At 42.5% G+C, this 46,329-nt stretch carries 35 protein-coding genes and 2 pseudogenes (1 of these 37 cut by a window edge); 5 read left to right on the top strand and 32 right to left on the bottom strand.

Annotated features, from left to right (window positions below; translation table 11 throughout):
• The 5 genes from ACVBDU_RS19155 to ACVBDU_RS19135 form a co-directional block, all read right to left on the bottom strand.
• Positions 1–1,184: phage tail-like protein (locus tag ACVBDU_RS19155; protein ID WP_514372389.1), on the bottom strand; the 1,184-nt coding region annotated here is incomplete at its 3' end.
• Positions 1,185–1,614: 430 nt separating this feature from the next.
• Complete coding sequence (locus ACVBDU_RS19150; RefSeq protein WP_170164580.1) at positions 1,615–2,451, bottom strand: mechanosensitive ion channel family protein; 837 nt, start codon at positions 2,449–2,451, stop codon at positions 1,615–1,617.
• Positions 2,432–2,635 (bottom strand): hypothetical protein, encoded by a 204-nt coding sequence (locus ACVBDU_RS19145; protein WP_123217867.1) that lies wholly within the window; start codon positions 2,633–2,635, stop codon positions 2,432–2,434. The genes ACVBDU_RS19150 and ACVBDU_RS19145 overlap by 20 nt, the downstream gene beginning before the upstream one ends.
• Positions 2,636–2,762: 127 nt before the next feature.
• Positions 2,763–3,329 (bottom strand): RNA polymerase sigma factor, encoded by a 567-nt coding sequence (locus tag ACVBDU_RS19140; RefSeq protein ID WP_447173690.1) that lies wholly within the window; start codon positions 3,327–3,329, stop codon positions 2,763–2,765.
• Positions 3,330–3,419: 90 nt separating this feature from the next.
• Complete coding sequence (locus ACVBDU_RS19135) at positions 3,420–3,842, bottom strand: hypothetical protein (RefSeq protein ID WP_123217869.1); 423 nt, start codon at positions 3,840–3,842, stop codon at positions 3,420–3,422.
• Positions 3,843–4,547: 705 nt separating this feature from the next.
• Here ACVBDU_RS19135 and ACVBDU_RS19130 point away from each other — a divergent pair.
• Positions 4,548–5,243, top strand: coding sequence for a YiaD family glycine zipper/OmpA-like lipoprotein (locus ACVBDU_RS19130; RefSeq protein ID WP_123217875.1), 696 nt, complete (start codon positions 4,548–4,550; stop codon positions 5,241–5,243).
• Positions 5,244–5,710: 467 nt separating this feature from the next.
• On the opposite strand, the gene ACVBDU_RS19125 is transcribed toward ACVBDU_RS19130, so the two are convergent.
• From ACVBDU_RS19125 to ACVBDU_RS19095, 7 genes are all read right to left on the bottom strand, one after another.
• A complete protein-coding gene (locus ACVBDU_RS19125) occupies positions 5,711–6,658 on the bottom strand; it encodes an endo-beta-N-acetylglucosaminidase H (protein ID WP_206363292.1) in 948 nt (315 codons plus the stop codon).
• Positions 6,659–6,988: 330 nt separating this feature from the next.
• A complete protein-coding gene (locus ACVBDU_RS19120) occupies positions 6,989–8,446 on the bottom strand; it encodes an alpha-L-fucosidase (RefSeq protein WP_123217871.1) in 1,458 nt (485 codons plus the stop codon).
• A gap of 96 nt (positions 8,447–8,542) precedes the next feature.
• On the bottom strand, positions 8,543–10,075 hold the full coding sequence (locus ACVBDU_RS19115; RefSeq protein WP_123217872.1) for a RagB/SusD family nutrient uptake outer membrane protein: 1,533 nt from the start codon (positions 10,073–10,075) through the stop codon (positions 8,543–8,545).
• 36 nt (positions 10,076–10,111) lie between these two features.
• Positions 10,112–13,276 (bottom strand): SusC/RagA family TonB-linked outer membrane protein, encoded by a 3,165-nt coding sequence (locus ACVBDU_RS19110; protein ID WP_123217873.1) that lies wholly within the window; start codon positions 13,274–13,276, stop codon positions 10,112–10,114.
• 202 nt (positions 13,277–13,478) lie between these two features.
• Positions 13,479–14,525, bottom strand: a complete 1,047-nt coding sequence (locus ACVBDU_RS19105) for a glycosyl hydrolase family 18 protein (RefSeq protein WP_447181325.1) — start codon at positions 14,523–14,525, stop codon at positions 13,479–13,481.
• Positions 14,526–14,660: 135 nt separating this feature from the next.
• The gene (locus ACVBDU_RS19100) at positions 14,661–15,878 is read right to left on the bottom strand and encodes a FecR family protein (RefSeq protein WP_447181324.1); all 1,218 of its coding nucleotides are present in this window, start codon (positions 15,876–15,878) and stop codon (positions 14,661–14,663) included.
• 519 nt (positions 15,879–16,397) lie between these two features.
• Entirely contained in the window at positions 16,398–17,879 is a 1,482-nt protein-coding gene (locus ACVBDU_RS19095) for an aldehyde dehydrogenase family protein (protein ID WP_447181323.1), read from the bottom strand.
• A 713-nt stretch (positions 17,880–18,592) separates the two neighbouring features.
• On the opposite strand from ACVBDU_RS19095, the gene ACVBDU_RS19090 reads away from it, so the two are divergent.
• Both ACVBDU_RS19090 and ACVBDU_RS19085 read left to right on the top strand, forming a co-directional pair.
• On the top strand, positions 18,593–19,624 hold the full coding sequence (locus ACVBDU_RS19090; protein WP_447181322.1) for a hypothetical protein: 1,032 nt from the start codon (positions 18,593–18,595) through the stop codon (positions 19,622–19,624).
• Between the two features lie 46 nt (positions 19,625–19,670).
• A pseudogene (locus ACVBDU_RS19085) lies at positions 19,671–19,935 on the top strand (hypothetical protein); the annotation flags it as partial.
• Here the strand turns inward: ACVBDU_RS19085 and ACVBDU_RS19080 are convergent.
• The 5 genes and pseudogenes from ACVBDU_RS19080 to ACVBDU_RS19060 form a co-directional block, all read right to left on the bottom strand.
• A complete protein-coding gene (locus tag ACVBDU_RS19080) occupies positions 19,932–21,461 on the bottom strand; it encodes a RagB/SusD family nutrient uptake outer membrane protein (RefSeq protein ID WP_447181321.1) in 1,530 nt (509 codons plus the stop codon). The pseudogene ACVBDU_RS19085 and the gene ACVBDU_RS19080 sit on opposite strands and share 4 nt — an antisense overlap.
• Before the next feature lie 46 nt (positions 21,462–21,507).
• Positions 21,508–25,077 carry a SusC/RagA family TonB-linked outer membrane protein gene (locus tag ACVBDU_RS19075; RefSeq protein ID WP_447181320.1) on the bottom strand — a complete coding sequence of 1,190 codons (3,570 nt, stop codon included), beginning with the start codon at positions 25,075–25,077 and terminating at the stop codon, positions 21,508–21,510.
• Positions 25,078–25,292: 215 nt separating this feature from the next.
• Positions 25,293–26,507 carry a FecR family protein gene (locus tag ACVBDU_RS19070; RefSeq protein WP_447181319.1) on the bottom strand — a complete coding sequence of 405 codons (1,215 nt, stop codon included), beginning with the start codon at positions 26,505–26,507 and terminating at the stop codon, positions 25,293–25,295.
• Positions 26,508–26,701: 194 nt separating this feature from the next.
• Positions 26,702–27,295, bottom strand: a complete 594-nt coding sequence (locus ACVBDU_RS19065) for an RNA polymerase sigma factor (RefSeq protein WP_447181318.1) — start codon at positions 27,293–27,295, stop codon at positions 26,702–26,704.
• 198 nt (positions 27,296–27,493) lie between these two features.
• A pseudogene (locus tag ACVBDU_RS19060) lies at positions 27,494–27,800 on the bottom strand (site-specific integrase); the annotation flags it as partial.
• A gap of 658 nt (positions 27,801–28,458) precedes the next feature.
• Here ACVBDU_RS19060 and ltrA point away from each other — a divergent pair.
• A complete protein-coding gene (gene ltrA, locus ACVBDU_RS19055) occupies positions 28,459–29,733 on the top strand; it encodes a group II intron reverse transcriptase/maturase (protein WP_447181317.1) in 1,275 nt (424 codons plus the stop codon).
• 1,073 nt (positions 29,734–30,806) lie between these two features.
• On the opposite strand, the gene ACVBDU_RS19050 is transcribed toward ltrA, so the two are convergent.
• The 12 genes from ACVBDU_RS19050 to ACVBDU_RS18995 form a co-directional block, all read right to left on the bottom strand.
• Positions 30,807–31,397: a BfmA/BtgA family mobilization protein gene (locus ACVBDU_RS19050; RefSeq protein WP_447181316.1), complete on the bottom strand. Its 591-nt coding sequence runs from the start codon at positions 31,395–31,397 to the stop codon at positions 30,807–30,809.
• Positions 31,398–31,599: 202 nt separating this feature from the next.
• Positions 31,600–31,956, bottom strand: coding sequence for a P-loop NTPase family protein (locus tag ACVBDU_RS19045; protein ID WP_447181315.1), 357 nt, complete (start codon positions 31,954–31,956; stop codon positions 31,600–31,602).
• Positions 31,957–31,980: 24 nt separating this feature from the next.
• Entirely contained in the window at positions 31,981–32,361 is a 381-nt protein-coding gene (locus ACVBDU_RS19040) for a hypothetical protein (protein ID WP_447181314.1), read from the bottom strand.
• Positions 32,358–32,756: a helix-turn-helix domain-containing protein gene (locus ACVBDU_RS19035; RefSeq protein ID WP_447181313.1), complete on the bottom strand. Its 399-nt coding sequence runs from the start codon at positions 32,754–32,756 to the stop codon at positions 32,358–32,360. Before ACVBDU_RS19035 ends, ACVBDU_RS19040 begins: the two co-directional genes overlap by 4 nt.
• A complete protein-coding gene (locus tag ACVBDU_RS19030) occupies positions 32,756–33,058 on the bottom strand; it encodes a helix-turn-helix domain-containing protein (RefSeq protein WP_447181312.1) in 303 nt (100 codons plus the stop codon). The genes ACVBDU_RS19035 and ACVBDU_RS19030 overlap by 1 nt, the downstream gene beginning before the upstream one ends.
• Before the next feature lie 145 nt (positions 33,059–33,203).
• A complete protein-coding gene (locus ACVBDU_RS19025) occupies positions 33,204–34,007 on the bottom strand; it encodes a hypothetical protein (RefSeq protein ID WP_447181311.1) in 804 nt (267 codons plus the stop codon).
• The gene (locus ACVBDU_RS19020) at positions 34,004–35,239 is read right to left on the bottom strand and encodes a site-specific integrase (protein ID WP_447181310.1); all 1,236 of its coding nucleotides are present in this window, start codon (positions 35,237–35,239) and stop codon (positions 34,004–34,006) included. The genes ACVBDU_RS19025 and ACVBDU_RS19020 overlap by 4 nt, the downstream gene beginning before the upstream one ends.
• Before the next feature lie 547 nt (positions 35,240–35,786).
• Positions 35,787–36,023, bottom strand: a complete 237-nt coding sequence (locus tag ACVBDU_RS19015; RefSeq protein WP_447181309.1) for a hypothetical protein — start codon at positions 36,021–36,023, stop codon at positions 35,787–35,789.
• A 728-nt stretch (positions 36,024–36,751) separates the two neighbouring features.
• Positions 36,752–38,110 carry a purple acid phosphatase family protein gene (locus ACVBDU_RS19010; RefSeq protein WP_447181308.1) on the bottom strand — a complete coding sequence of 453 codons (1,359 nt, stop codon included), beginning with the start codon at positions 38,108–38,110 and terminating at the stop codon, positions 36,752–36,754.
• A 12-nt stretch (positions 38,111–38,122) separates the two neighbouring features.
• The gene (locus tag ACVBDU_RS19005) at positions 38,123–41,167 is read right to left on the bottom strand and encodes a TonB-dependent receptor (protein ID WP_447181307.1); all 3,045 of its coding nucleotides are present in this window, start codon (positions 41,165–41,167) and stop codon (positions 38,123–38,125) included.
• Positions 41,168–41,244: 77 nt separating this feature from the next.
• On the bottom strand, positions 41,245–42,210 hold the full coding sequence (locus tag ACVBDU_RS19000; protein WP_447181306.1) for a FecR family protein: 966 nt from the start codon (positions 42,208–42,210) through the stop codon (positions 41,245–41,247).
• Between the two features lie 92 nt (positions 42,211–42,302).
• The gene (locus tag ACVBDU_RS18995) at positions 42,303–42,842 is read right to left on the bottom strand and encodes an RNA polymerase sigma factor (RefSeq protein WP_447181305.1); all 540 of its coding nucleotides are present in this window, start codon (positions 42,840–42,842) and stop codon (positions 42,303–42,305) included.
• Positions 42,843–43,361: 519 nt separating this feature from the next.
• Here ACVBDU_RS18995 and ACVBDU_RS18990 point away from each other — a divergent pair.
• Positions 43,362–43,595 (top strand): hypothetical protein, encoded by a 234-nt coding sequence (locus tag ACVBDU_RS18990; protein WP_447181304.1) that lies wholly within the window; start codon positions 43,362–43,364, stop codon positions 43,593–43,595.
• Positions 43,596–43,811: 216 nt separating this feature from the next.
• On the opposite strand, the gene ACVBDU_RS18985 is transcribed toward ACVBDU_RS18990, so the two are convergent.
• From ACVBDU_RS18985 to ACVBDU_RS18975, 3 genes are all read right to left on the bottom strand, one after another.
• Positions 43,812–45,113, bottom strand: coding sequence for a hypothetical protein (locus ACVBDU_RS18985; protein WP_447181303.1), 1,302 nt, complete (start codon positions 45,111–45,113; stop codon positions 43,812–43,814).
• A 60-nt stretch (positions 45,114–45,173) separates the two neighbouring features.
• Positions 45,174–45,464: a hypothetical protein gene (locus ACVBDU_RS18980; protein WP_447181302.1), complete on the bottom strand. Its 291-nt coding sequence runs from the start codon at positions 45,462–45,464 to the stop codon at positions 45,174–45,176.
• A gap of 74 nt (positions 45,465–45,538) precedes the next feature.
• Positions 45,539–46,329: the final stretch of an IPT/TIG domain-containing protein gene (locus tag ACVBDU_RS18975; protein ID WP_447181301.1), read on the bottom strand. 841 nt of this gene lie beyond the right edge of the window; only the last 791 of its 1,632 coding nucleotides appear in the window; its start codon lies off the right edge, out of view; the stop codon is at positions 45,539–45,541.

The raw sequence follows: 46,329 nt of genomic DNA, 5'->3' as shown, positions 1-46,329 counted from the left end.
TGCGCCTCTCCGTTCTCGTCGATATAGGTAAACTCGTTGGTGTCCCCGTTAAAGGTCACATTACCATTACCGGACTCTTCGATCAGGTTGGTGATGCTTTTGTAAACATCGCCTTCCTTATTAGTGATCTGTTTGATAATGTCAGAAGGAACGTCGATCAGGGTGACCGTGTTGTCTTCACTGGTATAGGTATAGGTGCCATCGGAATTAGCCGTTAAGGTCGTGATACTCTCGTTCATCTTCACCAGTTCGTCCAGGTTGATGGTCTGCGCCTCTCCGTTCTCGTCGATATAGGTAAACTCGTTGGTGTCCCCGTTAAAGGTCACATTACCATTACCAGACTCTTCGATCAGGTTGGTGATGCTTTTGTAAACATCGCCTTCCTTATTAGTGATCTGTTCGATAATGTCAGAAGGAACGTCGATCAGGGTGACCGTGTTGTCTTCACTGGTATAGGTATAGGTACCATCGGAATTAGCCGTTAAGGTCGTGATGCTCTCGTTCATCTTCACCAGCTCGTCCAGGTTGATGGTCTGCGCCTCTCCGTTCTCGTCGATATAGGTAAACTCGTTGGTGTCCCCGTTAAAGGTCACATTACCATTACCGGACTCTTCGATCAGGTTGGTGATACTTTTGTAAACATCGCCTTCCTTATTAGTGATCTGTTTGATAATATCAGAAGGAACATCGATCAGAGTGACCGTGTTGTCTTCACTGGTATAGGTATAGGTGCCGTTACCTTCGTCTACCAAGGTAGTCACGGTCTCGTTCAGGCGGATCAACTCTTCCAAGTTGATCTCCTGCGTGGTGCCGCTCTCGTCCAAGTAGGTAAAGCTGTTATTTTCCGAATTAAAAATAACAATGTTGTCCGGCACGTCTCCGTTGATCACATCTTCTGCCGACACCACCCGGCGCCAGCGCCCGTCATACCAATAGTAATAGCCGGGTTTAACATCGGCAGTATCAGCCGTGTTAAACACTAGTAAACTCTCCACATTACCATTGGCAATTGTAGTCTGGTCTACGATTCCGTTAAGGGCAACCCTGGGAATCAGCACCCCTTTATCTTCCGCTACAACATCCAATTGAGCAGAGTTATCCGGTATGGAAGTACCAATCCCTACCTGGGCATGACCATAAAAGCTTGCTACCAGAAAAAAAGCTAAGGCGTAGATTTTTCTCATAAGTTTAGATTCAAATTAGTTTTTAGAACAATTAATATTTAGATTACGCACACAAAAAAGCCTCAACCAAAACAACAGGGATGAGGGACTCTTATCTTTACTACACAAAATCCCCCAACCAGATTAAGTCCGGATTCAGGTTCAGATTTGGGTATCAAATACAAGTTTATAGCCTCCTTGTAACTACATTATACCCAAAAGGCAAAAACGGGTGACAAAAATTAACTTGAAATTTCAGGGGAAAGTTGAGCGGTATAAAAAAGTACCGGGAAGCAGGACTGTAAACAGGCAGGTCACCGCCCGGTACACACCTGGTATTACCGACTATTAAAAAGGGCATAGACCTCAGGAGGCTAAGGAGTTAGAATCTCCTTGAAGTGTGGCTATAGGTAAGAAAAGAGGCTATGCCCTATGCTGTATACTATAAATATTAACCTTTCTTTATTTTGTTTGATTCCTGTGAAAATTTATTTATCGGTATGACTAAAATTTCATTTTTAATATCGATACTTACATAAATATTATCCATGGCCACTATCTCTCCTTCAACTCCGTTTTCCAACGTTACATACTGCCCTACTTTAAAATACTTCTTTGTATAGAAGGTTTGCAATAACTGGCCGACAATATTTTTAGACCCGAGGCCCAATGCCAAAGTAACAATTAACAGGCAGGCTCCTAAAATAATGGTGATATTATTCGTAATTACCGTAGTATCTACTCCTGCCTGATTCAGGGCTGTGACTGATATTATTATCAATATGATAAAATAAGAGACCTGACTTATAAACCTGCCCCCTGCCAAATTAACAGTCCCGGAAAGAGAGAGCATACCTTGTTTGACAAAGCCTGCAATATAAAGGCCTGCAATAAAAATGGCAATACCACTGAAAAGTTTGGGTAAATAAGCCAGCAATTTGGTGACTTCCACAGAAATGGAATCCCAGCCTAAAACATTAAATACAACAGATAAGATAACGATATAAAATGTATACTTGATCACAGACAAAATAGCCCTGGTCATATTTATTTCCGAAGGTATACCATTTAAAAAGGTTTTTTGTTTCAGCTTCCTAAATTTACCTTCCAGGTCAATAACTTTCAAAAACCGTTTTATAAGGAATAGCATAAGCTTTGTCAATAGCCAGCCAAACACTAAAATGAGTAATGCTCCCAAAATGTTCGGCAGAATCTGGGCTATTTTTGATGTTATATCATTAAGCGAACTTAAAGTTATATCTGTCCAATTATTGATCGTCTGATTCATCTTCATCTGTGTTTTTAGTTTTAAATAAACTTGAAATTGTATCTGTATAATTACTTGTAAAAAGTGAGGAGAAATCTCTTAAAAGCTCTATTAATTCCACACTGTTCATCACATTTTCCTTTGTGTCTTCCGGAACTTTTCTTAGAGGGCCTCCTATTTTTTTAAAAGGATTTTCTTTTTTCATGTGTTTTTTTTATTTTTTTTCCAATGGTCACATGGAACCTCCAACTAATTGCCGGGAAGATTCGACAATAAAAACAATCATGCGTCGTTGTACTTTAAAGATTATTTTAATCATGTCGGTTTCATTTTTACAAATTGCTTTTATACATATCCACAAGCCTGTACTTTGCCCTTTTCAACCGCATTTTAACCGCGCTTTCCCCGATTTTTAAATTCTCAGCTAATTCTTTTATCGCAACATCGTCTCTATATTTTAACAATAAGATCATTCTATCTTCTGGTGTAATAAGATTAAGGGCTTTTTCCAATCCGGATACCCTCATACTATAAAGGTTCTCATCACTAATCTCTATTTTAAGCTCATTGATATTGTCAATATTTTCGGAAAGTTTTTCTATTCTTTTTGCCTTATTCCTGTTGATATAATTAACACAAAACCTATAAGCCAAAGTATACAGCCAACTTTTGAAACTTACATTTTCAGTAAAAGTGTGCAATTTTAAATAGGCTTTTATGAAAATGTCCTGGGTCAGATCTTTGGCCTCAGCATCCGTATCGCAAAAACTGTAACAGCGATGGTATATTAAATCTGCATACCTGTCGTATATTATAGCATACAGGTTTTTCTCCTTATAGTTTACAATACGTTTCACTATTTCGAAATCCGATTCCTTATCTGTCTTTGTGTTTGCCAACTTTGATCTATGCATTTTAAAAATAACAGAATTGCAAAGTGTAGTCATTGCATATCCGTGAGAATAATAGTCCGCGATACTTTCAAAACCTTATTTTCTGCTATGCACTTCTGTTAAACCGGCAGATTGTACAATCGAAAACTTCGTAAAATTGTTGTGAAATACAAGCCGGATCTCTTCCGTGCTTTCACTTCGGTTAACAAGCAGTTCAAAAGTTGCGCGCCCTACAAACTCCCAGGTACCGTTAAGGACTGCCGCTTTTTGGCAATTATTTAAATCATCCCCGGCAAAGCTGGTCAAAGTATATGTTCCATTATTGAAAAACCTGTACTCTAACTGTCCATTACACTTAATATCTTCTATCAGATCACTATTTTCCACATAGTAATCCAAATCCCAGAAACCAATGATAACTCCTGTTATTCTATTTCCCCCGTCATCATCTTCAGTACACGAAACGATTACGAAAGCAATCATAATAATCATATTGTTTATAATTATTTTTTTTACCATGCCGAATAATTTTGACTTTTAATAAAATTTAAGAAACTATATGAGTTTTATTCTTTATTTACTCTCTTGTATTATATATATTACAAAAACGAAAAACGGGTGACTAAGAGGCTGTCCGAATTTTATCTCTTCAGCAAGCCAGGAACATCGGTTAAAATCAAGTTTGTACCCCACGGATACTGGTTATACTTAAAAAAGCTCCTGTTGGTATAGTCTATGTTTTTACTCTTTTTCACTTAATGAAACACCTTCTTAAAAAAAAAGTCACTCCATGTGACCAAAAAAAGATTTTGGTGTTATTGGATTATTGGAATACAGATAATTCAAAAGAAAATAAACAGCGGGGCAATACGATATGATTCTTGAAAGCAAAATAGATTTGTTGAGAACTCTTATTTACAATAAAAATTTATTGGACGCAGAAAATCGGGCTGGTGATAATACTTCCGGTATGAATGAGATCCCTCCCTGATAACTTGTAATAACCGAATTACATTTACTTAAACTCTAATGATTGACCTACTTATCATTCTTTGTGTCCTTTGTGGCCGACATTTAACCATGGAGGCTGCAAAGGTTTACACAAGGTTTACGGAGAGGCAGGATCAGATCAAAAATTATTTTTAAAAACGGAAGGAGAATCCGTGACCATGGTCATCAATTCTTCAAAATTAAATCGAGTAAAAATATAATAAGACAATTATGATGAAAACTTCATTGCGAAAATTAGGAGCCGGCCTTCTGGCCATAACCCTTCTTACAACAGGGTGTGACGCCGTCAGGAATGCCAGTAACAGGGACAAAGGAACCGCGATAGGGGCTTCCGGAGGGGCTGCCATTGGCGGTATTATAGGAAATAATGTAGGGGATAAAAAGAACTCTGTCCTCGGAGCCCTTATCGGGGCTGTTGTAGGGGGTGTTGCCGGAAGATATATCGGTAACCGTATGGACCGCCAGGCCGAACGTATCGAAGAAGAGATTCCCGGGGCGACAGTGACCCGGGCAGGAGAAGGGATCAATGTAACCTTCGACGAGAAAAGCGGGGTGTATTTTGCTACGAACAAATACAACCTTAATCCGGCATCTGCAGCAACCCTGAACAAACTTGCCGGTATTTTTAAGGAATACCCTCACACGCTTATTCTCGTGGAAGGACATACCGATAATACCGGAAGGGCAGAATATAATTCAGGCCTTTCCCGGCACAGGGCAGAATCTGTAACCGATTACCTCGTAAACCAGGGAATCTCCCCGGGCCGGTTTACCACCAAATGGTACGGTGAAGACCAACCCCGTTACGACAACAGCACAGCAAATGGCAGGGCCAAAAACCGAAGAGTAGAGATCGCTATTATAGCCGATGAAAAGCTGAAGGAAGAAGCCAGGAAGAATGCACACTAAACCACTCTGGATTTGAAAGTCGAGAGGTTAGAAATGGCAATGAAATTGCCAAAGTTATTGGGTTATTTGGTTATTTAGTCAATACTTAATAACTCAATAGCTTAATAACCTATTGTTGAAAGTTTATAGAAACTAAAGTAACTGTAATGGAATTACATCAACTTGATAATAAACAACAGACTCAGGTGATTAAAAGTATGTTTAAAAAAGATTGATTGAAGCCAAAAACACCCTTACGCCGGCTGGCTCATTCGCTAAAATAACTCAATAGGTTAATTTGTGAATTGAAAAAACCAAACCCCGAAAACTGGCCAAAGTGCCAAAAAACGGGGTTTTTCTTTTTTCAACAAAAAGTGTTTTCGAGTATAATTTTATTTACAAATCATCTCTTATCACATCTATACCAAGGGACGGGCCTTTCTCCGTCCTCGGTTGTAAAAACATTTTGTTATGATAATCAGCTATAACTATTCCTTAGTATAGGTTTCGCCGGAAAGGATTACGTTCTCTCCATAGAGTTCCTGTCCTATGGCCGACAGATACGAAGACGCGTTTTCCTGTTTCAGATCATACTGCAGGAAAATCCCGTAACCATCATCCATTGTCCGTCGGGCAAGGTTTGCCGCTTCAAGTGGATCATAAGGTTGTCGGTTGATCCAAACCGCTGCAGGGCCCAATCGGTTTTTATCCTCAAGTCCCGATATCCTAGGAGCACCATAACTACCATAATACGCCTGCCAACTGTAATCGATCAACTCACCAACACGGGTGCCATTCCATTCGGTATACTGGGCCGCTTCGCCAATATCATATAGGCTTATGATTTTATTTGGCATCAACTTACGTGTTTCCTGTACCAACATCACAAAAGAACTGTCATTTGCCACCGGTTGGCCGTTTGTACCGTATTTTGCCCATTCATCGTCAAAGTCGATTCCGTCCAGATCGTAATCTTCCACGGCCTTTCTCAATTGCTGGGCAAAGTCTTTTGCGGCGGCACGGCTGGTAAAATTGGCAAACCCTACACCTTGGTGGTTCCCCAATATTGACAGCAAGACTTTTATCCCCTTGTCCTGCAAAGGCTTGATGTATTTTTCTTTATTGTTCAATACCTCTGTTACATTGGGGTTATGGTAAAGCACTGTTTTTTTCCGGTCTGCATCATAATTGATGTTGGATGCAAAGATCATGGCCATGTCAAAATACTGTGCTCCGCTTTCTTCGAGTGTATATGACCCCACATTGAGCAGGTTATGGTTATTCACCTCCACATATACCACACTTAAAGGCCCGTCTTTAACGGCATTGCTGTCCGGTTCGGCTTCTCCAGGCTCGCCTCCCGCCAGAGGAAAATCACAACTCCCGAAAAGACCCGTAAAGATTACCAGTCCCAAAATCCATTTTGTTTTCATCATACAATTATTTAAGGTTATATATAATTCACTATACCGATTTTGAGGTTTTCTTCTAAAAGTCACCTCTCTTTAAAGTTTGGTTACATTTACCGCAGTTACCCCTATACCTGCTTTTCAATCTTCTACCACGGACTGTTGCCCCGGAAAAATTGTCTTTGTTAAGGCCCCATTGCTCCCGAAGATCCTACGGGTTCGGGAGCAGACACCTGTTTTGGTGTCCGCACGTCAGCCAGCCCCTTCGCTAAAAAGGTCTCCCGGACCTTTTTTATACGCCCGGCAATTATCGTCCCGAACTATCGGGACCAAAAACAAAATTTAGAAGACAGTTTCTTAGTATACCTCAATATTGGAGATCAGCGGACAGGCCCTGGCATCGGTGATGTTTACCCGTATTTGACTTGTGTTGAGCGGTCTAGTTTTAAGTATGCGCTTATAACCTATAGTGGTACCTTCGGCAATCTTTGTCCAGCTATTTCCCTGTCGGGCTTCTACAGTAAAGGATCTTACTCTTTGCCCCAGGGGGATATATTCCTGTATAAGGATATAAGAAACCGATTGTTCTTTCTCCAGGCCGATCTCCACGGATGCCGTGGTAACCCCATCATCCGTAGCCCAGTAGGTGCTTTTATTTCCATCAGTGACACAGGCAGCTGCATAATCGGGCAAGCCTCCCCGGTAAGCGGTGGCTGTTGCGGGGGCATTGGCAGCCAGATTGGTTCGGAAAGTATCGTCGATCAGTTTTCGCCAGGCCCTGAGGGCGGCCACATCGTTTTCGTGGATGAGGCCTCTCCGGTCCGGGGGAACGTTCAACAGCAGGTTGGAACCACGTCCTACGGAAGTGAGGTAAATCTCAAACAACCTTTCGGCAGATTTTACCAGGGAATCTTCCTCCTCGTGATAAAACCATCCCGGACGGATAGAGACATCCACTTCGCCAGGGATCCATTGGTTCCCATTCTCGGAACCTGTGTTCAGCAATTCATTGATCCCCTCCTTACCGGCATAGAGGGTATCGTTGGAGATGGTGTTCCAGTTGGTCTCTCCGGCCAGGCCTTTTTCATTACCAACCCAGCGGATATCCGGCCCGCCATCGCTGAAAAAGAGCACTTGGGGACAAGGTTGCAACTCGCGTACCAAGTCGAGAGTGGCAGGCCAGTTGTAATAGGTTTGTTTGTCGATGTTGCGGATTTCCTGGGTACCACCATAGTAACCGTCTCCGCCATTGGTGCCGTCAAACCACATTTCAAAGACAGGGCCGTAAGCGGTAAAAATTTCTTTAAGCTGGTTGCGGTAGTACTCGATATAGGAAGCTTCCCCGTAATCGGCCCGGTTCCGGTCCCAGGGAGAAAGGTAGACCCCGAATTTGAGCCCGTGACGTTTACAGGCTTCGGAAACTTCTTTGACCAGATCGCCCTTGCCGTCCTTGTAGGGACTGTTTTTTATGGAGTGTTCTGTATATTGGCTGGGCCACAGGCAAAAGCCGTCGTGGTGTTTCGCCGTTAGAATAACACCTTTGATCCCGGCCTCTTTCAGCGTAGTGATCCATTGGTCCACATCGGTTTCCGAAGGGTTGAAGATCGAAGGGTCTTCGTCGCCGTAACCCCACTCCTTCCCGGTAAAGGTATTGGTGGTAAAGTGAATAAAGGCATTGAGTTCCATCTCCTGCCAGGCCAGTTGGGTTTCCGAGGTTACAGGGCCTACGAGTTTGGGAGCAGAGATCTCTTTTGGTGTTGTATTACAAGAATGTAATATGAGGTTGATTGCTGTAAAAATGATTAGGTTTTTCATCTGTTCCTTTTTTTTAGCTCACTTATTTAACTCGTCTTGAGTTATTCTATTAGCTGCAAAATCAAATCCTCTGGTTTTTTAGTTTCTTCTCATTATCTAATACCCAGCGTTCTGGTCACTTTCCGTAATCTTGGCATTATTGTCAATTTCCTGTTGGGGGATTGGCACAAACTGGTGTCTGTCCGTATAGTAGTCCAAAGGCTCTTCTTTTAATTTTCCCTGGGCCCTCCATCTCAGGAGGTCCCTGTTCCTGACCTGTTCATTGGCCAGTTCTACCATTTTTTCATGCATGATAGCAGCAAATATCTCATCTTTGGTCCCCGTTGGGTATTTTGATGTTGGGTATAAAGGCATGTTTACCGAGGGCCTTTGTCTTATCATGTTCAGGTATTCCACACTCTTATTCTGATCTCCGGCCTCCAGTTCGCATTCAGCAAGGTTTAAAAGCACTTCCGCATACCGGATCACCCTGTGGTTGATGCCGGATTCGTAATATCCGCCGGGATTCACTTTATACATAGCGGAATGCTTTCTCCAGCTTATTTTCATTTCCTTACCGTTATATATCAGCGCACTTCCCTTGATATTACTACTTTCGATGACCTCCGTTCCGTTATTGAAGGTATCGCCCACGAAATAGAGGTTTTTATCCATGCGGGGATCTCTCTTCTCAGCCCCGTTTTCCGGTCTTTCAAATTCATCCAGCATTTTTTGGGAAGGGATAATATTTCTCCAGCCATAGGCCGAATATTCCTGGGAATGGATGCTGGCTTCATTACCTGTTCCGTCCCCGGTGTCTGACCAGTCATAAGCCCCTATTTTTGCAAAGCCGATCTCCCACACCGATTCGCTGTTGTATTCGTTCTCTTCCTGGAAATTATCATCGTATTCATCCACCAGCGCGTAATTTCCCGAAGCTACGATTTGATCTAAAGCATCTTTGGCTTTGGTATAATCTCCTGTGAACATATATACCCGCCCCAATAAGGCCAGGGCTGTGCCTTTGGACATCCGTCCGTCTTCATTTTTGCTGAAACTGAGACCTTCGGAAGCTATCGTAAGGTCTTCGACAGCCTGGCCCAGGACTTCTCCCCGGGAACTCAAGGGATTGGTTTCCGAAAAATCGGTGACATAAGTGAGGTATATGGGGGCCCTCCCCCAGATTGTTCCCAACTCGTAATAAGCCCACCCCCGTGCACAACGTGCTTCCGCAATGATCTTTTTCCGGATGCTTTCATCCACTTCCGTTGCTTCAGGAACTTTATTAATAATAATGTTTGCCCGGTGAATGACCTGGTATAACCCTCTCCACATGCCCGTATTGACCGGATTGGAAGCATCGTGAGCGCCGTTGAGCACCTGGTTGAATTCAGCGGCCAATTGCCCTCCGCCCGAACTTACCTCATCGGCCCTTATATCGTTAAAGAACCAATAATACCTAGAAAACAGGTTGCCTCCGGACATAACACCATACATAGCATATAAGCCCGAATTCAATTCACTTTCATTCTGGTAGTACGTGTCCACGGCCAACTGGTTCGGATCGGTCTTGTCCAGATCGTCATAGCTACATGCACCGACTGTAAAAAGCAAGGTGATTGTGAGAAATGTGGCGATTATTTTTTTCATCTGTCTAAACTTTTTTTTGAACTGTTAACCTTTGATTTAGAACTTGGCATTCAATCCGATAAGGAAGGTGCTGGGTCTGGGGTATTGTCCGTAATCAATACCTTGAGTCAGTAAATTGCTGTTTCTCGATCCGATCTCGGGATCGTAACCCGAATAATCGGTAATGGTTAACAGGTTGCTCCCCGAAAGATAAAATTCGAGCCCGGAAATAAACCTGTTGCCATTGCGCGACAGCCATTCTTCGGGTATTCTGTACCCGATCTTAACGGTTTGTAACCGCAGATAGGATCCGTCTTCGATAAATCGATCCGAAGTACGTGTATTCCCGTTGGGGTCCGCATTGATCATACGGGGGATGTTAGTATCCGTATTTTGTAGTGTCCAGGCATCCAGAACGGCAACATCGGCATTGAATAACCGGAGTCCGCCTTCCCGGTATACTTTAGCAGCATTATATACATCATTGCCCTGAACGCCATTCCAGAACATATTAAAGAAGAAGTTCTTATAGTCGGCATTAAAGTTGATCCCGTAGGTGAAGTCAGGTATAAAATTACCGATGATAGCCCTGTCTTCAGGAGTGATAGTGCCATCGTCGTTATTGTCTTTAAAGATCAGGTCTCCGGGGGCTGCATTTTCCTGGTAGGGCGTATTGGGATTCCTGCTGTTATAGTCGTCAATCTGGGCCTGGCTCCGGAATATACCTTCCACCTGCCATCCGTAAAACTGCTGTATCGGGTCTCCGACCGATGTACGGGTAATATCAAAGCCGCCAGTATCTGAGTTCTGCCCGGCAAAGAGTGTTGAAGTTTCCGTAGCCATGCTGACAATATTGTTTCGGTATAAGCTCAGGTTGGCCGAAACATCCCATTTGAATTCGTTATCGTAGTTTGAATAGTAAGTTCCCTGAAATTCAAGGCCCCAGTTTTTCATCCCCCCGATATTGGCCAGTGTGCTCCCGGCATACCCGGCGGAAGAAGGAAGGGGGACGGCAAGTATTAAGTTGTCGGTCTTCCTGTTGTACCATTCGGCAGAAAATTGCATCCTGTTATTGAAAAGACCTATATCCACACCGGCATTGACCATGGTAGTGACTTCCCATTCCAGTTCGCCATTGGCAAGTTTGTCGAAATAAGCCCCTTGGAATACTTCATCGCCAAACAGTGCCGTGGTATTTTTCTGAATCCCCGCCTGGCTTTCGTAATCTCCGATACCTTCAAAACCTACTTTTCCCCAGCTTCCGCGGAGTTTTAGCTCAGAGATCCCGGAGTTTGCCATAAACGATTCTTCAGCTATATTCCAGCCCGCAGAGATTCCCGGGAATGACTGCCATTTTTTACCCCCGGCAAATCTGGAAGAACCGTCTCTCCGGATCGAGGCACTGAACAAGTAACGCCCGTCAAAGTCATAATTGAGACGGCTGGCATAGGAATAAATGGTATTTGCACCTTTGGAACTGTTCAGGATCGGGTCTGTGGCACCGGTAAGGATATCCAGTTTATTGTTGTCGAGACGGCCGGAGCCGCTCAGGCTACTGTATTTATTATCTTGTCTTTCGGCTATGGCTATCACATCAACATTGTGATCTCCAAAAGATCTTTTATAGCTCAACTGGTTAGAAAAATAAGTTCCTGTTGACGTATCCCTCGTATCTGTGACCTCCTTTTTTTCCCGGCCCCTGAAACCGTCAAAATAAATAGGTAAAATAATGCTGTTCCTGTTGTAGGACCAATCTACCCCTGCAATAAATTTGTATTTCAGGTCATCGGTAATATCAACGCCTATCGAGGCCGTACCGAAGATCCTTACATTCCTGTCGGTATTGCGGTCCATCAATGCGGCACGGACCGGATTATCCGGGTCTGTTGCGTCGGCGGCATCCGGCGCCCGGTACCCTCCGTTTACGGTTGGGTCGTAGATGGGGATATAGGGAACTCCCCTAATGGTATGTTGTATTAACGACCTGCCTCCCGAAACGGCTTCATTTCGCCTGTTGCCTGTGGACACGGTAAGGGTCTGGCCGATATGGACCCTGTCATAGATATCATGATCCGAATTGATCCTTACGTTATAGCGTTTATATCCTGTTCCGATGATACTACCCTCCTGCTTAAAATATCCGAAAGACGAAAAGAACCTGGATTTTTCCCCGCCCCCTCTAAGGCCCAGGTAGTGATTGGTTGTGAAACCATCCCTGAATAATGCATCCTGGTAATCAGTATCCGTCTGTGCATAGGTCTGACCGGCTCCCTGGTAGATGGGTTTATCCATGTTATCCCACCTGCTGGGGAAAGGTGCTCCGGCGTTTCCAAGGAGCATTTTCCCATATTGCATGTACTGTTCGCGGTTCAGCAAATTCAATCTTTTAGTGACCCGTGAAAAACCGGCATATGAGCGAAGTTCCACATCCGGTTTTTCGGTATAGCTTCCTTTCTTGGTCGTTATCAAAACCACCCCGTTAGCCGCCCTTGATCCGTATATGGCGGCTGCACTGGCATCTTTTAAGACCGAAATAGATGCTATATCATTATTGTCAAAATCTTTTAATGACCCCGCAGGATAACCGTCTACCACATACAGTGGATCGGCTGGAAAACTGACTGAGCCGATCCCCCTGATACGGACGATGGGATCCGTTCCCGGAGCACCATTATTCGTGACCTGCACGCCCGGCATACGCCCCTGCATGGCTTCGGTAAAACTGGGAGCGGGAAGTGCAGTGACTTCTTCAGACGAAATGGACGAAACCGCCCCAGTTACCGCTCCTTTCTTCTGGTTCCCGTATCCGATGACAACTACCTGTTCCAACTGGCTGGCCGATTCTTCCAGGCTTACATCTACAGAAGACGTTCCGTTTACAGGTTCTTCTACTGTGGTGAACCCCAGGTAACTGAATACCAGTGTTGCATCTGAGGGGACTTCTATAGAATAATTTCCGTCAAAATCAGTCTCAGTCCCCGTGGTTGTGCCTTTAACTACAACCGATGCACCCGGCAAAGGAGTGCCACTTTTATCAGTGACCGTACCAGTGACTGTCTCTTGAACTTCATCCTGCACAATCAGGGTATTGCTGTTCGATGTTTTTGCTGCCACGTGATAGAACATACACAACAATAACATAATCACTGAAAATAAGCGTAAAGATTTAAGCTCTCTTACAGATATAAAATGAGTTTTCCGGCGCATAATTTTTCTTGTCATTTAGTGGTTTTAACGTGAATAATGTTGAAGAAACTGTTCGGGTTTTCCATGATCTCCCCGAGATATACGTGACCCGAACCATAAATTATGACCGTGATCTTGTCCATGACCGCATCTTCCATTACAGATATTACAAATGGGCAAAAACAAGTGATAAAAATCAACCCAGAAGTTTCAACAGCAAAACAGCCAGGTCAACTTCCTAATTTCCGTAGCTACTGTTTTTCAGGCCATCCGGGCAAATCCTGATTTGTTGTCCGTAAAGCGTATCAAATACATCTGTAAGATAATTTCCGCCATTGGAATTGTATTTCAATTCAAAGAACATAAGAACCCCCAGGTCATTATCTATCACATATTCGGCGGCCTTAACAGCACTGACTTTTGGGGTGCTGTTCGCACCGGCATCCGGGTTTACCGCAATACCCTCTCCCAGTTGCGATTTGGAGAACCCGTTATCCAGGTAATTATTTATTTCGGCTTTCGAAACTGCCCAGTAAGACATGGTCCACCCATAATCGAGCAGGTCGGAAAGCTTTTTACCATTATACTTATATGAGAGGTCTTCCCGGGCCCCATGCCCGTAAACGCCCAGGGCTTTGGCTATAATCTTATCAGGCATAGCTTTCCGAATGGCATGACAGGCCCATATTAATGACCTGTTGTTGCTCTGATCGGGACATTTGGAATACTCATCGTCAATCTCAATACCATCAAGTCCGTACCTTTCCACCACGTCCCTGACCCTTGCGGCATAGGCTTTGGTATCTTCATAACTTTCAAAACAGGACCAGCCTGCCTCGTCCCAATTTCCCAGAATGCTCAGCAACACCTTGGTCCCGGCTTCCTGGAGTTGTCTTACATGAGTAATATTATTTTCCAGGAGATTAGTCACAGCAGGATTTAATCTCACTTCGGCCTTCCCTTCGGCATCCAAATTGATATTCCCGGCAAATATGACCGCTATATCAAAGGCCGGGCTTCCGTCTTCCATACGAATGCAGTCTACATTGGTCAGCAGGCTGTTTTTAGTTTCTATGTATACTACACTTAAAGGTGACCTGGGTTTGCTCTCCTCAACAATAGTATCGTTCTCTTTTTCCTTAACGATAGTATCCTTTTCCTTTTCCCGGTTAACTTCCGGGTTCTTCATCAAATCATCATTATTACAGGCTACTAATGTGGCTAATACTACTCCGGTGGTCATTAAAAGACGCCGTATTTTTTTAAAAAGATCAGTTGTTTTCATTCTAAAAATACATTTAAGGTTCTCATTGATTTTCTCACCGTTATAGCCATATCGACAATTCTTCCGGCTACATAACCGCTTATTTTCTATTTCTCTTATTTCTTTCCAAATAAAAGAGGGTGTTTCGTTCTATTTTCACCTTATAACAAGGGTTTTCTTATCCTCTAAATGAAAACTGACCGCGCCTACACGCTCTATCTTTTCCAACAAAACAGTGACACTTTCGGAGCGGTTTAAAACCCCCGAAAATACCATATCCCTTTTACTGGTATCTTCAAACTTCACTTCCAGGTCGTACCAGCGCGAAAGAATACGCATCATCGCTTCCAGTCTCATATCCTCAAACATAAACTGGCCGTTTTTCCAGGCTATCTTGTTAGTTACATTTACCGCAGTTACCACCAGAGTTTCCTTACCATCCTCTACCACGGACTGTTGCCCCGGAAAAATTGTCCTTGTTAAAGCCCCATTGCTTATGCTGACCTTCCCCTCCACCAAAGTGGTCAGCACCCGGCCTTCTTCACGATAACCCTGAATGTTAAATTCCGTGCCCAGGACTTCTACCACCTGTTTCCGGGTATGCACCCTGAAGGGGGTATCATCGTGTCTGGCAGCGGGTGATACCTCGAAATAAGCCTCCCCGTAGACCAACTCCACTTCACGGGGACGGCCTTTTGTAAACGATACCGGGTATTTTATCCGGGTCTCCGAGTTCAACCATATCCCCGTACTGTCAGAGAGCTGTACGTAAAACTGTCCTCCTCTCGGAACTGTTAGATAGTTATACACCGTCTCCGACCCGGAAACCGATGTCCCCTCCGTATACGCAAGACGTTTGCCATTGCTTTTCGCTTTGCCCGTAGTGTATGGACGACCTTCCTCAAGAACAATATCTTCTCCGTCTTCCAGGGTAAGGACCGCTTTGTTCCCTCCGGGGGTAATCGGGGTAACTATCTCCGTATTCTTAACCGAAAAACCGTTAAAAATGCTTTCTTTAAAGACAAATCCTATGGATAACAATAGTAAGATAACTGCTACTGCCGCATATTTTATATACCGGGAAATAAAGCGTGGCTTCCCGGGGTGATCCACAGGCTGTTTATGTACCTGCACAGGTTCAAACGGCCTTTTCAGTTTGGAAATCAGCCGGTTCCAGGAGGCTCCTTTATCCAGGTTATCCTCAAAGCCGGCCTTCTGCCATGTCTTGTATGCATACCGGTAAGCCTTAAAGGCGCGCCTGTTTTCCTCGCTCTCCTCTATCCATGACGTCAAGGTCCAGAATTCATCCGCCCCGATCTCTCCCGTGGTATAGGCCGCTATCAGCTCCAATATGTCGTCGGTGATCTTATCCATGACCCTATCGTCTATTTTATATATTACAATTTCTTAATATCAGGTGACAAAAATTAACGTGAATCTTTCAGAAGGAAGTCATTTACCCGTATAACAGGAAAGTATAAATCATAACCAAAAGCATACCCCGCCAGTCTTTAATTATGCTTCCCGAGTTTTTTGTAGCCAGTATCGGAAAAAGAAAAAGCCCGTTTTTTTTAGAGTCTGGCCAACTTTCAGGGTTTTGTTACGGCACAAAACAGTCAATGAAAGTAATCTCACACACAATTCCGTTATAATATTTACTTCTCAATCTATTGTATCCGCACTGAGTTAAACAAATGAGATTGCTCTTTAGTTACCGGGTTATTAAGTTACTGAGTTATTCAGGCAACATCACGTAAAATCAATAACTTAGTAGTTCAATAAATCAACTATCTCGGGGCAAGCCCGCGAGATATTCAAACGAGCAAACCTTAGCTCATTTCGATGCAGAGCATCGGGGAATAAAACCAATTTAATGGGATTTAATAACTACAACTATCTTATTGCATTTCTTGTGGGCTCACCATTTATGATACGCCACAAACCCAATGGGTTTTTATTCTGCAATTCCATTGGCAAATAATCCAGATCCCAGTTTTGGTAAGTAACCGGTTTCAAAAACCGTTTAATAGAGAAGGGCCCGACAGCAGTAAACCTACTATCGCTCGTTGCCGGATAGCCACCTCCATGCTGCGTTGCATAAAGTAGCCGGACACCATTGGAGAAGTTGTTTAACATTAACCTACCGGCCATATCGGACACGGTTTCAACGAGTGCTTGATACTTATGCAAATCCTGTTTTTCTGCAAATATGCATGCCGTTAATTGACTGGCAAAATGTTGGGACAAAGCAGCCAGTTCGTCTTCATTTTTATACGTAACCACAATAGAAAACGTTCCAAAAACTTCTTCGGAGAGATTTTCATTGGCCAAAAATACCGGCGTGTTGGTTTTTAACACAATAGATTCCACTGAAATTCCGTCTCCCGGTTTCCCTTGTGCCAAAATCTCCACCTGATCGACATTCAAGGCTGCCGCTTTTCCCCTTCTGAAGGAATCTGCAATACTATCCGTTAATAATGCCTGAGGTTCCATTGCCTTTAATTCATTTTGCAAAGCTGCTGAAAAAGAATTGAACTCTTCGGTTTCAGGGACAATTAATACTCCGTTATTGGTGCAGTACTGACCTGCTTTATCCGTTAAAAAATCTTTAAACCGTTGCGCAAATGCAGCCGCATTATTTTTCCAGTATGCCGGCAATACAAAAACAGGGTTTACGCTTCCCATTTCTGCAAATACAGGGATAGGTTCCGCTCTTTTGCCGGCCGTATCGTAAATGGCCCTACCCCCGGAAACGGATCCCGTAAAGCCGACAGCTTTGATTAATTTGTGCTTTACCAGGTATTGTCCTCCCGCATTCCTATTGGAAAAAATCTGTCCGAAAAGCCCCTTGGGATAACCTGCTTTTTCTAAAGTTGTTTTAATAACCTGTTCCATGTAAACACTCGTTTTCGGATGTGCAGCATGTGCTTTCACAACAACAGCGCATCCGGCGGCGAATGCCGCTGAAGTGTCAACCCCGGCGGTTGAAAATGCAAAAGGCCAGTTACTGGCTCCAAAAACAGCTACCGTACCCAAGCCCTTCCCGATCGTTCTGAGGTCGTAACCCTCATAATCCGAACCATGCACCTTCGTATCGATACGGATATCCAATACATGGCCCGACAACAGGGCTTCCGCATTCTCTCTCCACGCTTCTACCAACCAGCTCTTTTCAGCTCGCAGGGTCTCTTTCGGAAGGTGTGTTTCCTGATGTGCTATTGAAATGATTTCTTCATCTGAGTTTTCGATCTCACTGGCTATACTATGCAGTAAATAAGCACGATCTTTGACATGCTTATTTTTATACCGCAAATACGCCTGATGGGCCTGTTTTACGATTTTGTCTATATTTTCTATCGAAGTAAATGAATCCATAACTTACCTTTTTGTTTCTTCTCTCAATATTGTGGCCGGGAAAATAATTCTATACAGACAATGTCCACCTTCGAGGTGCTCCTGCCACTATAAGACGACGCTTTTTCCGCCCGGTGATCTCATTCATAACCGCATCCTCTATTATTAGATATTATAAAAGATCAGAAACGGGTGACAAAAATTAATTTAACGTGACTTAATGTCGTCCGGGTTCTTTTTGTTTTTCTCCTTTCCAATGCCAGGGAGATGAGTTGTAAATCTTTGAACCTTGTAGTGTTTGGAAGACCTTCCGTTGGTCTTAGTAGGTGTCGTGACAGAGCAAAGCCCCCTGCGGTAGGAACATGTAGGTACAAAATGGTATGGCAACAGACTCTTGTTATGATTTTTGTGAATATGGTCATCATAGCAAACACGCTAAAAACAAAATGGAGAATCTACGAAATATTATAGATTCTTAGCATATCTCCACTCGCCCCCCCTGTAAAATAGCCCCTTACTTATTTTGGTTACAAAACATCAAAGAAATAAAAAAATCAATTGAAAATCAATGGATTTCAAACGCTTACTATTTTTTAATAAAAAAAACCTATGTTTGTTATGATATTTTTTCTTTCTTTAAAAGAAAGTTTTTCATCAAAAATATAATATAAATTTCTCTCTACAATAACATTAGATAGCCTTATTATAATTTTTAAACTAAAACCGAAAATGATATGAAAACGCAAAACACTGTATTGAGAATCTGTACGGCCGTCTTTTTGTTTTTTACAATGATGAGCTGTGAATACATAGACATCCCACCAGGCGAACCTACGGAGCCTGACGAAGCTAAGGTGTACGTTGCCGGATATAAAGATAATGTAGCCATGTTGTGGAAAAATTATGGACCTCAATATCTTACCAATGGCGAAACAGGAGCTGCAGCCCAATCAGTAACTGTTTCGGACGGCAACGTATATGTGGCAGGGGAGAACAATGGTAAAGCCATGTTATGGGTAAACGGCAAAGCTCAGGCTCTTACTGATGGAACACAACGTGCTGTAGCTTCGTCAGTAGCCGTTTCGGGCAGCGATGTGTATGTGGCAGGGGAGAACAATGGTAAAGCCATGTTATGGGTAAACGGCGAACCTCAGACTCTTACCGATGGGACACAGAGAGCTCAGGCATTGTCAGTAGCCGTATCAGGCAGCGATGTGTATGTCGCCGGATATCTACGTAAATCCGTCAAAACAGAAACAATAGCAATACTTTGGAAAAACGGCAAACCTCAAGCCCTTACCGATGGGACACAGGAAGCTCAGGCATCGTCAGTAGCCGTTTCGGGCAGTGATGTGTATGTGGCGGGGTTTGAAACTGATGTTCATAGTAGTAACTATCTAGCCAAGCTATGGGTGAATGGCAATGCTCAAGTTAAAGCTCATGGAGGTAAGGCTTTGTCAGTAGCCGTATCAGGCAGCGATGTGTATGTCGCCGGATTTGCATACGACCATAAGAACGACGTAAGCGCAGCAATGCTTTGGAAAAATGATGAATCTCAACAGCTTACTGATGGGAGGGAATCTCAAGCCCGGTCAGTAACTGTTTCGGGCACCGATGTTTACGTGGCAGGAACTAAAGTTAATGAAGAAAACGATAAGGATGTAGCCATGCTCTGGAAAAATGGCGATCCCATTCAATTAGTTGAGGTTGATACCACTTTTTCCGCCCCTGTTACCGGTGCTATGAGCGTATTTGTAGAACAGTAACTGGTCAAGAAAGGCGGTAAACATAAAGGGGTTAGCTAATAAGAAGAATAATGGCAAGCGGAAGTATTTCTATGTGCTAAAAGTCCAACTGGTCACAACAGAGAATGGAATCCCTGTGGAGATGTACCTTCCCCTATCAAAGAATACATGAGAGAACGTATAGAAACCAGTATCAGCCTGATTACCCGTCCCTGATGTCAAAACATATAAATGCCGTAACCCCGAAAGGGTTTGTCATCAAGCTAATACTATTCGTTATGGCTTTCCAACCCGATAATTTTATTGAAAAACTGGAAACGCAGGTTATTTAGTATTCATTTTGTTTTAGCACCCCGTTCGAAGCCATGATATCCGCATTCGGGATCGGGCAGGCAAACTTCCTCGAATGTTTTTCCAGGGTATAGTGCACCGGGGACTCATGATCCAGTATGGTAGATGCATTATACGGATAAAAAGTCCGTGTCATCACAACATCATCCGAAGGGTCATCATTATTGTTGTAACGCCGCACATCAAACCAGCGGGTCACAAAAGGCATTTCCCTGCGGCGTTCTTCGGTAAGCTTAACTACTGCTTCCTGTTGAGAAGCTGCACTGAGGTATTTGACTCCGGCCGGCGCATCCGCATCCATCCTGGCCTCCCTGAGTTCGTTGAGTGTCTCCAGGCCCTCCTGCCAGGAACCCTGGCGGATCTGGCATTCTGCTTTGGTAAGGAGCATTTCAGGAACCGAAGGACCGTTAGGGATATAGGTGTTAAAAAAAAAGTAACCCGGGTAACTATAATTTGTGGTTCCAAGTTCATAGGAATAATCTTCTACCATGTGATATTTATACCTCAGGTCATACCTAGGGTCATAAAGGTCCAGCAATTCCGGGGACGGAATATTGCTTGAACCATTACGTAAATATCTTAAATAATAAAACTCCCCCCATTCCAATAAATGAGTGGGATCCTGTCCTTGGTTGCTATCGGCCGTATAAGGAAATTTTAACCTGATGGTAACGGTATCCGGATCAAAAATGGTCACTTCCCTAACCACATCCGAATAATGCATCTCGGTATTGTAATTTCTTAACCGGTTGTACATCCCCAGGGCCTCCTCAGCATATTGCTGTGCCCTGATATAATTGTATGACGACAGGTAGTACCGGGCTGCAAAAGCATAAACCGCTGGCTGGCTGGCTCTCCATGTCCGGTTTTTGTTATTGATCTTATCCAGGGAGGTGGCTAAAGTCAGGGCTTCCTTGAGGTCTGCATCGATAAAATCCCAGGTTTCATCAAGAGTGGCCCGGGCTACCGGTTCTTCAAAACTGATGGTTTCTTTGATCGGGAGCCCCAGTTCTTCCTTATTGGTTTCCGAATAAGGCAGGCAATACACCTGAGCCAGTTGAAAGTAGCTATATGCCCGTATGAAATGTGCTTCCACCTTAAGCTGTTGTTTCCTGTCCTCACTACCCCTTACCCTCTCAAGATAGAACAGAACCAGGTTTGCTGTAAATATTTTCTTCCATTCGGTCTCCCAGTAAAACCGTGTATTTATACGGCTTACCTCCTCCCGTTCCCACGTAGCATATTGCACCTCGTCAATTGAGTATATGTAATTGGGTTGGGCATCGTATAATGCTGTAAACAGGCCATAATCATCTGTTCCGCATACCAGTTCATAGGCTATTTCCTCTTCAGCAAAATCTCCGTAATTGTTTAACAGACTTTCCAGGTCTTCCACGGTTTCAGGAACTACGCCAGATGTTTTGGAAGGCGGTTCATCCAAAAAGTCATTACAACCTGTAAAAACTCCTGCTATAATAACAACGGCTATAAGTTTGTATATGTTCATCGGTTTGTATTTATTTTTATTATGCCCATAGAGGATTACCCCCCCTTTAAAAATTTAAATTGACCCCAAAAGTAAAAACAGGCTGCGCTCTTATGCTTCCCATGGGATACTCCGGGTCTTCGCCATAATCGTTAAATAGAATTACCCCTATATTATTGGCCTGTGCAAAAAAACGCAGGGTACCTATACCGTATTTTCCCAGCATATTTTTAGGCAACGAATAGCCCAGGCTGATCTCCCGGAACCTGATATGGGAGGCATCTGCTGTTAAATAATCGAGATTTGTGGCATAATTTATCCCCCAGTACAGATAACTATCGGGGACTTCCCCTCCCACCGGAACAGGGAGAACTTCGGAAGGATCGGAATCCAAAACTTCGCGGTAACGTTTGTTCACACGGATATTTCTACCCGACATTGTATTATCATATCCAAAACCCTCACGCCGGAAGACGTGGCCCAATTTAGCGGTAATGATAAAGGAAAAATCAAAATCATAGACCTGGAAAGAACTGGTCAACCCCAATGTGCTCGGGGCCACAAGGGTACCCTGGTTAAACACATATTGACGGCCATCTCCCGGAGGGTACCTGCCCATAAGCGGTATCTTTTTATCGTCAGGCCCGTAAACAGCAGGCAGCAGGTAGGGGTCTGATGCCGTCCCGGTATTGACCATCCCGGCATAACGGTACGACCACAAGGTGTTTACGTCATAGCCCTCTACATAAGAAGAGGGACTTCTTTGTTCAGTAAGATCTATTGTAAAGTATGACGTTCTGAAAAATTTGGTGATCCTGTTTTTGTTATATGCATAATTAATACTCCCCGACCATACAATATCCTCTCCCCTGATGGGGAGTACCGTGCCCAGGCTGATCTCAAAACCCCTGTTGGACATTTCTCCACTATTGATCTTTTGTTCACGGGTACCATACACGGAAGGTATGGACTGCAAGGCGATTAGGTCTGTACTGTTCCGGTCGTAGACATCCAGGGTTCCGTACAATCGCCTCCTCCAGAACGAAAAGTCCAGCCCCAGATTCACACTCTGGGTCCGCTCCCACCGTAAGGCAGGGTTCCCATAGCTGGAAACCCTTGCTGTAGGTCCCTGTATATACGGGTCCAAGACGCCACTAATATCTATCAATGGCAAAAAGGAGGTAGACCTGTCCACATTCCCGTTATACCCATAGGTTAGGCGCAGGTTTAACCGGTCTATCCATGCCTGCCCCTCCATAAACCCTTCACGCCCCACCTGCCACCCCAGCCCCACAGACCAGAACGGGGAATACCGGTATTTCGGGTCATCCGAGATCAGGTTAGAGGCATCGGTACGGTAACTCCCCGTCACCGTATACTTATCGGCAAAGGTATATGCCAGGTTGCCATATAATGAAAAATAACGGTCTGTAGTATTCCAGAATGTATGTGTTGTATATATTGTAGGTATGTTAAAACGTTGACCTTTCCAGTTTACAAACCCATCCGGAGGGTTTAAAACTTCTGCTGAGGTTCGGGTCCGGTCATTGTACCCATAAGCCCGGGGGTTTTGTGTAGATTCCTCAACCCGATCCGAAATTTCAGAACCCGCTACAAAATTTATCGCATGCTTTTCGGCCAATGTCCGGTCAAAGTTTAACTGGTTCCTGAAATTATAGGCTCGAACGGTCGTTTTAACCTGGCCTAAGAGTCCTCCCTCCGGGAGATTGGCCACAGGCGCCGTATCATAATCCTGGTTCCACCTGGCCCCCTCATTAACTTCCTTCCTGGCTTCAAACGATTCTCCCGTATAATGCCATCTCCAACTTGTCTGAAACAATTCGTACTGCAGTTTCGAGGACAACGTCAGGCCTTTAACCACCTTTAAGGTCAGCCCCGCCTGGAAACGGGTGTTTATATCCCGGGTTGTCAGGTCCCTGTGCCTGATCTCCGATACCGGGTTGTACGACCAGTCCGGATACGGAAACTTCTCCATGGGCACAAAGGCCTCCATATTGGGCGTGTAATACTTCAGGTAGGACATATCCGTCAGACTCCCGTCGGCATTGACCAGCATATCATAAGGCTGAAGGGATTGGATCAATCCCAGGTCCACACCGTTATTCTGCCTCTTCTCATATTCGAACATCCCCGAGAAGTCAAAGCTAAGCCAGTCTGTAATATCGGCCTGGTTCCCATAGTTGATCAATACCCGTTCCTCCCTGTCCCCTTTAAAAAAGGTCTTGCGGTCCTCGAACAGCAGTGACAGTCGGTTGGACAGGTGTCCCCCCCCTCCCGAAACCTCAATATTATATTGTCTCGTTACAGGCGTTTGCAGTAGATAATCCCGGATCTGTTGCCGGTTGTTCAGCCCCCTTAGCCGCTCCAGGGCAGCATCCCTCTGCTCCGGGGTGATCCGCCCTAAACGCGCCTCGTTCATCGCCGTCACCGCCAGGGATTGAGCACTCAGATCGCTAACCGATGCGGATGGCCGCAATTCTGGTCTTCCGAAAAAACCAGTATTAAAGCCTTTTTGTTCATAATCAATCACCTCGGCACTGGTGGCTACCGGGTTTACATAACCCAGGTCCAGCTTGCCCGAGGTCTTTACAAAGGAAGAAACCGAAACCCGCGGCTTCCCATGCTTACCCTGCTTACTGGTCACTACAATAACCCCGTTGGCCGATTTGGCCCCCCAGATGGAGGCCGCTGCAGCATCCTTTAATACCGTAATACTCTCCACGTCATTGGGGTTAATGTTTTCCAGGCCGCCTTCTATCGGAAAGCCGTCATAAACCACCAGGGGCTGTGCATCGGCCAGTAAACTCGACTGGCCCCGGACCCGGAAATTCACCGATCCGTCAGCTCCTACCGCACTCTGAAGGCCAGGCACCACCCCAACAAGCCGCTCTGCTATACTCGAAGCCGGTTTTTCCAGTTGCTCTTTTGCCACCGAGACAAAAGCCCCTGTGGCCCGTTCCCGGGATATGGTCTGATACCCCGTGGAGACCAGCACTACCTCATCTAAAGCGGTTATATTTTCCTCCAGTTGTACATCAATTACAGAGGAGCCTGTCTCAACAATGATTTCCCGGGGAGCAAAGCCCATAAGAGAAAAAGATAATGTACCTCCCACAGGGACCTCAATATGGTAATTCCCGTCAAAGTGAGTGACAACACCGTTCTCACCTCCCTTTACCAGGACTGTAACCCCGGGAAGCAGGTTTCCTTCGCTATCGGTAACTGTTCCCCGGATATCAACTGTTTGCGCGGCTGTAGTTACTCCGGAGATCCCCTCCTTTTCTCTTACAATAATCGTATTGTTATAAAATTCATAGGAAAAATATTCCGGGGCAAGGATCTTATCCAGTAAATCCCCCGTCCTCATCTCTCCTCTTGTTATCTTAACGGGGGAGGCACCCTCCAGAAGAGCGGGACGATAGATAAATTCGTAATCTGTCTGGCTTTCGATCAGGTGAAAAACCTCTTTTACAGATAATACAACATCCGTATCAATACGCACACGGGCATCCTGGGAAAACCCTTCGTAACACCCCAAACCAAAGGCCACGGTACAGTAAAGAATAAAGTTTTTCATCCCTGCCAGCAGGAGCAATCTCCCCATCAAAACGGGCACCCTCCTTTCATTTAGTTTTCATATAGTTCGAGTGAAGTTAGTTAACCTTTTTTAATTAACACTCTATAAGGAATAGAACTACTCCGTGGAAAAGATGCTGGTTTTGTTCCTTTTTCTGTTTCTCTCCAGGTAAGGGAGAAGGACCTATATTGAGAGGCACTTCGAGAATCTCTTCATTATGTAGCCCTTATATGCTGAAATATTCTGTTTTATTTTTACTTTATAATGAGGGTTCCATCCGTTATCTGAAAACTCACCCCGCCTACACGCTCTATCTTCTCCAGCAAAACAGTGACACTCTCCGAACGCTTCAAAACCCCAGAAAATACCATATCCCTTTTACCGGCGTCTTCAAACTTCACTTCCAGGTCATACCAGCGCGAAAGAATACGCAGCATCGCTTCCAGCCTCATATCCTCAAACCTGAACTCACCGTTTTTCCAGGCGACCTCGTTGGTTACGTTTACCGCAGTTAACTCCAGAGTTTCCTTACCATCCTCTACCACAGACTGTTGCCCCGGAAAAATTGTCCTTGTCAAAGTCCCATTGCTTACGCTGACCTTCCCCTCCACCAAAGTGGTCAACACCCGGCCTTCTTCACGATAACCCTGAATGTTAAATTCCGTGCCCAGCACTTCTACCACCTGTTCCCGGGTATGCACCCGGAAGGGGGTATCATCGTGTCTGGAAGCAGGAGATACCTCAAAATAGGCCTCCCCGTAGACCAGCTCCACTTCGCGGGAATGGCCTTTTGTAAACGATACCGGGTATTTTATCCGGGTCTCCGAGTTCAACCATATCCCCGTACTGTCAGAGAGCTGTACGTAAAACTGTCCCCCTCGCGGGACCGTTAGATAGTTATACACTGTCTCCGCCCCGGAAACCGATGTCCCCTCCTTATACACCAGATGTTTACCATTGCTTTTCGCTTTGCCCGTAGTGTATGGACGGCCCTCCTCAAGAACAATATCTTCTCCGTCTTCCAGGGTAAGGACAGCTTTGTTCCCTCCTGGGGTAATCAGAGTAACCATCTCCGTATCCTTAATCGAAGAACCGTTAAAAATGCTTTCTTTAAAGATGAATCCTATGGATAACAATAGCAGGATAACCGCTACTGCCGCATATTTTATATACCGGGAAATAAAGCGTGGCTTCCCGGGGTGATCCACAGGCTGTTTATGTACCTGCACAGGTTCAAACGGCTTTTCAAGTCTGGAAATCAGTCGGTCCCAGGAGGCTCCTTTATCCAGGTTATCCTCAAAACCGGCCTTTTGCCATGTCTTATATGCATACAGGTAGGCCTTAAAGGCACGCCTGTTTTCCTCGCTCTCTTCTATCCATGACGTTAAGGTCCGGAACTCATCTGCCCCGATCTCTCCCGTGGTGTAGGCCCCTATCAACTCCAATATATCGTCAGTGATCTCATCCATGACCGTATCTATCCTATATTTATATTATGAGTACATAAAAAATCCAAATTTATTACTTTTCGGACTTAGGACATCAAGACATCACACTGATTATCTCAGTCCTCGACATTTTAAATGTCCTATGTCATAAATCCTGTAGTCTTACGTCTGAATTATTTTTCGTCATGTACTAAAATTTTATATACTACACTTTTTCAAAAAGCCAGAAAAAGTGACAAAAAATCCAATTGTTTAAAAAACAACAATAACAGGACCATGGTAACAAGCGATTGGCGAAGCTGTTTCAGGGCCCTGGAATAATGAGTTTTTACCGTGTTTATAGAAATACCCATTTGTTCGGCCACTTCTTTATATTTCATGTTTTGCAGTACGATGGCCTTAAAAACTTCCCTACCTTTTTCAGGCAGGGCTTCGATCTCCTTATAAAGTTTATTTTTTTTCTGCTCCGAAACTTCGCGAGAGATCTGTTCTTCTTCCATAAGTGTATTGACCTCATCTTCGATCTCCTCAAAGTAATACCGGGAATTTCTTTTAGCAGCCAGCAAGGCATTATTCCGCACAGCCATAAACAGATATGGGCCAATGGGCGCTTCAAATTCCAAATACAATTTTTTGTCCCAGATCTTTATAAATAATTCCTGGACAATATCTTCGGCCATAGAAAAGGAACCGCAATACTTCAGAGCATAGCTGCTCAACGGCTCATAGTAAAGCTCAAACAACTCTTTGTAGCCCGAAGGGTTTCCATTTTTAAGTTTTTCCAGGATGGTCAGATCTCTTGATCCCATAAATATATTGCCACAACAAATTAATCTCCAAAGCTATTTTTGGAGTTCATAAACAATTATAGGGCAAAACTCTCCTATAATGGCGCGTAAATTAACTAAAATAATGTGAATCAGCAATAGCCCCTCCCAAGGTTTCACCCTTATTCGAAGAAAATTCAGGTATGACGGGAAGAAAAAAAACCCTTTTGTTATGAGTTCTCAGAAATTGATTACCTCATCAAGAGCTTTGTCTGCTTCCTTATGAATAAAATTAGCCTGGTAGTTCAGGATTGTTTTTAATCACTATGCCGATATAATTTCTGTAACATTAACGGGTGTATCCTTTCCCCTGCAATATTACCAAAACTATGACGGGCAATATGATTCGACAACGACTTTTCTATACCACATTGGGTAGCAATACGCTCAAGGTATTTATTGAGAAGGCTTGCGGCATTCCTTGTTTTTCAAAAACATCCTCCGGGTTTTTGAGGTCCGCATCACGCAAAAATGGAAATACAAATCCTTGGTGTATTTGTAATAGTCACTATTGTGCGACCTGAAAAGTCGTTGATATAAATGTCTCGTTGTTGTACAAAGAGAGACCTGTTATTCTGCTAACAGTAGCCTACTTCGACATGCGTGGCTGGTAACGGCCGGGTATGAAGCTCGAAGGACAACGTACCGAAAGCTAATATTAGCTACCTGTCAAATATTGTGAAATATCTAAAGGTGCTGGGAGTTCCGCCTGGTATAGGGCAAGGCTAACCGGTAGGATTAAATTAAATGAACTGTTGTAAACATCGTAACTATTGAGGAGCCAAACGGGACTGATAGGCTTCAGCCAAAAAGGCAACGCGTGGGACAAATCGCTAATAGTTCGATTTGCGCAGACAACAACACGCACGGTGGAAAGACAGAATCTAACCCGGTTATGTTATATCAATGGAACAGGGTAAGCCCAATTGTCCGCTCTATGCTGCTTTTAATAGAAGTAAGAGCAAAGTTCCTCCGCAAGGAGAACCTATGGGTGAGTGGGTAAAGGATGAAGCAAAAAGCGAAGGGATGCCTGTAATGGGTGTCATATGGGATGAAACGATTGCCCTACGGTGAAAGCCGGCTGACTTGCTTCTGGTCAAACTTCGTAATCAACTTAAAGAACTTCACATTAAGAAGGCAAGCAAATGACTACAACCAATAACATGCGCGTGGATGCGGCCCTCACTCGGCTGGTAGACTGGGAGACCATTGACTGGTCTTACCATGAAGCCGTGGTAAAGAAGCTTCAGGTAAGGATTGCGAAGGCAATTCAAGTTGGTAGACAAAGGTCAGTGAAAGCTCTCCAATGGTTACTAACACATTCTTTATCAGCCAAATTACTGGCTGTAAGGAAAGTTACACAAAACAAAGGTAAAAACACTCCCGGAGTGGATGGCAGAGTGCTATCCAAACCTGAACAAAAAGTTGCTCTGGTAAAAGAGTTAAGCCGCAGGAACTACAAACCCATGCCGCTTCGACGAATTTACATTCCCAAACCCAACGGAAAGAAACGTCCTTTAGGAATTCCGACCATGAAAGATAGGGCGATGCAAGCATTACATGCTTTGGCGCTCATTCCCGTCGCAGAAGCTACCGCCGACAAGGACAGTTATGGTTTTAGACCGGAACGTTCTACAGCGGATGCAATTGAACAACTCTTTGTTGTATTATCAAGGAAAAGTTCACCACAATGGATATTGGAGGGAGACATTAAAGGCTGCTTTGACCATATCAGTCACCAGTGGATGTTGGACAATATCTGTACAGATCAGCCGGTACTGAAGAAATGGCTAAAAGCCGGATACATTGAAACCCGGAAACTCTTTCCAACGGAGGAAGGGACTCCTCAGGGAGGAATAATATCCCCCACGCTCTGTAATATGGTGCTGGATGGTCTGGAGGAAATCCTCAAAAACGCATACAACACCAAACAGGGCATACACTATGTGCGATATGCGGATGACTTCGTTGTAACTGGACATTCAAGGGAGCTGCTGGAAAACGAAATCAGGCCGATGATAGCCAACTTCCTGAAAGAACGGGGACTGGAACTTTCCATTGGGAAAACCAAAGTCACCCATATTACAGAAGGATTTGATTTTCTCGGTCAGAACATTCGTAAATATAAGTGTGGAAAAGACCAGTTCAAACTTCTTATTAAACCGTCCAAAAAGAATGTTCAATCATTTTTAAACCGTATCCGACAGGATTGCAGAGAAGCAGGTTCCAAAGATCAGGCCGCACTGATCAGAACCCTTAATCCCAAAATAAGAGGATGGGCTAATTATCACCGGTCTGTGGTTGCCAAAGAAACGTTTAGTAAGATCGACCATATCGTTTGGCGCCAAACATGGCGCTGGGCAAAAAGGCGTCATGCTAACAAAGGGAACCCGATGGATACACAGAAAATATTACTGTAAAATCCAGCTAAGGAATAATTGCTTTTATGGTCTCGAGGTACAAAAGGGTGGAACGAAAAGAAGGATTGTGCTGGTAAATATGGCTGATATCCCTATCAGACGCCATACAAAAATCAGAAAGCAGGCACACCCCTACGACCGACAGTATGACGAATATTTTGAAATACGCACATCAGAGAAATGGAGGCGGAACAACAAAAGAAGTCTGGTAAAATACCAGATAGAATTGTAGAAAGGGTTATGTCCTTGCTGTGGAGATAAAATTACCATTAACCAGAAGTGGTATATCCATTTGTTGGTAAGAGCCTCGAAAGGTGGAGAATACTGTATGGGTAATATCTGTATTACCCACCCATCCTGTCATAAAATTGGCTTTGAAAAGAGTTTTGTGTATGTATTGCCGGTTACACCTATCAAAGTGTAATTAAGATTTGACTTGAGCCGGATGAGGTGAAAATCTCACGTCCGGTTCTTAAGGGGGAAAGGGGGAGCAATCCCCCTGACCTACCTGACTGATCTGACAGTTGGAGGTTACTAAAAATCACCATCGCCCCTCTATTATACATCTTTTATCATTTTGGTTTTAGCAGGTCGCGTGCCATTCAGCCTTCCCTTTCGGCTACGCCACCAAACAACAGATGTGCCCAGGTCGCTGTTCCTGCGAGGATACCCCGCAGCAGGGGCATGCTTAAATAATTTTCCTATAAATAGCAACAGCGGTTTATGCGGAAAATTATTTGACCTGGACACACCGTAAGGCCAACCGCTTCCGTTGTCCCGGGAGCGTGTTGGTCTGTTGTTTATAGCACAAGACTTGCGAAAACCAAAAACAAGTGTAGCCACAAATTCCTGTTTTTAACATTGTCTTTTATCATAACTGTCTTCTCCATAATCTATTTCTCTTTACTATCAATCAAACCTAAAATCCTAAAATCAGCAGGGCTGCCGAGATCCGAGTGCATACAGCCCAAAACATCGGTTGTGACACAATCGGACATCTTGCCGTTATCTTCGACGGTAACTAACCGTATTATTACAATACCTTAAAGCATGCTATGAATAGTTATATCATTTTAATAAAGATTTTCTTTTATGTACTTCAGCTCTTTGGGTGTAATCGCTACCCGGAAATAAGGTTTTGCAAGAGGAGGATGGACGAGTTTTATATTGTTCAATATTTTTTTTAAATCCTGTTGGATGACAGAAAATTTCCTTTCTAATCGGGAACAGCGGTTTTTATAATAGTCCAGTTCTTCCCTGGTTTCTTCCAATTGCAAGTCCAAGGGCAAAGGTTTCCCATCTTTTTGCTTTGGAAAAGTCTTCTTTTCCTGCCATAGCTTTTTCTTAGGTCCCCGTGCAGGAGAAGTATTTTCAAACAGGGATTGCAGCATCTCCACAGTAGGTTGGGTCTGTTGCTTTTCTATATCCTTTACCATAGAAACAACAGCATTAATACGCTTTTCCAGTACATTTTCCAAAGTCTGCATGTTTGGCCCTATGACATCTTTCGGAGAGATTTCATTGTACTCAAAAAAATCCAGCATGAGCAACAAAGTCATGGATTGGGATTGGGACAGTTTTTTGCAATACTTTCGGAATTTTTGGGCTACCGAAGTTTTAATCTTCAATCCTTCAAAGGCTTCTTTTTCGTATCCTATATCCATTTTTTCATAAAAATTTTACGGGTTTTACTGGGCTGAGCGCGTTTTTGTTATAAAAATGGAAAATTTTATTTCATGGCAATAAAACCATACTAAATCAATTCGTTGATTATAAGAGTGTTACAAACAAACATAATCCGTAATGTCGCGTCAGCGCATTACCCTCTTGCTATTCCCTTAGATTCGCTTATAATTTTCATTGTAACTAAAACCTCCTGGACGGCCCACCTAAATACATAAAGTTAAACATCTCATAGAGTCGGTCTGCTATCCGGTTTCTTCGCTCTTCCATTTGATTTCCATAAAAAGCTTTCAGTTCGTCAATGGTAAGATTGGTAGTGACAAAGGTCTTGGTGCCCTTGTATTTGAATTCATTGTAGCGGAGTTCTAAAATCCTGCCCAAAAGTTTTTCTTTTACACCCCAAGCGTTGGCCAGGCGTTCTGTTCCAAGATCATCAAAATGTACTTTCCCTTTGGCGAATTTCTCGATAACATACTCCCCTTCCTTATTATACTGGGGTACCACATCATGGACGGATATACTACTAAACCAAAACTGCATCAGGTGATATTTCCTGCTTATGCCTTAGATAATGTCAAAGACAGAACTTTTATCTGTCCCACAGGGGCCATATATTAAAAGTCCTTTTCGCAATTCTCCGTTGGATTCTTTTTCAAATGCTATGTCATTAGCCCAATATTGAGAGAGCAGGTTTAGAAATTCCCGGTTATACTGGTCAACAATAAAGGGACGGTTCATCTTTCCGAAATAGAGCTGCCCTTCCTTCCATAAAAAGGATTTGAATTGCGCTGTGGTCATTATAGACTTTGGCGACTTTTGAGAGACACAAGGAGATACACCATTCGGAAAAACCTTTTTCTTTTCATCAGCCATGTCATTTTTACCTTCCTTATCCTTTTGAGGGGTGGTTTCAGGTTCAGTTCTATACTTTGTCTTCCCTTTCATGGCTTCCTCGGGTTTACTTTTCTTTTTTTAAAATTTTTCTTTTTATAATTATTACTATTTAATATTTCTTCTTTAGTATTATCTCTAAAGAATGCTTGTATAGGCTTCTCAAAGATGCTGATATACCTATTCAGGATTTCCTTAGTACCCTCATCCCGGTACAGATGCCTCTGGATATACCCCAGATCCTCCAGTTGTTTTAACCAGAAATTGATGGGTTGGGTAGATACCTGGAACAGTTCCTCAAAATACCGGTTAGTAGCATAGCAAAAGCCTAACTGGTTGGTTAGGGAAGTGATCTCGGCATACAGGATTTTAGCATTCGGGGTCAATCTTTTGTCATACCTGACCGGTGCCGGGAGAACGGAATAATATGACGGTTGTTCTTTTTGCATTATTTCCGGCTGGGTTTAATCAGACCGGGGTTTTTCCGGGCCAATTCCAAAAGTTCTGCTTTAGAAAAGAAAATAGACCGCCCGATCTGGAAATAGGGCACTAATCCCTTTTTCTTCCAACTGATCAGGCTTGTTACCGAAATCCCCAGGAACCGGGCAGCTTCCTTTTGGGTTAACCGGTCTTCTTCCGAGTTCATGGGGGTATGGGAAACTATTTCGGTCTTCCGGATTTCTTCCACAACCATGCGTACCACCCTTTTCAAGTCTTCCTTGTTGTGGGTATAAAACAATACATTGCTCATCATCAAACTGTTTTAAGATTAAACTTCCGTTTCAACAGTTCAAAGTTGGCTTAAAAAGGGGAAGACTCGTTAAACATTCGCCTAATTGAAAATACAAGGGATTGAAAATAAGACAAGTGTATTCAACAATAAAGCGTTTTTATCTTTATCGTTTTCTTCTAATCCGGTCAAGAAAGGTTCGGATATTGGGAGTGCTTTTATAATTCTCTGAAAATTTATTCTCACTGGGAATTTTTTCTATGGAATTTCCCAACCAGGGATAAATGGTATTGAGAAAGGTAGAGACATCCGAAAATGAATTGGTGATAATTTCTTCTTTACACAAAACCCAAAACAATTCAATAAAGTTTGTTTTATCATCTATGGGAGGGGCTTCAAAAGGGCCTTTTATTTTCCGAAGGCGTTGATGTTTTTTTTCGGTTTCAAAGTGCATGTAAACAAAATACCGGATTTCGTTCTCGTATTGATGGTAATAATAGTCATTCAGATAATTCACCAGGTCTTTCTGCCCTATCCCCTCTTTTCCGTGGTATCCCTGCGGCCGCAGCTTTAATTTTAGGGATACAGTTGAAACCGGGGCAAAAAGATGATCTTTAAGTTTTATATTTGATCTTTCAGGTACTTCTTCAGGATTTTCTTTATAGTCCACTACTTTCCAAGAGCCGTCTATATATTTGACCCGCCGTTTTTTGATGTAAAAATATACGGCTGTTCCGCTAATTGCCGTGAACAGGATATAAATTACGGCAAAAGAAAAACGCCAGAACGATCCGTATGAATCATCCGAGAAAAAGTATATAAGCAGAAAAGTAAAGAGGATAAAAAGAGAAACAAAGAATATAAGATAGAGATATGTTTTGAAGAAATGTTTGATTTTTCGGGTGAACCTGTTAATGGCACGATCAATTTTCATCAACAGTATCCCGATATGTTCAAAAAAACGGTTCATACTTTATTCCAGGTATCCTCCATTTCCTTTTGCTTAAAATCTTCGGCGATTTTTACATAGCGCTTAAAAGAGCTTTCTTTCTTATGGCCCGTAATGTTCCGGACGACCAATTCTTTCATGCCTAGGATCAGGCTATTGGTCACAAAGGTTTTCCGGGCAGTATGGCTGGTAATCAATTCGTGTTTGGGAAGGGTTTTATCAATCCGTTTCTGGCCAATATACCGGGTAATAGTAGTTGGGGCGTCTATCTCTGCTTTCTCACAACATTTTTTAATATATTCATTAAACTTTTGGGAGGAGATCACCGGTAAAGGTTCATAAATAGTGTCCTTATATTTATCCAACAATGCCTTTGAATAATTGTTTAAAGGAATAATATGGTCAATGGTTTTGGTCTTTTGAATATTCAGCTTAATATGATCTTCAAAAATATTCGATGGCCTTAGCTGTCTTACGTCAGAAAACCTCAACCCTGTGAAACAACTAAAGCAATATGTATCCCTTACGTGCTCTAACTTTTTAGTCTCATATTCATGATTATACAGTGTCATTAACTCTTCCATGGTAAGATATATGACCTCGACTTCCTGTTCCGTAGTTTTAAATTTTTTGAAGTCATGATTATCATGGTAACCTCTCTCATGGGCCCAATTCATAAAGGTTTTAAGTATACTTATGATCTTGGCAAAGTAGTTTACAAGGATTTTCTTTTCTTGGAAGGCATAGTCCCTGAAATTCTCGAAAAAATCTATTGTAATTGTATCAAATCGAAGCAGATAATCCTTCTCTATCGAGAAATTCTCGATAAAGTTTTTTGCAGTTCCATATCTGATTAAAGTTCGTCCAGCCTTTGTACTTCTACCCTTCTCTATAAACTCATCAAATGAAGGTAAAAATTCGTGGGAGAAATTTAGCCTTTCACCGCTTTCCATCTTTACCATTATAAAAGATTTATTAGCCGCAATTTCGTTTAACAAAATATATCGGAATAGTTTTTTTGCCCTATTCTCATATTCATCAAGAATTTTGTTATACTCAATATGATTGTTATAAGGCTGAGATTTTAAAGGAGCTTTTATTCTTTGCTGTCTTTTACTCCAATCACTTTCCTTTGAAGAAACTCCTTTTACACGTTTCCTTATCCTATCATTATTAAATGTCAAACTATAAAATACAGGAGCATAACCTTCTTTATTTTTATTGCTTTTATCTAAATAAAACGAAACTTGCATATCTATTTAAGTGAATTTAAAGACTTTAAATTACTGACAAATATACTGACAGAATTTAGGTAAAAAAATGTTTAGATAAATTTAAACAAAATTATTTAAACCTCTCATATTAAATATTACATAGTTAAAATAAGTTTCAAAAAATTAAAATCATATGATACTCCCGCCCCGAGTACAGAAAAGCCTTGTAAAGTATTTATTTTACAGGGTTTTTTATTTTTTAGGGCAGCAGATAGACAACTTTATGATCTTATCTATAGCCGCTCATATTTAATTCCCCTTCTATTTAAGATATTCTTAAACTGATATAACACCGGTTTCTGCGCCTCAAATCATAACGATTGAATCCGGTGAACTTCATATTTCTCAAATAAAACCAATTTCGAAGCACCAGTCCTTTTGTCGTTACAGTTGGTTTCTCCCAGGACAATGCTTTTTTGATCATTCGTCTCCGTCGCCCTGCCAACCAACATAAACCTTAACTTACCCAAGGTTACGATAACAACAATAGAAAAAAAGGTAAAACGAAATTACGGAAGATTATTCATCATACGTTTGTTCGTTTTTTCAATTCGTCACGAACATCATTGTACCTTGAACTTACATATTTATTTTTTTTGTTTGGATGCATGCTCAATAGCATAACATGAAGTGTTCTAACATCACCGGTTTTCATATGATAATCAATTAATTTGTTAAATTCCTCGTAATCCTTATTTTCTATAATCTCTCTTACTTTGAAAAAAACCTGGTCATACTTGTCGATGTTTTGGTTTGTTGACATTTTATGGGGTGTTTTAGATCTATACAAATACTTCGCAGTATACTTAAACGCAAAAAATGGTAACATATGAATAAGTGCATACTATAGCATGTTGAAAAACATACGATAAATTCGGGCAACCGGACTATTGTATGTGAACGTCCGTATTTTCAATATGTTGGGTGGTAGAAATTTTGGGGATTGTTATACAAAAGAAACAAAAAAAAGGGGGGTGAAGATTAATTTAAGGTAAAATAAAATTTCTCTTCAGGAATATTAATGAACTCGTATAAACCTTTTTGTGGTTAAGATAAAGATAGCTAAAGAGTAAACAAGTTCATTATCTGTCCTGTTTTAACCTACAAAATTTTAAAGGTACAAACGAAAAAAATCGAAAAAGAAAAACTAAAATTATCCCGAAGCCTAACCTATATCATTATAACAGATATGATTCTGGTTATCGCTTTTATACTTCTTCATTTTTCAGAAGTGGAAATAAACGGAAGGTTCACTTACATTTTTATGTTAAGCATGTTTATTGTATTTATAATTATTAATATATGTGTCGTGTTTCAAATTTTAACAGGACACTAGTGTTATTCTCTATAAAATAAAAACCTATCATTAACACTTCAAATATTGACCGAAAAAGTAAATATTCCTAAAGACCACCTTATCCAGTTACTTTCAAAAGAGGTTACCATTATCTCAATAGGCAACCTCTTGTATTTTTCTATAATCGTATAATCTTATTCATCCTGTTCGGAGTATACCTTGTAATATTCCTCTATCTCCTTTTTAGAAAATCTTTCCAGATAGTGTTTCGGTAAAGCTGTGCTTTCCGGGGTATTCTGTGGTACTCGCTCCTTCCATTCCTTTTTACCATTGCCCTTAACAATATCAAAAGCATCATATAGCTGTCCCGTTGCGGTATAAGCTTCAAAAGAAAGTGTGCTCCCGTCAATAGATATTATCTGGTAGAGTTGTGTATTACTTGCGGCCCTGTCCATCCAGCGTTCCGTAGTTAGATTGTACATTTTAGGCCCGCTTACAGACACAACGTACATAGTTCCTGATTCGGTGTCTGTATTAGTTACACCCACCGGAAGGTTTCGCCCTCTTCCGTACGTATGATCGTGTCCCTGCAAAACAAGGTCTACTTTATATTTATCAAAAAGAGGTTTGAATGTCTCCCTGAATTCAAGGTTATCCCTTCCTTCCTTGGAAGAAAAAATGGGATGATGAAAGGTGATAACCGTCCATGCTTTCTTATTTTCAGACAAGATCCTGTCTAGCCAATTCGCCTGTTTTTCCCTGGAAGTCTCATCCAGGATAATTTCCTGGGAATTCAAAGAAATAATCCGGCAATTTCCGTAATCCAGGTAATAAACGGAACCTTCCAGGCCTTCGGGACCATTGGACGGCATATGAAATGTTTTCTGCCAGTGAACATCCAGTTGTAAATTTCCCTTTTCGTCCCGGTCGTATTCATGGTTCCCCGGTGACGGAACACTGGGTATCATGGCATGGATAAAACTCCCGGCATGATGCCACTCTCCCCATTCCTTGTCGTTATGTGTCCTGTTTATCAGGTCTCCGGCATGCAACATAAAACGGGCCCTGGGCATAGCACTGTAGGCCTGCCGGATAACCCTGGACCACATGGATTTTAAGTCGTTCTGTGCATCCCCGAAATATATAAAGGAAAACGGCTGGTCTTCTTTCGGGGCCGTACTGAAATGATACCACTCGCTCCAGGACTCCCCCTGCCCTACTCGGTACGCATATAAAGTTTCCGGTAACAGAGAATCGATTTTCACAGTGTGGTAATTAGCCCTGACACTATCAACTTCAAGAAATGATGTTTCCGCTTGCATACGTTTTGCTTTTGAGGGGAAATCCGGGGAAGCATCGGCTTCGGCTATTTCCAGATAGGAGATGCGGGTTTCGCCATCGGTCCTCCAGTTTACGGTCTGCGAAGTTCGCGGATCATCACTCCACGTCAATACGATACGGTCAGGAAAAGGGCCGGGCAAAAACTCCTGCCCGTTTACTACAGTGCAAAAAATACTGATCAGAAAAACAATTAATAGTTGGATCTTATACATAATTTATAGTTTTTAATTGAGATTAAACCGTACTCCGAAATTCCCCCAGGCAGAATAATACATATCGTCAAGAGGACGTCCATCTCCGAATTTGAAGGAGATCGGGGCATTGGTAATGTTACTGAGACTTACAAAAACACTCCACTTCTTGTTAAGTTTCTGAGATGCTGAAATATCTATCTGCTTCCTGCCTCGTTCCAGTTCATCCTGGTCGGCATTACTTCCTAATTCAGTTATATAAGTGTCATAAAAATACATGGATACCCGCCCGGAAAAACCGTATTTTTCATAGGAAAGCGAGATATTGCCCACATGAGGCCGCATTTCGGGGAGTTTTACGGTCCTCAGCTGCTCAATACCGGGAACCTCCATTTCCGAATCTACATACGTGTAATTTGCATAGATACCCAGACCGTTGAGAAATCCGGGGAGAAAAGTAAGCTGCTGTTGCCAGGACAATTCCAACCCTTTTACAGTAGCACTGGCGCCGTTTACCACCTGCTCCACCTCCCAGCCATCATATGTGCCGCCTTCCCGGATGTAATTGGATTCATAAAGGTAATTTTTGATCTTTTTATAAAAAACACCCCCGGATATCAGCCCTACGGATTGAAAATAGTGTTCAAAAAGCAGGTCGTAGTTTACCGAGGTAGCTTGTGTAAGTTCGGGATTACCCATATTTATTTCTTTCCTGCTGTTCAAAACCTCTTCCCAGGGAACCAGGTCGTAATAGCCGGGTCTGGAAAGCGACCTTGTTACTGCAAACCGGAAATTAGTATTCTCTTTAAATGTGTACTTAATATTTAATGAAGGAAAAAAACCGTCAAATGTTTTATCCGAATCAACTTTCCTGGTATCCAAATAATTACCATCTTCATCAAAATTCACCTGGTTTCCCTTATAATGAAATCCCGTTTGTTCGTAGCGTACTCCCCCTACCACTTCAAAATTATTAAAATTCAGTTTGGTCATAACATACCCGGCACCGAGGTATTCGTTCCCGAAAAAGGAATCAGGATCCGTATTCTGACGGGTATAGGTCTCATTGTCCGCAAACAGGTTTTTGTTATTTTGGTAAAAATTATCCAGGGCCTCGGCATCCGGAAAATTGTCCAGCACGTAATTATTATCGAAATGATCGTCTTTGCGGTAACCGGAAAGATAGTCGGCCAGAACAAATTCTCCTTCCCTGAGGTCGTGGAGAAAATAGTTCCTGGAACGATCATTATATTTATACCGGAATCGTCCGCCGAATTTCAATTCACCGGAGATATCACCTGCTGTATAAGATTTAGAAATGTTAAAAGTGAGTTGGGCATCATGGTCCCTGGAGGAATCATGACGGTTAATATACCGATTGGTGGTGTACTGAGAAGGATCGTAAGGATCAGCTTCCGTATAGTCGATCCGGGGAGCCTTGGGGTCAGAGATATCCAGCACTCCTGACATACCCCTCCTCTCGAAAGTGGCATTGTAATAAATAGGCTGATCGTAATTTCCGCCACTATAGGTGAGGTCGAAATCTACACTCCATGAAGAAAAGGAGGTTTTCCCTCCAAGGGAAAGGACCGTAAGATCGCGGTGATAATCCCGCCAGTTTCCGAACTGGGAAACCCGAATACCACTGATTTGGTTTGCAGAAACATATTCCCCTATGCCGGTTATCCTGCGCAACCTGTTCTGAATTTCATAGTATTTATTATAGGAGCCCCTTATATAGTATCTGGAATTGTCATCGGGATAGTAGTCGAACTCTGCGTTTACCCCTGCATTATCTCTTTTGATCATGTACCCGGTGAGATCATACTCCTCAAGCATTAGCTGTTCTCTTCCGTCAAATTCATACGTATCATATCCTTTTTCTACCCGGTCTTCACCCCGCCAGGTTCTCAGGTAATTAGCGCCCACAACAAATCCCGTTTTTTTTAATCGTTGCCCATAAGTTGCCCCGATCTCATAATTGGCTTTGTCTACCAGGTTATTGTAACCTACGGAAGCCTTTGCATCCAATGTCATAGAATTCAGGGGAGGGCTTTTGGTAATGATATTCACAGTCCCTCCGGTTCCGTCCGCATCCATATCCGGTGTTAATGTCTTTACCACTTCCACGGCTTCAACCACATCCGAAAGTACCCCGTTAAGGTCGGTATCACGATACCCGGTGCTGGTAGAAGGTAACCTGGTACCGTTAATGGTAATGGAGCTCAGGCCCTGACCAAGTCCCCTGATCACAATATCCCTGGCAAGACCGTAGCTGTATCCTACGGCTACACCGGGAACCCTTTGCAGGGATTCGCTCAGGGTCATATCCGGAAAGCGCTCCATTTGTTCCCTGGACATTACATATTTTATATTTTCGGCAGCCTTCATTTGCGAAAGGGCTTTTACTTCCCCACGGCGGATACCGGTTACGGTAACTCCTTCCAACTGGTCAAATACCGGTACAAGTGCAAAATCCTCCCTTATCGTTTCATCATTCCGGATGTTGACTTCTCTTTGCTGTTTTTCATAACCCACATAAGTTACTTCCAGAACAGCTGTGCCTTCGTTAAGGTCACTAAGCCTAAAGTTACCTCTTTCATCGGCAACAGTCCCCTTCGATGTTCCCCGGATGACTACAGTAGCATAAGGAAGTACTTCATCATTGTCCTTTCCTTTTATATTTCCTATGATGACTCCTTTACCTATCGGATTTTCTCTCCTGACCACCCTAGGTTTTAATATAATATTTCTCCCGCTTACCGCATACCAGACAGATTCAGGTAAACTGCTCTGGAGGACATTTTCGAGAGGTTCCCGATTAAATTTTCGGGAGATCTTCTTATTAAGGTCAATCTTGCTTTCACTATATACAAACTTAATTTCCAGCTGTTGTTCTATGATATTTAAAAAATATTTGAGGCTTTGGTTGTCCACAGTCAGTGAAACCCGTTCCCTGAGAATATCCGGCTCAGTGTTAAAAGCGCATAGAGAATCACTGTAAAAAAACGTACTACACCCGGCCAACCATAAAAAAAGGACAGGAATTTTCTTTTTTCTAAAAATTAATTTTCTCATTTTTGAAATTGCATTTAGTTTATAAAATCAATTATTGGTTTTAGCCGGAAAATAGTTCCAATATTTTCCGGTTTTTTTTAACATCCTTCTCCTGATATTACAATCTTCTTTTCCCCGGGCACCACCCGATATTCGCAGTGTATAGAAAGACAAATGATATTAAGGATGGTTTTTAGCGATTGTTTTTCAAAGGAAGCGGTTATCATACATTTTTTTATACTTTCATCCGTATACTCAAAAGAAACGTCATAAGCTTCGGCCAGGTAATTCATGGCATCACCCAGGGGAATATTGTCAAAGTCAAATATGTTGTCCTTCCACGCAATCGTATTGTGGATATTGTGCACTTTTACTTTTTGCAACCTGCCGGAAGTTTGCAGGTATTCCGCCCGGTCACCTTGCCGAAGTAACACCTGGTCTCCTTTGTGGTTCTTTACGGCAACTTTCCCTTCAATGACACTCACTTGTTCGTCTGTTCCCCTGGAATTTATATTAAAAGAAGTCCCCAGCACTCTTGTTATCAGGCGCGGGCTTTCTATAACAAACGGTCGCAGAGAGTCCCTGGTCACTTCAAAATAGGCTTCTCCTTTCAGCCGGACATTGCGCACACCCTGTTCATCAAAATTATAGGCGAGCAAAGCATTCCGGTTAAGCCATACAGAAGAACTGTCGGGGAGCAAAATCTTAAGGTGCTGATTATCTGTAGTTGTAAATGTAGTCCATCGGGCAGATCTGAGCAAAATTGCCGGGACAAGCCCCAATAAACACAAAAAAACGGCTGCTGCACTCCACCACAACTTTTTCCGTCCTTTGTTCTGGTTTCCCTTCTGGGCAATCGCAGTATTAACCTTCAACCCGGCACTTTCTCTATCAAAAGAGGCATACGATATATTTCCGGCCATGTTCCACTGCAATGCCAGTTCATCAAAAGTCTTTTGATAATCCTCATTTTTTTCGAGCAGTTCGGAAAGCATATGAATTTCCGCTTCGTCCGCTTCATTGGAAAAATATTTGGTGGTCAGTTCCCAGAATTTGTCTTGCATGTCCTATGGCAATTTAGGTCTCTCATTTATAAAGACCGGTTTCCGGGCAAGAACCTACTACCGAAGTTCTTTAACAAAAGGTTAAATAAAGTTTACCTGGAAGAATAATCTTTAGACAGGTTTTCATAGAGAAAACGGACAGCACTTACCATGTGATTCTGCACCGTATGTATAGATATATCCAGCGCAGCTGATATTTCCTTATATTTCAACCCATTCACCCGGTTCAGAAGAAAAACAGTCCGGCGTTGTTCGGGCATTTTCTGAATGACAGCCATTACCTGTTCCAGGGATTCCCGTGAAATGGTATGGGACTCGTGGTCGGTCGTTTTTAAGTCCGGATAGCTATGCCCCCCGTTTGTCGAACCGTGTATTTTTTCTTTTTCGACAATTTGAATCGACCTGTTCTTTACACTGGTATGGAGGTAACTTCTGACATTAAGAATGTCTGTTTTTTTCCGGTTTTCCCAGATCTTAATAAAGACATCGGCTACTATTTCCTCGGCCAATTCTTTTGACCTGGTAAAATGCCGGGCATAGAAACACAGCCTGGAAAAGTATTTATCAAAAAGAATACCCAGTGCTTCTTCCCTGCCTGCCTGGATTTGTTTGTAAAGGATTTCATCCTGCATGGGTTTTTCTTTGGAATGTTAAAACTATACGTTTTGGCCAACAGGATCGTTAGGGGGAAATTAAATTATTGTAAAAGAAAATTCTTTAAGAAGCAAACAGGACGCATCGCTTTGTTCCTTTCTACAGGGATTAATCCTGTACGGAACAAGTTATTGTTACTGTCACTTATTGAACGACGAGTTCATTTATAATCCCGAAACCTGCAAAACTTTTTATAACAACTCCATTTTTTAGAGCATGTTTAAAAAGAATTCATCCCGATAATCTTCGGGATCAAAAAAAGCCTTCATATGAAACAGGGTGGAGCGTATAAAAATAACCCTATGGGTTATTTTAGCGAACGAGCCAGCCGGCGCAAGGGTGTTTTTCGCTACAATCAATCCTTTTTAAACATGCTCTTATCTAAAAGCAGCATCTCCGTGTTTATAAAAGTTATAATACAGTATGAATATTCCTATTGTTTTTTATTTTTTTAGTTTATAAATTGAAACCCGATTTTTGTTTTAATTTTTTTGTTCATGTTTACTCTAAGCAAATTAAAGATATACTCCCGTTATGAAGGCGATGGAGATCAATGGTTAAGGACTGCCTTGCCTTGGGAAAAGAGAGAGATTACCATAAGCGAATGGTTATTGTTGGAAGATCTTGATAATGCCTCAGGAAAGAGTGTCCTGGAAAACAGGACATTTAAGAAATTATGCGACAATGATAAAACAGTTGCGTATTTAAAAAAGCTATTGGCAACAAAATAGGATAAGCGATCCTATTTCAAAAAAGAAGGCCGGCCAGAAAAGACAATTTGATTTCAGGTAAATGAAGTAATGTTGCCGGCCTTCCCACCAAAAAATGCTTTTTTATAACTTCCCTTAGTCTGGCAATGATAAATAAACCAGGGAGCAAGCCCCCTGGTCTACCCTACTATACACAAAGTGAAGAAAACCAAATTAATAAAACTAAACCCCTGCTTTTTATAATGAGATATCTGTAGTATGCTTTTTCTTTTCCTCTTGTGAATCCCCAGTTCTCCCAGAAACGTCCATACCAAGAGACAACCCTATTTCATCAAAAATAAGTTCCGGGGAAACTGTACCAAGTCCTGTTCTGTATATCGATCCCACAGGTTCACCCGTAAAACTTGAATTTAACCAATAAAGCTTTCTGAACAGGTTATCAAAATCCATGGAAAGTGTAGCGGACACGTTGGTGTTTACCATGGTAGAAAGCGGATCTGTCCCGTCAGTGCTTCCCTTCAGAATAACATCCGAATCATCGCCTGGCTCGCCAAGATCCGCAACATAGATATCTTTACCAAGCATATCAATGGCCATTCCTCCGATAATACGGAAATTCTCACTATCATACACCGTACTTAAGGAATTGTCACTCAACGAAATCTTATTGACTTTATTCCGTGCTTCTACAAAATATAAACTATGGGTAAGCAGGTTGTAATCCATTTCACTTACATCGTTTAAAATACCTTCCCGAAGAATATCAACCGTTCCCCCGTTCATACCTGTTTTTTTAATTGCGATGGAAAAGTCGGAAGAATTGCTTTCCGCATAAAACACCTTATCGATCAAAGCGCTAACGGCAAGGGCATTTATGGTTTCGTTGGTCTGAAGGATAATTTGTGCATTACTGCCATTCTCTGCGTTGACTTTAACAATTCTGGAAACAGGCTCAGAAGTTTCCGGATCAACGTCCTGCACGACATAATACAGTTCCCCCGTAAGAGGGGACGCCGCCAGGGCAGGTATAAAACCTGTGCTGTTTATGATCGGGGTCCGGGAAGTATTTCCGGAAAGAGACCGGACACCCTTAAAAATAGAGAAACCATTGGCATCTGCTTCGATCCAGAATACCGGTAGCACCAGGTTCTCAAAAACATCCAGACCTCCTAAAAACAATTCATGTCCGTCAATTTTAACGGTTAAAGGTCCTGAAATAGCGTCTTCGGACAATCTTACCGTAACACTACTGTTAGCATTAAAGGCGACTATACCAGCTTCTTCTCCGTTTTGTCTTACGTGTAACGAATTTTTATCTGTACCTACGTCACCTTTTATCTGTATAAGAGAGCCCTGAGCGGCTACAGGTGTTACTACTTCCAGGTCACTAAGATTGGAAGTTTCCTCCATAAGATCAGTTTCTTCATCGCTACAGCCCACAAACAGGAAGTTAAGGACCAATATAGAGACCAGAAGGGTCGAAAGATTAGCAATATACCCTGTTTTATTCAAGGTATTCTGTTTTGGTATTGTTTTCATTTTTATTTTTTGTGGTTAAAGGTTAATTATAAAAAACTCCCTAGATAAAACTGTCATCAATTAGGCCGGGACCCAGTTTTTGTTATTTAAAAAGTCCAGTCGGTCCATCCCGTCCATCCAGGTATCGCTGGGGCCAAAAGTTCCGCGATAGGTAACTTGCTGGAAATATCCGGGAAGCCCGGTAAAGCTGGTTGGGTTGTGTAATAATCCCGATCCTGCTTCCGGTCGTAAATCGGGCTGATTGCCATCGAGGTCAAGTTCATCTTCTGCCCTGTCACGTGCACAGGAAGCTCCCACCAAAATGGCGGTTATAACCAATAAAAAATCACATGATTTTATAAGATTTTTCATTTTGGTTTGTGTTTTGATTTTTAAGAAATTGTTCATTTTTTGCTAAGGTGTATAACCAATTTCGGACACACTTTTTATTCAATCTTCAGATCAAAATACTCTCCATTGTTAATTCCCGTAAAAAGATCTTCGACTACCGAACCATCTAGAGCTACCCTTTTGATAACCCCATTAAGAGCACTGTTAATCCAGAACAAAAAGCCATTTTCCAGGTCAATTTCCAGATCGGTAACGGGTACACCGCTTTCGGAATTTATGATTTCTGTAATAGCGATGAGATTTCCGCTGCCGTCCATATTTCCGGAATAAATAGTCGTTTTAGTAGTATTGTTTTCCGGTGAAAAATCATTATCTAAAATATATAGTTTTCCACTATCTGGATTGAGGGCGATATTGCGGACTTCATCTGTTAATCCATCGGAAGTATCAAACAATACCTCCAGGGTTCCACTGCCGTCCAGATTGCCCTTGTACACAGCTCCGGTGCTTTCCCCGGTAAAAAAGTCCAGTGCACTAACGCCTGCGTAGAATTTTCCGGCGACAGGATCGATCTTTAGTCCGGTTGAGATCGAAATCTTATTTTCTATGGATATAGTATTCAGGGCATGCACAGTTATACTCCCCGGATTGCCCTTATAAACTACAACGTTGACAGCTGGTAATCCTGTATCAAAGTCAAAGCCTTCTTCAACAGCTTCAAAATATAAAACGTTTGCCTGTCTATCCAATGCTATGTCGTATATTGTATAGCTTATAAAATTGGACGGGTCATCGTTAAGGCTTAAAACGATTTGCGGAGTACCGCTACCATCTATAGGTGCACTATATATATCAGCGCCATCACCCCTGCTATTATCTGCCCAAT

It is taken from the genome of Sinomicrobium endophyticum (genome assembly GCF_052983315.1).
The sequence above is the reverse complement of the archived record's forward strand: the minus strand, read 5'-3'. Positions and strand labels throughout refer to the sequence as shown.

What these genes read in the sequence shown, in the direction of transcription:
- ACVBDU_RS18990 (WP_447181304.1), top strand. Translation starts at nt 43,362, where the DNA reads ATGTTTACTCTAAGCAAATTAAAGATATACTCCCGTTATGAAGGCGAT.
- ACVBDU_RS19105 (WP_447181325.1), bottom strand. Translation starts at nt 14,525, where the DNA reads ATGAAAACAACTGATCTTTTTAAAAAAATACGGCGTCTTTTAATGACC.
- ACVBDU_RS18985 (WP_447181303.1), bottom strand. Translation starts at nt 45,113, where the DNA reads ATGAAAACAATACCAAAACAGAATACCTTGAATAAAACAGGGTATATT.
- ACVBDU_RS19115 (WP_123217872.1), bottom strand. Translation starts at nt 10,075, where the DNA reads ATGAAAAAAATAATCGCCACATTTCTCACAATCACCTTGCTTTTTACA.
- ACVBDU_RS19005 (WP_447181307.1), bottom strand. Translation starts at nt 41,167, where the DNA reads ATGAGAAAATTAATTTTTAGAAAAAAGAAAATTCCTGTCCTTTTTTTA.
- ACVBDU_RS19150 (WP_170164580.1), bottom strand. Translation starts at nt 2,451, where the DNA reads ATGAATCAGACGATCAATAATTGGACAGATATAACTTTAAGTTCGCTT.
- ACVBDU_RS19065 (WP_447181318.1), bottom strand. Translation starts at nt 27,295, where the DNA reads ATGGGATCAAGAGATCTGACCATCCTGGAAAAACTTAAAAATGGAAAC.
- ACVBDU_RS19010 (WP_447181308.1), bottom strand. Translation starts at nt 38,110, where the DNA reads ATGTATAAGATCCAACTATTAATTGTTTTTCTGATCAGTATTTTTTGC.
- ACVBDU_RS19135 (WP_123217869.1), bottom strand. Translation starts at nt 3,842, where the DNA reads ATGGTAAAAAAAATAATTATAAACAATATGATTATTATGATTGCTTTC.
- ACVBDU_RS19145 (WP_123217867.1), bottom strand. Translation starts at nt 2,635, where the DNA reads ATGAAAAAAGAAAATCCTTTTAAAAAAATAGGAGGCCCTCTAAGAAAA.
- ACVBDU_RS19015 (WP_447181309.1), bottom strand. Translation starts at nt 36,023, where the DNA reads ATGTCAACAAACCAAAACATCGACAAGTATGACCAGGTTTTTTTCAAA.
- ACVBDU_RS18995 (WP_447181305.1), bottom strand. Translation starts at nt 42,842, where the DNA reads ATGCAGGATGAAATCCTTTACAAACAAATCCAGGCAGGCAGGGAAGAA.
- ACVBDU_RS19120 (WP_123217871.1), bottom strand. Translation starts at nt 8,446, where the DNA reads ATGAAAAACCTAATCATTTTTACAGCAATCAACCTCATATTACATTCT.
- ACVBDU_RS19130 (WP_123217875.1), top strand. Translation starts at nt 4,548, where the DNA reads ATGAAAACTTCATTGCGAAAATTAGGAGCCGGCCTTCTGGCCATAACC.
- ACVBDU_RS19070 (WP_447181319.1), bottom strand. Translation starts at nt 26,507, where the DNA reads ATGGATGAGATCACTGACGATATATTGGAGTTGATAGGGGCCTACACC.
- ACVBDU_RS19095 (WP_447181323.1), bottom strand. Translation starts at nt 17,879, where the DNA reads ATGGATTCATTTACTTCGATAGAAAATATAGACAAAATCGTAAAACAG.
- ACVBDU_RS19020 (WP_447181310.1), bottom strand. Translation starts at nt 35,239, where the DNA reads ATGCAAGTTTCGTTTTATTTAGATAAAAGCAATAAAAATAAAGAAGGT.
- ACVBDU_RS19080 (WP_447181321.1), bottom strand. Translation starts at nt 21,461, where the DNA reads ATGAACATATACAAACTTATAGCCGTTGTTATTATAGCAGGAGTTTTT.
- ACVBDU_RS18980 (WP_447181302.1), bottom strand. Translation starts at nt 45,464, where the DNA reads ATGAAAAATCTTATAAAATCATGTGATTTTTTATTGGTTATAACCGCC.
- ACVBDU_RS19040 (WP_447181314.1), bottom strand. Translation starts at nt 32,361, where the DNA reads ATGAAAGGGAAGACAAAGTATAGAACTGAACCTGAAACCACCCCTCAA.
- ACVBDU_RS19045 (WP_447181315.1), bottom strand. Translation starts at nt 31,956, where the DNA reads ATGCAGTTTTGGTTTAGTAGTATATCCGTCCATGATGTGGTACCCCAG.
- ACVBDU_RS19050 (WP_447181316.1), bottom strand. Translation starts at nt 31,397, where the DNA reads ATGGATATAGGATACGAAAAAGAAGCCTTTGAAGGATTGAAGATTAAA.
- ACVBDU_RS19030 (WP_447181312.1), bottom strand. Translation starts at nt 33,058, where the DNA reads ATGAGCAATGTATTGTTTTATACCCACAACAAGGAAGACTTGAAAAGG.
- ACVBDU_RS19025 (WP_447181311.1), bottom strand. Translation starts at nt 34,007, where the DNA reads ATGAACCGTTTTTTTGAACATATCGGGATACTGTTGATGAAAATTGAT.
- ACVBDU_RS19110 (WP_123217873.1), bottom strand. Translation starts at nt 13,276, where the DNA reads ATGACAAGAAAAATTATGCGCCGGAAAACTCATTTTATATCTGTAAGA.
- ACVBDU_RS19000 (WP_447181306.1), bottom strand. Translation starts at nt 42,210, where the DNA reads ATGCAAGACAAATTCTGGGAACTGACCACCAAATATTTTTCCAATGAA.
- ACVBDU_RS19090 (WP_447181322.1), top strand. Translation starts at nt 18,593, where the DNA reads ATGAAAACGCAAAACACTGTATTGAGAATCTGTACGGCCGTCTTTTTG.
- ACVBDU_RS19100 (WP_447181324.1), bottom strand. Translation starts at nt 15,878, where the DNA reads ATGGATAAGATCACCGACGACATATTGGAGCTGATAGCGGCCTATACC.
- ACVBDU_RS19035 (WP_447181313.1), bottom strand. Translation starts at nt 32,756, where the DNA reads ATGCAAAAAGAACAACCGTCATATTATTCCGTTCTCCCGGCACCGGTC.
- ltrA (WP_447181317.1), top strand. Translation starts at nt 28,459, where the DNA reads ATGACTACAACCAATAACATGCGCGTGGATGCGGCCCTCACTCGGCTG.
- ACVBDU_RS19125 (WP_206363292.1), bottom strand. Translation starts at nt 6,658, where the DNA reads ATGATGAAAACAAAATGGATTTTGGGACTGGTAATCTTTACGGGTCTT.